This window comes from Novosphingobium sp. ERW19 (assembly GCF_012641315.1).
Classification (GTDB): domain Bacteria; phylum Pseudomonadota; class Alphaproteobacteria; order Sphingomonadales; family Sphingomonadaceae; genus Novosphingobium.
This window is the reverse complement of record NZ_JABAIC010000012.1, coordinates 1-55,855: the sequence shown is the minus strand read 5'-3', so window position 1 is coordinate 55,855 and position 55,855 is coordinate 1. Positions and strand designations below refer to the sequence as shown.

Annotated in this window: 53 protein-coding genes and 1 tRNA gene (1 of these 54 cut by a window edge); 22 read left to right on the top strand and 32 right to left on the bottom strand. The window is 63.6% G+C overall.

The window, feature by feature from the left end; all coding sequences use genetic code 11:
- Positions 1-962, top strand: partial view of an acyl-CoA dehydrogenase family protein gene (locus tag HGI46_RS18805; RefSeq protein WP_168905403.1) — the 3' portion only. The gene continues 265 nt to the left of window position 1, outside the view; the window shows 962 of its 1,227 coding nt (coding positions 266-1,227); its start codon lies beyond the left edge, outside the window; the stop codon is at positions 960-962.
- 13 nt (positions 963-975) lie between these two features.
- Entirely contained in the window at positions 976-2,016 is a 1,041-nt protein-coding gene (locus tag HGI46_RS18800; protein WP_168905402.1) for an alcohol dehydrogenase family protein, read from the top strand.
- Here the strand turns inward: HGI46_RS18800 and HGI46_RS18795 are convergent.
- Positions 2,013-3,149: an aminotransferase class I/II-fold pyridoxal phosphate-dependent enzyme gene (locus HGI46_RS18795; RefSeq protein ID WP_168905401.1), complete on the bottom strand. Its 1,137-nt coding sequence runs from the start codon at positions 3,147-3,149 to the stop codon at positions 2,013-2,015. The two genes, HGI46_RS18800 and HGI46_RS18795, sit on opposite strands and share 4 nt — an antisense overlap.
- Before the next feature lie 66 nt (positions 3,150-3,215).
- Between HGI46_RS18795 and HGI46_RS18790 the strand changes: the two genes are divergently transcribed.
- Positions 3,216-3,587 (top strand): LysR family transcriptional regulator, encoded by a 372-nt coding sequence (locus tag HGI46_RS18790; RefSeq protein WP_118074813.1) that lies wholly within the window; start codon positions 3,216-3,218, stop codon positions 3,585-3,587.
- On the opposite strand, the gene HGI46_RS18785 is transcribed toward HGI46_RS18790, so the two are convergent.
- The 14 genes from HGI46_RS18785 to rpsM all read right to left on the bottom strand — a co-directional run bounded on the left by HGI46_RS18785 (position 3,584) and on the right by rpsM (position 16,591).
- Positions 3,584-4,882, bottom strand: coding sequence for an amidohydrolase family protein (locus HGI46_RS18785; protein WP_168905400.1), 1,299 nt, complete (start codon positions 4,880-4,882; stop codon positions 3,584-3,586). The genes HGI46_RS18790 and HGI46_RS18785 overlap by 4 nt on opposite strands.
- Before the next feature lie 85 nt (positions 4,883-4,967).
- A complete protein-coding gene (locus tag HGI46_RS18780; RefSeq protein WP_168905399.1) occupies positions 4,968-5,441 on the bottom strand; it encodes a hypothetical protein in 474 nt (157 codons plus the stop codon).
- A gap of 388 nt (positions 5,442-5,829) precedes the next feature.
- Positions 5,830-6,639 (bottom strand): NUDIX domain-containing protein, encoded by an 810-nt coding sequence (locus HGI46_RS18775; protein ID WP_240946889.1) that lies wholly within the window; start codon positions 6,637-6,639, stop codon positions 5,830-5,832.
- A 296-nt stretch (positions 6,640-6,935) separates the two neighbouring features.
- Entirely contained in the window at positions 6,936-7,259 is a 324-nt protein-coding gene (gene grxD / locus HGI46_RS18770; RefSeq protein WP_118074223.1) for a Grx4 family monothiol glutaredoxin, read from the bottom strand.
- A 24-nt stretch (positions 7,260-7,283) separates the two neighbouring features.
- Positions 7,284-7,517: a BolA family transcriptional regulator gene (locus HGI46_RS18765; RefSeq protein ID WP_039335197.1), complete on the bottom strand. Its 234-nt coding sequence runs from the start codon at positions 7,515-7,517 to the stop codon at positions 7,284-7,286.
- The gene (locus tag HGI46_RS18760; RefSeq protein ID WP_039335200.1) at positions 7,517-7,840 is read right to left on the bottom strand and encodes a DUF1476 domain-containing protein; all 324 of its coding nucleotides are present in this window, start codon (positions 7,838-7,840) and stop codon (positions 7,517-7,519) included. The genes HGI46_RS18765 and HGI46_RS18760 overlap by 1 nt, the downstream gene beginning before the upstream one ends.
- Before the next feature lie 114 nt (positions 7,841-7,954).
- Positions 7,955-8,503, bottom strand: a complete 549-nt coding sequence (locus tag HGI46_RS18755; RefSeq protein WP_168905370.1) for a hypothetical protein — start codon at positions 8,501-8,503, stop codon at positions 7,955-7,957.
- Between the two features lie 121 nt (positions 8,504-8,624).
- Positions 8,625-9,233 (bottom strand): hypothetical protein, encoded by a 609-nt coding sequence (locus HGI46_RS18750; protein ID WP_168905398.1) that lies wholly within the window; start codon positions 9,231-9,233, stop codon positions 8,625-8,627.
- A 127-nt stretch (positions 9,234-9,360) separates the two neighbouring features.
- Positions 9,361-11,595, bottom strand: a complete 2,235-nt coding sequence (locus HGI46_RS18745; protein ID WP_168905397.1) for a prolyl oligopeptidase family serine peptidase — start codon at positions 11,593-11,595, stop codon at positions 9,361-9,363.
- Between the two features lie 65 nt (positions 11,596-11,660).
- Positions 11,661-13,808 (bottom strand): prolyl oligopeptidase family serine peptidase, encoded by a 2,148-nt coding sequence (locus tag HGI46_RS18740; RefSeq protein ID WP_168905396.1) that lies wholly within the window; start codon positions 13,806-13,808, stop codon positions 11,661-11,663.
- Positions 13,809-13,944: 136 nt separating this feature from the next.
- Positions 13,945-14,370 (bottom strand): 50S ribosomal protein L17, encoded by a 426-nt coding sequence (gene rplQ / locus HGI46_RS18735; protein WP_118074227.1) that lies wholly within the window; start codon positions 14,368-14,370, stop codon positions 13,945-13,947.
- Positions 14,371-14,597: 227 nt separating this feature from the next.
- Entirely contained in the window at positions 14,598-15,662 is a 1,065-nt protein-coding gene (locus HGI46_RS18730) for a DNA-directed RNA polymerase subunit alpha (protein ID WP_039335210.1), read from the bottom strand.
- Between the two features lie 121 nt (positions 15,663-15,783).
- On the bottom strand, positions 15,784-16,173 hold the full coding sequence (gene rpsK, locus HGI46_RS18725; RefSeq protein WP_008065643.1) for a 30S ribosomal protein S11: 390 nt from the start codon (positions 16,171-16,173) through the stop codon (positions 15,784-15,786).
- Positions 16,174-16,222: 49 nt separating this feature from the next.
- Positions 16,223-16,591 (bottom strand): 30S ribosomal protein S13, encoded by a 369-nt coding sequence (gene rpsM / locus HGI46_RS18720; protein ID WP_039335281.1) that lies wholly within the window; start codon positions 16,589-16,591, stop codon positions 16,223-16,225.
- A 309-nt stretch (positions 16,592-16,900) separates the two neighbouring features.
- Between rpsM and HGI46_RS18715 the strand changes: the two genes are divergently transcribed.
- From HGI46_RS18715 to HGI46_RS18705, 3 genes are all read left to right on the top strand, one after another.
- Positions 16,901-17,143: a hypothetical protein gene (locus tag HGI46_RS18715; RefSeq protein WP_168905395.1), complete on the top strand. Its 243-nt coding sequence runs from the start codon at positions 16,901-16,903 to the stop codon at positions 17,141-17,143.
- Positions 17,144-17,221: 78 nt separating this feature from the next.
- Positions 17,222-17,629 (top strand): DoxX family protein, encoded by a 408-nt coding sequence (locus HGI46_RS18710; protein WP_168905394.1) that lies wholly within the window; start codon positions 17,222-17,224, stop codon positions 17,627-17,629.
- Positions 17,630-17,724: 95 nt separating this feature from the next.
- Positions 17,725-18,498: a transglutaminase family protein gene (locus HGI46_RS18705; protein WP_168905393.1), complete on the top strand. Its 774-nt coding sequence runs from the start codon at positions 17,725-17,727 to the stop codon at positions 18,496-18,498.
- On the opposite strand, the gene HGI46_RS18700 is transcribed toward HGI46_RS18705, so the two are convergent.
- The 4 genes from HGI46_RS18700 to hemF form a co-directional block, all read right to left on the bottom strand.
- Positions 18,481-19,704 carry a PQQ-dependent sugar dehydrogenase gene (locus HGI46_RS18700; protein ID WP_168905392.1) on the bottom strand — a complete coding sequence of 408 codons (1,224 nt, stop codon included), beginning with the start codon at positions 19,702-19,704 and terminating at the stop codon, positions 18,481-18,483. The two genes, HGI46_RS18705 and HGI46_RS18700, sit on opposite strands and share 18 nt — an antisense overlap.
- A 118-nt stretch (positions 19,705-19,822) precedes the next feature.
- Positions 19,823-21,910: a bifunctional (p)ppGpp synthetase/guanosine-3',5'-bis(diphosphate) 3'-pyrophosphohydrolase gene (locus HGI46_RS18695; protein WP_168905391.1), complete on the bottom strand. Its 2,088-nt coding sequence runs from the start codon at positions 21,908-21,910 to the stop codon at positions 19,823-19,825.
- Positions 21,911-21,984: 74 nt separating this feature from the next.
- Positions 21,985-22,608: a GNAT family N-acetyltransferase gene (locus HGI46_RS18690; RefSeq protein ID WP_346766776.1), complete on the bottom strand. Its 624-nt coding sequence runs from the start codon at positions 22,606-22,608 to the stop codon at positions 21,985-21,987.
- Position 22,609: 1 nt separating this feature from the next.
- Complete coding sequence (gene hemF / locus HGI46_RS18685; RefSeq protein WP_168905390.1) at positions 22,610-23,473, bottom strand: oxygen-dependent coproporphyrinogen oxidase; 864 nt, start codon at positions 23,471-23,473, stop codon at positions 22,610-22,612.
- Between the two features lie 62 nt (positions 23,474-23,535).
- On the opposite strand from hemF, the gene pdeM reads away from it, so the two are divergent.
- The 4 genes from pdeM (at position 23,536) to HGI46_RS18665 (ending at position 26,336) form a co-directional block, all read left to right on the top strand.
- Complete coding sequence (gene pdeM / locus HGI46_RS18680) at positions 23,536-24,210, top strand: ligase-associated DNA damage response endonuclease PdeM (RefSeq protein WP_168905389.1); 675 nt, start codon at positions 23,536-23,538, stop codon at positions 24,208-24,210.
- A 146-nt stretch (positions 24,211-24,356) separates the two neighbouring features.
- Positions 24,357-24,878, top strand: a complete 522-nt coding sequence (gene infC / locus HGI46_RS18675) for a translation initiation factor IF-3 (protein ID WP_039335224.1) — start codon at positions 24,357-24,359, stop codon at positions 24,876-24,878.
- Positions 24,879-25,195: 317 nt separating this feature from the next.
- Positions 25,196-25,495: a hypothetical protein gene (locus HGI46_RS18670; protein ID WP_039335290.1), complete on the top strand. Its 300-nt coding sequence runs from the start codon at positions 25,196-25,198 to the stop codon at positions 25,493-25,495.
- A gap of 100 nt (positions 25,496-25,595) precedes the next feature.
- On the top strand, positions 25,596-26,336 hold the full coding sequence (locus HGI46_RS18665; RefSeq protein WP_168905388.1) for a murein L,D-transpeptidase: 741 nt from the start codon (positions 25,596-25,598) through the stop codon (positions 26,334-26,336).
- Positions 26,337-26,602: 266 nt separating this feature from the next.
- Here HGI46_RS18665 and HGI46_RS18660 read toward each other — a convergent pair whose 3' ends face one another.
- Entirely contained in the window at positions 26,603-29,293 is a 2,691-nt protein-coding gene (locus HGI46_RS18660) for a TonB-dependent receptor (protein ID WP_168905387.1), read from the bottom strand.
- A 345-nt stretch (positions 29,294-29,638) separates the two neighbouring features.
- Here HGI46_RS18660 and typA point away from each other — a divergent pair, with 345 nt between their 5' ends.
- The gene (gene typA, locus HGI46_RS18655) at positions 29,639-31,465 is read left to right on the top strand and encodes a translational GTPase TypA (protein ID WP_168905386.1); all 1,827 of its coding nucleotides are present in this window, start codon (positions 29,639-29,641) and stop codon (positions 31,463-31,465) included.
- Positions 31,466-31,532: 67 nt separating this feature from the next.
- Here typA and HGI46_RS18650 read toward each other — a convergent pair whose 3' ends face one another.
- Positions 31,533-32,876: a DUF4118 domain-containing protein gene (locus HGI46_RS18650; protein ID WP_168905385.1), complete on the bottom strand. Its 1,344-nt coding sequence runs from the start codon at positions 32,874-32,876 to the stop codon at positions 31,533-31,535.
- A 184-nt stretch (positions 32,877-33,060) separates the two neighbouring features.
- Here HGI46_RS18650 and HGI46_RS18645 point away from each other — a divergent pair, with 184 nt between their 5' ends.
- A complete protein-coding gene (locus tag HGI46_RS18645; protein WP_240946888.1) occupies positions 33,061-34,893 on the top strand; it encodes a potassium transporter Kup in 1,833 nt (610 codons plus the stop codon).
- A gap of 647 nt (positions 34,894-35,540) precedes the next feature.
- Here HGI46_RS18645 and HGI46_RS18640 read toward each other — a convergent pair.
- Positions 35,541-36,434 carry an outer membrane beta-barrel protein gene (locus HGI46_RS18640; protein WP_162896090.1) on the bottom strand — a complete coding sequence of 298 codons (894 nt, stop codon included), beginning with the start codon at positions 36,432-36,434 and terminating at the stop codon, positions 35,541-35,543.
- A 231-nt stretch (positions 36,435-36,665) separates the two neighbouring features.
- Here HGI46_RS18640 and HGI46_RS18635 point away from each other — a divergent pair, with 231 nt between their 5' ends.
- Positions 36,666-37,853: a glycosyltransferase family 1 protein gene (locus HGI46_RS18635; RefSeq protein ID WP_168905383.1), complete on the top strand. Its 1,188-nt coding sequence runs from the start codon at positions 36,666-36,668 to the stop codon at positions 37,851-37,853.
- A gap of 1 nt (position 37,854) precedes the next feature.
- On the opposite strand, the gene HGI46_RS18630 is transcribed toward HGI46_RS18635, so the two are convergent.
- Positions 37,855-38,307, bottom strand: a complete 453-nt coding sequence (locus HGI46_RS18630) for a hypothetical protein (RefSeq protein ID WP_168905382.1) — start codon at positions 38,305-38,307, stop codon at positions 37,855-37,857.
- 86 nt (positions 38,308-38,393) lie between these two features.
- Entirely contained in the window at positions 38,394-39,050 is a 657-nt protein-coding gene (locus HGI46_RS18625; protein WP_118074817.1) for a PadR family transcriptional regulator, read from the bottom strand.
- A 100-nt stretch (positions 39,051-39,150) separates the two neighbouring features.
- Here HGI46_RS18625 and HGI46_RS18620 point away from each other — a divergent pair, with 100 nt between their 5' ends.
- From HGI46_RS18620 to HGI46_RS18610, 3 genes are all read left to right on the top strand, one after another.
- The gene (locus HGI46_RS18620) at positions 39,151-40,473 is read left to right on the top strand and encodes a replication-associated recombination protein A (RefSeq protein ID WP_168905381.1); all 1,323 of its coding nucleotides are present in this window, start codon (positions 39,151-39,153) and stop codon (positions 40,471-40,473) included.
- Positions 40,470-41,378, top strand: coding sequence for a hypothetical protein (locus HGI46_RS18615; RefSeq protein WP_168905380.1), 909 nt, complete (start codon positions 40,470-40,472; stop codon positions 41,376-41,378). The genes HGI46_RS18620 and HGI46_RS18615 overlap by 4 nt, the downstream gene beginning before the upstream one ends.
- A gap of 30 nt (positions 41,379-41,408) precedes the next feature.
- Positions 41,409-41,484: transfer RNA gene (locus HGI46_RS18610), tRNA-Thr, on the top strand.
- Positions 41,485-41,488: 4 nt separating this feature from the next.
- Here HGI46_RS18610 and HGI46_RS18605 read toward each other — a convergent pair.
- Entirely contained in the window at positions 41,489-41,722 is a 234-nt protein-coding gene (locus HGI46_RS18605; RefSeq protein WP_168905379.1) for a hypothetical protein, read from the bottom strand.
- Between the two features lie 211 nt (positions 41,723-41,933).
- Between HGI46_RS18605 and hppD the strand changes: the two genes are divergently transcribed.
- The 4 genes from hppD (at position 41,934) to HGI46_RS18585 (ending at position 46,523) form a co-directional block, all read left to right on the top strand.
- Positions 41,934-43,067 (top strand): 4-hydroxyphenylpyruvate dioxygenase, encoded by a 1,134-nt coding sequence (hppD, locus tag HGI46_RS18600; RefSeq protein WP_168905378.1) that lies wholly within the window; start codon positions 41,934-41,936, stop codon positions 43,065-43,067.
- The gene (locus HGI46_RS18595) at positions 43,064-43,606 is read left to right on the top strand and encodes a VOC family protein (RefSeq protein ID WP_168905377.1); all 543 of its coding nucleotides are present in this window, start codon (positions 43,064-43,066) and stop codon (positions 43,604-43,606) included. Before hppD ends, HGI46_RS18595 begins: the two co-directional genes overlap by 4 nt.
- Positions 43,607-43,692: 86 nt before the next feature.
- The gene (locus HGI46_RS22485) at positions 43,693-44,214 is read left to right on the top strand and encodes a (2Fe-2S)-binding protein (RefSeq protein ID WP_118074248.1); all 522 of its coding nucleotides are present in this window, start codon (positions 43,693-43,695) and stop codon (positions 44,212-44,214) included.
- Entirely contained in the window at positions 44,211-46,523 is a 2,313-nt protein-coding gene (locus HGI46_RS18585) for a molybdopterin cofactor-binding domain-containing protein (protein ID WP_168905376.1), read from the top strand. The genes HGI46_RS22485 and HGI46_RS18585 overlap by 4 nt, the downstream gene beginning before the upstream one ends.
- Here HGI46_RS18585 and HGI46_RS18580 read toward each other — a convergent pair.
- The 5 genes from HGI46_RS18580 to HGI46_RS18560 all read right to left on the bottom strand — a co-directional run bounded on the left by HGI46_RS18580 (position 46,520) and on the right by HGI46_RS18560 (position 52,644).
- Entirely contained in the window at positions 46,520-47,851 is a 1,332-nt protein-coding gene (locus HGI46_RS18580) for a family 1 glycosylhydrolase (protein ID WP_168905375.1), read from the bottom strand. The two genes, HGI46_RS18585 and HGI46_RS18580, sit on opposite strands and share 4 nt — an antisense overlap.
- Position 47,852: 1 nt before the next feature.
- A complete protein-coding gene (locus HGI46_RS18575; RefSeq protein WP_168905374.1) occupies positions 47,853-48,770 on the bottom strand; it encodes an alpha/beta hydrolase in 918 nt (305 codons plus the stop codon).
- A 90-nt stretch (positions 48,771-48,860) separates the two neighbouring features.
- Entirely contained in the window at positions 48,861-51,239 is a 2,379-nt protein-coding gene (locus HGI46_RS18570) for a TonB-dependent receptor (protein ID WP_168905373.1), read from the bottom strand.
- A gap of 90 nt (positions 51,240-51,329) precedes the next feature.
- Positions 51,330-51,734: a DUF6379 domain-containing protein gene (locus tag HGI46_RS18565; RefSeq protein WP_118074251.1), complete on the bottom strand. Its 405-nt coding sequence runs from the start codon at positions 51,732-51,734 to the stop codon at positions 51,330-51,332.
- The gene (locus tag HGI46_RS18560) at positions 51,727-52,644 is read right to left on the bottom strand and encodes a TIM barrel protein (protein ID WP_118074819.1); all 918 of its coding nucleotides are present in this window, start codon (positions 52,642-52,644) and stop codon (positions 51,727-51,729) included. The genes HGI46_RS18565 and HGI46_RS18560 overlap by 8 nt, the downstream gene beginning before the upstream one ends.
- Before the next feature lie 109 nt (positions 52,645-52,753).
- Between HGI46_RS18560 and HGI46_RS18555 the strand changes: the two genes are divergently transcribed.
- Positions 52,754-53,404 (top strand): TetR/AcrR family transcriptional regulator, encoded by a 651-nt coding sequence (locus HGI46_RS18555; RefSeq protein WP_240344712.1) that lies wholly within the window; start codon positions 52,754-52,756, stop codon positions 53,402-53,404.
- 17 nt (positions 53,405-53,421) lie between these two features.
- On the opposite strand, the gene HGI46_RS18550 is transcribed toward HGI46_RS18555, so the two are convergent.
- Together HGI46_RS18550 and HGI46_RS18545 are read right to left on the bottom strand one after the other, a co-directional pair.
- Positions 53,422-53,934, bottom strand: coding sequence for a PA2169 family four-helix-bundle protein (locus HGI46_RS18550; RefSeq protein WP_168905372.1), 513 nt, complete (start codon positions 53,932-53,934; stop codon positions 53,422-53,424).
- Positions 53,935-54,091: 157 nt separating this feature from the next.
- A complete protein-coding gene (locus HGI46_RS18545) occupies positions 54,092-54,904 on the bottom strand; it encodes a ferredoxin--NADP reductase (protein WP_168905371.1) in 813 nt (270 codons plus the stop codon).
- Positions 54,905-55,330: 426 nt separating this feature from the next.
- Here HGI46_RS18545 and HGI46_RS18540 point away from each other — a divergent pair.
- On the top strand, positions 55,331-55,855 hold a 525-nt coding region (locus HGI46_RS18540), incomplete at its 3' end, for an ATP-grasp domain-containing protein (protein ID WP_346766775.1).

The window sequence follows — 55,855 nt, the reverse complement described above, 5'->3', positions numbered from 1 at the left end:
GCCGCGTGCCGTGGTCGAGTCAGGTATTCAATTGCTCCGCTCCCGATACCGGCAACATGGAAGTTCTTGCCAAGTTCGGCAGCCCCGAACAGCAGGAGCGCTGGCTGCGCCCGCTCCTCGAAGGCACGATCCGCTCGGCCTACGTGATGACCGAACCGCAGGTCGCCTCGTCCGACGCCACCAACCTCGAACTCTCGATCATCCCCGATGGCGAAGACTACGTGATCAGCGGGCGCAAGTGGTGGATTTCCAACGCCATGCACCCCCGCTGCGAACTGATGATCGTCATGGGCAAGACCTTCTTCGACGGACCGCGCCACAGCCAGCACTCGCAGATCCTCGTCCCGCGCGACACGCCCGGTGTTACCGTGGTTCGCCACCTCAAGGTCTTCGGCTCGCACAATTCTCCGGGCGGCGAAGTCGAACTGCGCTTCGACAACGTCCGCGTGCCACGCGCCAACATGGTTCTTGGCGAAGGACGCGGCTTCGAGATCGCGCAAGGGCGCCTTGGGCCCGGCCGCATCCACCACTGCATGCGCTCGATCGGCCAGGCGCAGCGCGCGCTCGAATGGATGGCCCGCCGCGCCGACAGCCGCGTCGCTTTCGGCAAGAAGCTGGCTGACCAGTCGAGCGTGCGACAGGACGTTGCCCGCTCCTTCTGCGAGGTAGAGATGGCCCGGCTGCTCACGCTCAAGGCGGCCGATGCGATGGATCGCAAGGGCAACAAGGAAGCGCGAGACCTGATCGCCGCGATCAAGGTGGTCGCGCCCTCGATGGCACAGCAGGTCGCTGACCGCGCGATCCAGGTCCACGGCGGGATGGGCGTCAGCGAGGACGGCCCGATGGCCTACTTCTTCACCCTCAACCGCTACGTCCGCCTCACCGACGGCCCGGAGGAAGTGCACATGAGCCAGCTCGGCAAGCTCAAGATCGCCGAATACGTCGCCTCGCACGCCCGCTGAAGGACCCGCTGCCATGAAAGCTCTGCGTTATTACGGCGCTCGCGACATCCGCCACGAAAGCATGGACGATCCCGCGCTCCACTCGGATCGCGATGCCATCGTCAAGGTCGATGCCTGCTCGATCTGTGGCTCCGACTTGCACATCTATCATGGCCACGGCTTCTCCGAAGACGTCGGCTTTTGCGTCGGCCACGAAGCTGTGGGTGAAGTGGTCGAGGTCGGCCGCGGCGTCCATCGCCTGAAGGTGGGCCAGAAGGTGATGATCCCGGCGGCGGTCGGCTGCGGCGCCTGCCGATCCTGCCTCGCAGGCGTGGTCAACACTTGCGAGAACAACGGATCGGGCTGCTACGGCCTTTCGGCAAGGCTGCAGGGCTCGCAGGCCGAAGCGGTGCGCGTGCCCGCCGCGGATGCCAACGCCGTTGCGATCCCGGATGGCGTCAGCACCGACCAGGCCCTGATGATGACCGATGCCCTCGCAACCGCATGGTTCGGCGCGCGGCAGGCGGACATCCGCCCCGGCGCGTCGGTTGGCGTGATCGGCCTAGGTCCGATTGGCCTGATGGTGGTGGAAAGCGCCTTCGTCATGGGGGCGCATGTCGTCTACGCTATCGACCCGGTGCCTGAGCGCCGCGCGATTGCCGAAAGTCTCGGTGCAATTGCTCTTCACCCGGACGAAGCTGGAGCGCGGATAAAGGAAGACACCCACGGCAAGCGGCTGGACTGCGTCGTCGAAGTCGTCGGCGCCGATGCCACGGTGGACATGGCCCTGCGCCTGGTGCGCGTGCGCGGCACCGTCTCGGTCATTGGCGTCCAGCAGTCGCGACGCTTCCCCTTCCCGCTGGAACGCGCCTTTGCCGGCGGCCTGACCTTCCGCGTCGGCACCTGCTCCGTGCCCGAGGAACTGCCGGCGCTGTTCCCGCTGGTCGCCTCGGGCCGCCTCAAGCCCGAACGCTACATCAGCCACCGCCTGCCCCTGTCACAGGGCGCAGAAGCCTACCGCCTTTTCGAGGCGCGCGAGGCAGGTGCGCTCAAAATGGTGCTGGCCCCCGACTAACCCTTCCTCCGTGCCGCAAACCACGGCCCGATCCGGCGCATCGCCTCTTCCACCAAAAGCGTGGAAACCGCGAAGCTGAAGCGGATGAAGCGTTTGCCGTTGACTGGGTCGAAGTCGATCCCCGGCGCAGTCGCCACGCCGGTATCGCGCAGCAGCTCCTCGCACAGCGCCAGGCTGTTGTCGGTGAACTCGCTCGCATCGGCATAGATGTAGAACGCGCCATCGGGCGGCGCGATGCGTCCGAGGCCCATGAGGGGCAGCGCCTCCAGCAGGATCGACCGGTTCCGGGCATATGTCTCGACATGCCCGTCCAGCTCGTCACGACACTCGAACGCCATGAGACCAGCCTTCTGCGCCAGCACCGGCGGCGTCAGGAACAGGCTACCCATGCGCGCCCGCGCTGCATCGATCAGCGAGGGCGGCACCACGAGCCAGCCGAGGCGCCAACCCGCCATGCTGAAGTATTTCGAGAACGAATTGACGATCACCGCATCGGGCAGATGCTCGAGCATCGACGCCGCCTTCGCCCCATAGCTCAGGCCATGGTAGATTTCGTCGGAGATCACCCTGATCCCCTTCCGGCGACAAACCTCGGCAATTGCGGCAAGCTCTGCAGGCTCGATGATCGTGCCTGTCGGATTGGCCGGGCTCGCCACGATCAGTCCATCGGGCGCCGGGTCAAGCGCATCGACCGCCGCCGCTGTGACCTGAAACCGCTCGGCCGGGCCGCAATCCATCTCGACCGGCTCGAGGTACATGGCCTTCAGCGAGTTGCGGTAGGCAACATAGCCCGGCCGCGCCAGAGCGATGCGCGCACCCGGCCGGAACAGGCACGACAACGCCATCACGAAAGCGGGCGAAGCGCCGCACGTCAGGATCACCTGCTCGCGCTCCACCGTGACGCCATAGTTCTCGGCGTAGCTGCGGGCGATGCGGTCCTTCAGGGCCACGCTTTCCCAGTAGCCCATCGCCTCGCTGTCGAGCACCTCGTGCGCCAGGGCAATCGCCTTGGCCGGAGCGCCGGTCGAAGGCTGGCCGAACTCCATATGGATGATACTGGCCCCCGCCGCCTCCATATCGTGCGCGATGCGGGAAACGGCGATAGCGTGAAACGGTTCGACTTCGGCGATCATCGCAGCGTGCTAGTTGCCACCGAAACAAGTTGCAACCCTGCCGACCGCGCCGATAACCTGCCGCCGATGCAGCGCCTCAAACTGAAGATCCAGCTCTACTGTGGCGACGAGATTGCCATGGGCCCCGGCAAGGCCGACCTGCTCGATGCGATCGACCGCGCAGGCTCCATTTCCGGCGCAGCGCGCGCGATGGACATGAGCTACCGCCGCGCGTGGCTGCTGGTCGATGCCATGAACCGCTGCTGGCGAGAACCCTTGGTCGAAACCTCTCCCGGCAGCGCCAAAGGCGGCGGGGCGAGATTGACCGCACTGGGAACTGCCGTTCTGCAACACTATCGCGCGCTGCAAGAACGCCTTGCGGGTACGTCGGATTGCCCGGACTATGCCGCGTTGGCAGGCGCCATGCTCAAGGAGCCGAAAGCAAGCCAGAAGGCCTAGCGCCCGACCGGCCCCTTCCACAGCACACCGTCCTTCATCACCAGCGAGACCTTGCGGATCACGCTGATGTCGGTGAGCGGATTGCCCTCCACCGCCACCAGATCGGCCAGCATTCCCGTCTTCACGCTGCCGAGCCGGTCAGCGATGCCAAACATCTTCGCATTGCCCGACGTTGCCGCGATTGCCACCTCGGCAGGCGTCATCCCGCCTTTGACCATCAATTCGGCCTCCCGCGCGTTGTCGCCATGGGCATAGACGCCGACGTCTCCGCCCACGCAGATGGCGACCCCGGCCTTGCGCGCCTTGACGAGCGCGTCGAAACCCTCCCGCACGCCCTTGGGCACCGGCGCCTCGCCATTCCATCCGCGATAGCGCGCAATCGCATCACCTGCGGCAAGCGTCGGACAGAAGCCAACGCCCTTGGCCTTCATCGCCGCGAACACCTCCTGCGTCCCTTCGTCGCCGTGCTCGATCGTATCGACACCGGCTGACACGGCGCGGCGCATGCCCTCTGCCGTGCTGGCGTGGGCAACAACCTGCCGTCCGGCCCCGTGCGCGGCCTCAACCACGGCCTTCAGTTCCGCTTCGGTAAATGTAGGTCGGCTCGGCTCGCCTGGTCCCCAGCGATAGTCGGCATAGACCTTCACAAGGTCCGCCCCGGCGCCGATCTGCCGCCGCACGGCATTGATCAGGTCCGGCCCGCCCGCTTCCTCTGCTCCCAGAGGCACAACGACGCCCGGCTCAAAGCCGCGCGGCCCATAAGCTCCCGGCGCGACGATGGCGCGTGTCGCCACCAGCATGCGTGGCCCCGGCACGATCCCCTGCTCGATTGCCCGCTTCAGCCCGACATCGGCATAGCCCGCCCCTTCGGTGCCAAGATCGCGCACGGTAGTGAACCCCGCCATCAGCGTCACCCGCGCATGGACAGTGGCGCGAGCGGTGCGCAGCGCAATCGGCTCGTGCAGGATCTGATCGTCCCAGGCCGTCTCGTTGTAGGGGTGAAGGAAAAGGTGCGAATGCCCCTCGATCATGCCCGGCATGAGGGTCGTGCCGGGCAGAGCTATGACCGAAGCCTCGGCTGGCGCGACGATGTCAGGGCCGACCGCTTCTATGCGGTTGCCTTTGACCAGAACCGCCCAGCCCTTGCGCAGAACTGCGGTCTCGCCATCGAACACAGCGTCCGGCCGCAACAGGGTCAGCGCCTCGGTTCGATCGCCGGCAGACGACGGGGCCGCAAGTGTGAGCGTCGACGCCAGGGTCAGGGCAGCAGCAAGAACCTGTGTGACAATCCGCATCCGCCATCCTTTCGAATGGCGCCATCATACCTGCGCAACAAGGAGCGGCAACCAGCGGTGCCGTCCTTTTTCCCTTGAAGCGGATTCAGGCCGCTTCCTCTTGCCGCAGTTCCGCAAGCTGTGCGTCGGTCCGGGGCAGGATGCCCATGCCGTTCACAGTGCGCCGATCAAGATGCTGAAGCTGCATGTCAGGGCTTTGGCGGGTGAGTTCGCGCAGATGTTGCACGCGGATCACCGCCATCACGCAGCCGAGCGTTGCAATGGATACGCCCAGCCGCCAGATCGCGAATTGCCCGCTTTGCACGGTCGAAAGGAACTCAGCGAAGCACTGCCATACCGTCACAGCGCCAAGCAGCTCGGTCGCTCGCTGACGGGGAGCGGCCAGTAGCAGCGAGCACGCCAGAAAGAACGACCCGACCCCGGCTGTCGTCACGGACAGCTCGTTTGTCACATAACCGAAGCTGAGCGCAACCGCGCTGGCAACTGCAACAACGCGGGCGGTGCGGGAAATCTGACCAGGTGTCAGCAGATCGAGTGGGCTACGCATGCGCAGGATCATTGCCCAAGCCTCTCAACAATTCGTTACGGCACGAAAGGTCCAGAAACGATCCGAATAAATCCAAAAATTACAGTCCAAAGCAGAACCGACAGCCCAAGTGGCAACGCAAGGCGGACCCAGCCCGAGGCACTTTCCGGTGGCGAATCACCCTCCGCCTGCCCGAATCGCCCGGCCAACAGCTCATCCTGCAACTGATGGACTGGCGAACGAACAGGCGCGTCTTCCCGCCTGGCGGGTCGCGGCGCCGCGGTGGTCAGCGCGATGCTCTCGGCAACTTCTGATGGCCGTTCGGCAGACAGTACCGGCAATCCCGACATGATGGCTCCTCGACATCACAGTGCCACAAAGGTCACCAACAGCATCTGACCGCCAGCCTAAGGATTTACGCTTAGCCTCGTTGCGCCATGTCGAGCGGTTCGCCACGGACCGGGTATCCCAACCCGTCCGGGATCATCAGCCAGCGCCGCCCTTCCCGCTCTTCCACAAACGGGCTGATCGTGCCGATCGGTGTCGTCTCGGCATGATTGCGCGCTTCGTCGTAGTTGCCGAACAATGCCAGGCGCTCAAGATTGCGTCGCGTCGGAAAGATGACCTTGATCTTGCCCGCCTCGGCAAGATCGAGCGCTTCCTGCGCGCTCGCCCAGAAGAGATGCCGGTTCTCGGTGGCATCAACCTCGATATCAACCGCACCTGTGCCAAGGTTGGCGAGATAGAAGCGAGTGTCGAAAATTCTTTCAGTCCGGTGCTTAGGCCACCAGCGGGCGAACGGCACCAGGCGATCTGCCTCAAGCTGCCAGCCAAACTCGGCCAGTACCGGGGCAAGATCACCGCCCGAAATCAGCATGCGGCGCGCTTCGGCCGCAAGCCTGCCATCAACCTCGCCCGATATGCCAACCACCAGGCCGGTCTCTTCCAGGGTCTCGCGGACAGCAGCCACTCGCGCCGCCAGGTCATCCAGGTCATCCCCACCGCCCCGTGCCAGGCTTTCCGCCAGCGCAAAGTCCGATGCATCGATCTTGCCACCCGGAAAGACGGTCGCGCCACCGGCAAACTTCAGACTGGCATTGCGCTCCACCATGAGAATTTGGGGCGCGCCACCGGAAGGGGCATGCCGGAAGATGATCACGGTTGCCGCCGGAGTGGTCTTGCTCAGCCAGTTTTCGGGCTCGATATCGTGCGTTTCCATCTTGGCAATCATGTCCCGCCAACGCGCGCTTGCCAAGCCTGGAGAAACTGTCGGATCGCTTTACATCGTCACAATCGACCTCATGACCTCGCGATAGGAAAAACCAGAAGAACAGGGCCATTACGCAAACTGGCACGCAACATGCTTATGTCTTGATGTCCCGAAGAGTAGCTTCTTCTCGAGGCGGAGCCAGTCCCCCCGGTCTCTATGGCTCCGCCTCTCCCGGGACCTCCCACAACAAGCAAGACACAAAAAAGACGCGACCGGCATTGCCGACCGCGCCTCTCAAAACGCTCTCGTTATGGAGCTCAGGCTGCCTTGACGCCGGAATCTTCCATCAGCTGCTGCAGTTCGCCGGCCTGGAACATCTCCATCATGATGTCCGAACCGCCCACGAACTCGCCCTTGACGTAAAGCTGCGGGATCGTCGGCCAGTCGGAATACGCTTTGATGCCGCTGCGGATTTCCATGTCCTGCAGCACGTCAACCGAGGCGTATTCGACGCCCAGATGCTCGAGGATGGCAATGGCCTTGCTGGAAAAGCCGCACTGCGGAAACAGCGGCGTGCCCTTCATGAACAGGACGACGTCGTTGCCGTTGACGATTTCGGAGATGCGCTGCTCGGTCGACATGGTGGATGAGTTTCCTTTCCGCCCTCAGTTGGGAACGGCAGTGGTCAGTTGCAAGGCATGAAGCTCGCCGCCCATGCGCCCGCCCAGCGCATCATAGACCAGCTTGTGCTGCTTGACGCGGCTCAGACCAGCAAATGCGGCAGAGGTGACACGGGCGGCATAGTGATCGCCGTCGCCCGCAAGGTCCGTGATCTCGACCTCTGCGTCCGGCAAGGCCGCACGGATCATCGCCTCGATCTCGGCCGCAGGCATTGCCATCAGGCTTCGCCCATCAGCTGGCGGCGGGCGTCGACCTGCTTGGCTTCCATCGCCGCGCGGATTTCCGCTTCGTCGGTTTCGATCCCGGCCGAAACCAGGTCGCCCAGCAGCTTGCGGATGACGTCCTCGTCGCCGGCTTCCTCGAAATCGGCCTGCACGACCGACTTGGCATAAGCCTCGGTCTCGGCTGCATCGAGGCCCATGCGCTCGGCGGCCCAGGTGCCCAGCAGACGGTTACGGCGGGCGTGGACGCGGAACATCATTTCCTCGTCACGGGCGAACTTGGCTTCAAAAGCCTTCTCGCGATCGTCGAACGTGGTCATCGGCCGGATATCCTTCGTAAAAGGGTTTCTCCAGCCGATAATCAGCGAGCGCGTTCCCTGCAAGGCGTCACGAAAAGAAACACTGCCCGGAGTGTGAAAGGCTGGCAGGCCGGCTCAGATCCGCCCGCGGCGAATGTCGAGCAGGACCCCGCCTTCGCGGCTCACATCACAGGAGAAGCGGTCGCCATTGCGCAGCGTGCCGGACACCCGGTAGCCATCGCCATTGCGAGTAGCGTCGTAGACCTCGTCCACCTCACCCGTCCGCTCGGCTTCGGTGACGCAGGAATCCACCGCGTCGTTCAATCCGCGCGAGCCGATGCCTGCCCGGCTGTCATCGCGCCAGTCGTCGGGCTGCCGGTCGCGCTGAACGTCCCGCTGATCGTTGCGCTGATCGACCTCGGGGCGATAGCGATAGCCATCGTCCTCGGGCGCATTGCGCTTCTTCTCGGCCTTGCTGGCAGCCGTGGCGATCGCCGCGATGCCGCCGATGATCAGCAGCCCGGCCAGCACATCCCCGCCGTCAATGCCGCCGCGATCGCGGTGCCATCCGCGTCCGCCCCAGCCGCCGCGATCCCAGCGTCCATGGGCTTCGGCAGCAACCGGCAGTGCCGTTGTCGCCAGCGCGGCCAGCGCCATTGCAATCCTGGAAAAACGTCCCGCCATCATCATCCCTCCACAACCGACCGCCTGCCCCGATCCATGGGCTGGCCGTCGGCGCCCGTCATTCCTGCAGGGCTAGGCGGCCCAGGCTTTCCGATGCCTGAACCGCCTGCCTTTTCATGCGTCAGAGGCCGCGAATGCCGCTGTAGTCGAGGTCGACCACCCGGCCCCGCTCCACCTTGCACTTGAACGAGCCGCTGTCGTAACCGCGCAGGGAGTTGTTCCAGCCGCGATAGTCGCCGCCCCAACCGTTACCGTAGTAGCGGTCGCCACTGCGCCAATCGCGCCCGCGCGTGTTCACCGCGATACGACCGCGCACTTCATAACCCCAGCGGGTGTTCCTCACGTCGCGGATGTCGGTAACGTCGGCCCGGCCATAGCTGTACCGGGCAGCGTTGCGCTCTGCCGTGCGCACGCATTGTTCGATTGCCTGGCGCGGATTGCCGCGCCCATAGTAGCCATCGCGATAGCGCCCGTCGTTCCAACCGTCCCGGCCCCTCCAGTCCCTATTGGGCCAGTCATCGCCATAGCCATAGCGGTCATAGTCGCGGTCGTTGTTGTTGCTTGCCGCAGCAGCGATGGCGGCAATGCCGCCGATCACCAGCGCTCCAGCGATGATGTCACCTCCGTCGATGCCGCCGCGATGATCGCGGGCAACTGCGGGAGAGGCCGAAGACACCGCGACCGCGGCGGCGGCAGCAGTTCCGACCAGGGCCTTGGAAAAAGTCTTCATGGCTCAGATCCTTCAAAGCGGCGGGCCTTTCCCGCCATGCATGAAGGTTTGCCTGATTCGCCGTGATAAGACGCTGAACCGGGCCGACAGGATTTGTTCAGATAAATACCCACCAACCTGAACGACATCACTTGCCCTGTGCGCCAGCCGGCAACCCCGTCCAGTAGGCCAGAAACGAAAGCACATCCGCGCCTGCGCCGATCACCTTGTCCACCGGCTTGCCCGCCCCGTGCCCCGCGCGGGCCTCCACCCGCAACAGGCGCGGCCGCTCACCGATGTCAGCCGACTGCAGCGCCGCCACATACTTGAAGCTGTGCGCCGGGACCACGCGGTCATCATTATCCGCAGTGGTCACGAGGATGGCCGGATAGGTCCTGCCCCCGATGATGTTGTGATAGGGCGAATAGCTGCGCAACGTGTGCCAGTCCCCCTCGCGATTAGGACGGCCATAATCGTCAACCCAGAACCGGCCCGAGGTAAAACGGTCAAACCGCAGCATGTCCATCACGCCGACATCGGGATTGGCCGCGGCGAACAGGTCGGGCCGCTGGTTCACGACTGCTCCCACCAACAGGCCGCCATTCGATGCGCCCTGGATCGCTAGGCCGCCCTTGGCCGCGATGCCTTCCTTCACAAGGTATTCGCCCGCCGCGATAAAGTCGTCGAAGCTGTTCTGCTTCTTCTCGCGCCGCCCTGCTTCGTACCAGGTGCGCCCCAGCTCGCCGCCGCCGCGGATGCTTGCCAAGGCGAACGCTCCGCCCGCCTCGAGCCAGGCCATGCGCACCGGCGAATAGCCCGGCGTCAGGGCAATGTCGAAACCGCCATAGCCATAGAGCAGGGTCGGCAGCGGCTTGCCTGCCGCCGCGAGCGCCTTCTTGCGCACGACGTAAAGCGGCACCATCGTCCCGTCCTTCGAAGGGTACTGGCGCTGCTCGACCAGATAGTCTGCCGGATCGAATGCCATCTTGGGCACAGCAAACGGTGTCACCGCGCCGCTCTGCAGGTCCATGCGGTAGATCGCGGGCGGCAGGTTGAAGCTGGTGAACTGGTAGAACGTCTCCGCATCGCCCGGCCGTCCGCCGAAACCGCTTGCCGTGCCGATGCCGTTAAGCGTGATCGCCTTGCCCGGTCTGCCGCTGCGATCGGTCATCACCGCAATTGTCTGGCCATCCTTCAGGTAGGACAGCAGGAAGCGGTCGCCGATCATCCGCGCGCCTTCCAGCGTATTGCCGCGCTCGGGCACGACCACGGCCCAGCCCTTCCGGGGTTGGGCAAGGTCGATATTGACCAGGTGATAGTTCGCCGCGCCACGATCCGTCAGGAACCAAAGCCGGTTGCCAATTCCTGCCACCAGGCGCCAGTGGTCGGCGATCTCCGGAACCAGCGGCTGGACGATCCACTGCCCTGCCCGCCTGCCACCAAGCTGGATCAGATGCACCGCGTTGCGCTTGTCGGTGCTGACCTCGCTGACCACCACGGCCCAGCGCCCGTCACTCGTCACCAGCGCCTTGTGGCTCAACTCCGGCTGCTCCGGCGTTGCGTGAACCAGTTCGTCCCGATCCTGCGCAGTGCCTACCCGATGGAACCACACCGCCTTGTTGAAGCGCGGCGCCCGCGGATCATCGCCCGGCCGTGGCGCGGGAAAGCGGGAATAGAGGAAACCCTCGTCCCCCACCCAGGCGATCTCAGTGTCGTTGGCCCAGGCGATGCGCTCGTCAAGGATGCGTCCGGTCGCGACATCGACCACGCGCAAGGTGCGCCAGTCACTGCCCGCCTCCTGCTCCGCAAAGGCAACGTACCTTCCCGAGGGCGATGGCTCCCATTGCGCCAGTGCCAGTGAACCATCGGCACTCCAGCCATTCGGATCGATCAACAGGCGCTGCCTGCCCTCCACGCCCTTGCGGACCCACAACGCCGACTGGTTCTGCAACCCGGAATTGCGTGTGTAGAAATAGCTGCGCCCCGCCTTACGCGGCAGGCCATAGCGCTCAAAATCAAACAGGGCGCGAATGCGACTGGCAAACCGCTCACGGCCGGGGAGCCTTGCCAGATATTCCCCGCTCAAGGCGTTCTGCTCTGCCACCCACGAAGCAACCGCGCCATCGGTGCGCGGATCGGCTTCAAGCCAGCGGAAGGGATCGGCAACCCGCTGCCCGAAAACCTGCTCGACCAGCGCATCGGCCCGGGTCGCTGGATAAGCTGTCTTCGGCAGGACAAGCATGGCCTTGCCGCTGCCGGGGCTGGAGCCGCCAGTGGCCTCAGGAAAGGCCGCTTCGGAACTGTCCGCAACTGCCCGGCCTGCTGACAGCAGCGCCGCCAACAGAAGTGCGCCGCCCAACAGGCCGCGCGCAGACCTTGCCATCTCCCGCATCATCGTTGGCACAAGCCTAGCACAACGCAACGTACTGCGGGAGATGCCCTTATCCCTCAGTCCGTGGTTTTCAGCCCCGTCCAATGCGCCAGAAAGGCATAGACGTCAGCCGTTTCCTCGATCAGCTTCGAGATCGGCTTGCCGGATCCGTGCCCCGCGCGGGTTTCGATGCGGATCAGTTGCGGCTTCGGCCCAAGTCCGGCGGCCTGAAGCGCGGCGGCATACTTGAAGCTGTGCCCCGGCACCACGCGGTCGTCGGTATCCGCCGTCGTCACCAGCACCGCCGGATATGGCGTGCCAGCCTTCACGTTATGATAGGGCGAATAGCTGCGCAGCAAGCGCCAGTCAGCCTCCTTCTCCGGAAAGCCATAGTCGAACACCCATTCGCGCCCCGCCGTGAACTTGTCGAAGCGCAGCATGTCCATCACGCCGACCGCCGGATGCGCCGCCGCAAACAGGTCGGGCCGCTGGTTGACGACTGCTCCGACCAGCAGGCCGCCGTTCGAACCACCCTCGACCGCAAGGCCCTCCTTGCTGGTCACGCCACTGGCCTTCAGCCATTCGCCGGCCGCAATGAAGTCGTCGAAAACGTTCTGCTTGGTCGGGCCCTTGCCGGCGAGGTGCCATGCCTCGCCGTACTCTCCGCCACCGCGCAGATTTGCCACGGCATAGGCCCCGCCTGTCTGCAGCCAGGCCATTCGCGCGGGCGAATATCCCGGCAGGATCGAAACGTTGAACCCGCCATAGCCATAGAGGATGGTCGGCACCGGCCCCTTCAGATCCTTGCGCCGCACCACGAACATCGGGATTTTCGTGCCGTCTTTGGAAGGATAGAATACCTGCTGCGTTTCGAACTGCGCCGGATCGAACGCCAGCTTGGGTGCTTCCCACACGCTGGCCGATGTCGGCTTGGTCGCGTCGAAGGCATAGATTGTCGCGGGCTGGGTAAAGCCGCTGAACGCGAAGTAACCCTGTCGCTCACCCGGCTCCCCCACAACGCCGGCAATACTGCCGATCCCCGGCAAGGCCACCTTTGTCACGCCTTGGCCATCCAGCCCCGCCAGGCGCATCTCGGCCTTGACGTCGCGCAAGTAGTTCAGCACCAGCCGATCACCGACGATGCGGGCTCCGTCCAGTACGGCCTCGTCCTCACTCACGACCGGCGTGAACGTCGGCTCTGCGCCGGAAAGGTCGACCATCACCACCGCCTTGCGCGGTGCATCCTTGCTGGTCATGAACCATAGCCGGTCGCCGATACCCTCGACCAAGGTCCATTCGTCGGCCAGCGAAGTGATCAGCGGGCGAACCTTCCAGTCGCCCTTGCCGATCGCGGCAACGCCAACGGCATTGCCCTTCTCGCTACCGGTGCTGGTCGAAACAACCAGCCAGCGCTGATCGTGCGTCACTTCGGCCGAGTGATAGAGCCGGGGATTGTCCGGCGTCGCATGGACCTGCCGGTCCTCGCTCTGTGCCGTTCCCAGTTTATGGTACCAGACCGACTGGTTCGAACTGACCGCCTGAAACGCCTCGCCCGCCTTCGGTTCGGGAAAGCGCGAATAGATGATCCCATCATTGCCCGCCCAAGCCAGCCGCGAGAACTTCACGTGCTCGATCGTGTCCGAAAGCACCTCGCCGGTCTCGACGTCGATGACCTTGATCGAGCGCCAGTCCGTCCCGCCATCCTGCACCGAATAGGCCACCTTGCTGCCATCGTGCGAGGGCACCCATTCGTCCAGCGCGGTGGCACCATCCTTGGCCCATCCGTTCGGATCGATCAGCACCCGCCGCCCCCCACGGCTGTCGCCATTGCCATCAGCGTTGCGCACGTAGAGCACGGACTGATTCTGCAGGCCGGAGTTGTGCCGGAAGAACACGTGCTTGCCCGCCTTGACCGGCAGGCCATAGCGTTCGAAATCGAAAAGCTTCATCAGCTTTTGCTCGAACGCAGCACGCTCGGGCAGCGCCTTCAGGTATGCGTCGGTGAACTTGCTCTGCTCATCGACCCAGGCCGCGACCTTGGGGTCGACACGTACGTCCGCTTCCAGCCAGCGATAGGGGTCCGCCACCTTTTCGCCGAAGAATGTCTCGGCCACCGGGCCTCGCTCGGTCTTGGGGTAGTTCAATGCGGCATCTCCAGCGTGGGCAGGCGAGGTCAGGCAAACAGCTGCCACCGCGGTGGCAAGCAGGATATGGCGCAAAGGCATGGGAAGGCTTTCCGGTGAATCATTCGGTTGCAGCCGAAACTAGCCGCCTCCCTGTCACGCACAAGTCCCACGCAAGAAAAACGGGCGGAGCCAATGGCCCCGCCCGTCAATCTCGTCGCTCGAACCGAAGCGCGAATTACGCGGCTTCGTATTCGTCTTCATCGGCGGTCATCACCGGGCCCGAATCCTGGCCCTTGGCCGAGGTATCACGGTCGACCAGTTCGATCACGGCGATCGGCGCCGCGTCCGAAGCGCGGATGCCAGCCTTGATGATGCGGGTGTAGCCGCCGTTACGGTCGGCATAACGCTCGGCCAGAACGGTGAACAGCTTCTGCAACTGGGCGTCGTCAAGCAGACGGGCATGGGCGAGACGACGGTTCGAAAGGCCGCCCTTCTTGCCAAGCGTGATCAGCTTTTCGATGTAGGGGCGCAGTTCGCGCGCCTTCGGCGTCGTCGTGGTGATCTGCTCATGCTTGATCAGCGCAGCAGCCATGTTGCGCAGCATCGCGATGCGGTGGGCAGAAGTACGACCCAGCTTACGCTGGCCAAGTTTATGACGCATGGTATTTCCCTTCCGTTCGTAGGGGGGCCGTACGAGGTACCCCGATCCAGGTCAGTTAGCGGGCTGACCAAATCCCGTAATTCGCCAAGCCAGGCTCGGCTAAAACCATTTGGGCCAGGTGGGAGCGAGAAGCGTGGTTTCCGAGTGCCGGAGCGCAGCGTACTTTCAGTACATGAGCACCTGAACGCAAGAAACCGCGCTTCGCAGCCCCGCATGGGCCGAATGGATCAGCCCAGCAGCTCCTGCTCGAGCTTCTTGGCCATCTCTTCGATGTTCTCCGGCGGCCAGCCGGGGATGTCCATGCCGAGGCGCAGGCCCATCGACGAGAGGACTTCCTTGATCTCGTTGAGCGACTTGCGGCCGAAGTTCGGCGTGCGCAGCATCTCGGCTTCGGTCTTCTGGACCAGGTCGCCGATGTAGATGATGTTGTCGTTCTTGAGGCAGTTGGCCGAACGCACCGACAGCTCGAGCTCGTCGACCTTCTTGAGAAGGTAACGGTTGAGCTGGTTGGCATCGCTCTCTTCCGGCGCATGGGCAGCAACGCCACCGGCAACCGAGGGAACGTGGCCGACCGGCACCTGGTCGTCGAAGTGGACGAACAGCGCGAGCTGGTCCTGGAGGATGCGCGCGGCATAGGCCACGGCGTCTTCCGGGGTGATCGTGCCGTCGGTTTCGACCGTCAGGTTGAGCTTGTCGTAGTCAAGCTCCTGACCGATACGGGCGTTGTCGACCTTGTACGAAACCTGGCGCACCGGCGAGTAGAGCGAGTCGACCGGGATAAGCCCGATCGGCGCGTCAACCGGACGGTTCGACACGGCGGGGACATAGCCCTTGCCGGTGTCGACGGTCAGTTCCATGTTGAAGGTCGCGCCTTCGTCGAGATTGCAGATCACGAGGTCCTTGTTCATGACCTCGATGTCGCCGGTAACGGCGATGTCGCCTGCCTTCACTTCGCCCGGGCCAGTGGCCGAGAGCTGCAGACGCTTGGGGCCTTCGCCCTGCATCTTGAGGGCAATCTGCTTCACGTTGAGCACGATGTCGGTCACGTCTTCGCGGACGCCAGCGAGCGACGAGAATTCGTGAAGGACGTTCTCGATCTTGATCGAGGTAACCGCCGCGCCCTGAAGCGAGGAGAGCAGCACGCGACGCAGCGCGTTGCCGAGGGTGAGACCAAAGCCACGCTCAAGCGGTTCGGCGACGAAAGTCGCGCGGCGCTTGGCGTCGTTGCCCGGCTTGATCTCGAGATTGTTGGGCTTCTTCAGTTCCTGCCAGTTCTTGATGTTGACAGTCATGGAATTCCCCTGGGGTTTGTGCGGGCTTTTGCCGGTTGCCGGGATGCTTAATTCCCGGCTCCGGTCGAGATATTGGGTGAAAGGGGCGCCGGTACCTGCGCCCCATCCACCATAGGCAGGATCAGACGCGACGACGCTTCGACGGACGAACGCCGTTGTGCGGGATCGGAGTCACGTCACGGATCGCCGTGATGGTGAAGCCGACCGCCTGGAGTGCGCGCAGGGCACTCTCGCGGCCCGAACCCGGACCCTTGACTTCGACTTCAAGGGTGCGGACGCCATGTTCCGCAGCCTTCTTGCCGGCATCGTCAGCTGCGACCTGCGCAGCGTACGGCGTCGACTTGCGGCTGCCCTTGAAGCCCATCATGCCGGCCGACGACCACGAAATGGCGTTGCCCTGGGCATCGGTGATGGTGATCATGGTGTTGTTGAAGCTGGCGTTTACGTGCGCAACACCGCTGGTGATGTTCTTGCGCTCGCGGCGCTTAATGCGCTGAGGTTCGCGTGCCATTGTTTACTATCCTCGAGAAACTGGGACGGAAGAAGGACCTGAAAAGGTCTTACTTCTTCTTGCCGGCGATCGGCTTGGCCTTGCCCTTGCGGGTGCGGGCGTTCGTGTGCGTGCGCTGACCGCGGACCGGCAGGCCCTTGCGGTGACGCAGACCACGATAGCACGCGAGGTCCATGAGGCGCTTGATGTTCATCGCCACTTCGCGACGAAGATCGCCTTCCACGGTGTGCTCGGCATCGATCGTTTCGCGGATCTGAAGGATCTCGGCGTCCGAAAGATCAGCCACGCGACGGGTGTGTTCGATACCCAGCTTGTCGGCGATCTGCTTGGCCTTGTGAGCGCCAATGCCATGGATATAGGTGAGCGCGATGATCACGCGCTTGTTGGTGGGGATGTTGACCCCGGCAATACGAGCCACTTGCTTCTCCGTTTGCTCCACAGGCCGCGCGAATCACTCACGCCGCCTATCTCATCGCGAAAACTCACTCGGGAAATCCCGGATTTCTGCAATATTTCAGAGCCTTGACCCTGCACCTGCAGATTGCGTCCGGAAATGAGTGAAAGGCGCGATTAGGCGGTTTCGACTGCAACGTCAACCGCTACGCAAGCACAAAAGGCGGACTGCGCGCCGTTCGTGGCACGGTCCTGCTCGGATATGGAGCAACCTTTACCCCAATCGCAGCGCGAGGTCAAAACCCCCGGCGCGCAGTTTCACTCGGCCGAAGCAATGACCCTTGCCCACCATATCGTCGCGGTGGGCTACGTCGTGACGCGCGACGTTCCGGGTGACTGCATCGGCTCGGGCAACCCCGCCCGCATCGTGCGGCAGGGCATAGACGCGGGATGGCTCGGCCGCCTGCCCGAAGCTCACATCAACCAGCGCCTGATGCATGCGCGCGCGGCGATCAAGCTCAGGCTGGCAAAGCGCGGTCCGGTTGCCCTCGATGCCACGTCCGACACCGACGACTGACCTCCAACCTTACCGATTGTCACCACCCCCGATCCATATTAGACCACAGGTTCTAATAATATAGGGGGAGAGAATTCGATGGCCGCACTGCGTCTTCCGCCGCTCGTAAGACTGGCCCTGCTCGTGCCGCTGACCTTGCTGCTTGCGGCATTTCACGGGTTCGTGGGCTGGCACAAGGTCTTCTCCTCGCGCGAGGAACTGATGCGCCACACCGCATGGACCGTGCATCTGCCGGAATGGCTCGGACGCATTATCGGCATCACCGAGCTTGCGCTCACGCTCCTGCTGCTGCTGGCACTGGTCCGGCCACGCTACAGCCGCCTCGGCATGTTGGCGGCGTGCGGCTTCATCGCGCTGGAACTGGTCTCCACCGTAACCCATCAAATCGCGCAGGACGGCGCATCGCTTTCCCAGAACCTGCTGTCGATCTTTATAACGGCCGTCGTCGCATGGCTGTTTGCGCAAAGGGCTGCGGCCGCTAGATAGCGAAGCGTTACGGCGCCGACTGGGCGGCCGTCCCTCCAGCGTCGGATATCGCCATCACCACTCGCCTGCGCATCGCCGCATCGCTCGACTATGCCATGGCTGGCCCCGCTCCGGTGCTGATGCAGATCGGCGTTGCGGACTTGGCGGGACAGCGCCTGCTCGAAACCCGTTGCATCACCACGCCCGGCATCGCCCGCACCGTCCCCGGGCACGACGGCCTGGGCGAGCGACTCTGGCTCGAGCCGCAAGCGCGGTTCGAGGTATCCTACAACGTCACCGTCGAGATCGACCGCCACCCCCTGCCCCTCGCCGATCTGGCCGCTGACAACCTCACCGCCCTGCCCGGCGAAGTCCTCGAATACCTCTTCCCCTCGCGCTACTGCCCGGTCGACACGATGCACGCCGCCGCCGTCGACATGTTCGGCCACCTCACCGGCGGCGCGGCTGTAGAGGCCGTGCGCGACTGGATCGCCACCCACCTCGCCTATGTCCCCGGCGCCAGCCAGGGCGGCACCACCGCGCTCGACACCTTCCACGCCCGCGAAGGCGTCTGCCGCGACTACGCCCACCTCCTGATCGCGCTCGTCCGCAGCCTTGGCATCCCGGCAAGAATGGTCAGCGCCTACAGCCCCGACGTGAACCCGCAAGACTTCCACGCCGTAGCGCAAGTCTGGCTGGCCGGAGACTGGCACCTCGTCGACGCCACCGGCATGGCCGACCCTGCGACAACCGCGATCATCGGCGTAGGCCGCGACGCAGCCGACATAGCCTTCCTGACGATCTTCGGCGCGGCAACGCTGAACGAGCAGGTGGTAAGCGTTTCGATAGATGGCAGCGCCCCGACCGCACGATCAGCCGAAGACAGGTGACAGACGGCGCAACTCGCCGGCTGCCCCATCGGTCAGGATCCAGAGCGAGCCATCAGGCGCTTCAGCAATGTCGCGAACCCGCGTCCCCAGATCGATCCGCTGTACCTCGCTCGCCGATGCTCCTTGAGGCCTTACCCTGACAATCCCGTGAGATTGCAGGCCAGTCAGAAGAATGTCCCCGCTCCAGTCACCGAAAAGCTTGCCCCCGCATACGATCATGCCGGCTGGCGCGATCACCGGTGTCCAGGAAATAGCCGGCGCCTCGTACCCATCACCCGGCGCGTGATCGGGGATTGCAGGTCCAACATAATTGTCCCCGTTGGATACAGCCGGCCAGCCGTAATTGAGCCCGGGTTTGATGACGTTTAGCTCGTCACCGCCCTTCGGCCCCATTTCGGATGACCACAGCCGTCCATCGCGCGTAAACGCCAGACCGTAGTGGTTGCGGTGGCCGATCGTCCAGATTTCCTTCTTCGCCGTTGCGCTGGCCGCGAACGGATTATCTGCAGGTATCGAGCCATCACGGTTGAAGCGGAGGATCTTGCCCAGCGTATTCGACAGGTCGAACAGGAAACTCGCGACCAGCTCCTGCCGATCGCCCGAAGTCAGGAACAGATACCGGCCATCGGGCGAGAACGCCATGCGCCCGCCCGGTTCGCCCGAACCATCAAAGGCAACAATTGTGGGGTCCTGGCGAAAGAACGTGACGACATTCGACAGTTCCGGACCGGTCGTTCCGTTGCCGAGTACGGCATGGGCCGCTTCCATCCGTTGCGGGAACAACGTCGGTTCATCCTTCGCCCGCCCCACCCGCAAGGCGGCGCGATCTTCCACCATGTAGGTGATGAAGATCTGCCGGGTTGAGGCGTAGTCTGGTGCAAGCTTTACATCCAGCACGCCGATCGATGCCGGAAGTCCGCCCACCGCCTTCTTCGTACCGTCAGCGGCAACAAGCCATAGCGCACCCGATGCGCTGCGCTGGCTCACCAGCATCCGGCCATCGGGGAGCATGGCCATGGCCCACGGCTTGTCGAAGGTGGCGACTGCCACCGATTGCGTGACACCGCTGATCGTCGCGGGCGTGGCCGATGCCGTGGGCGTCGGTCCGCTTGTGCCTGGAGGCACTGCGACCGTCGATGATCCACCATCCCCGGAGCCGCACGATCCAAGCAGGACAGCGGCGAACGCCAGAACCCATTTCTTCATCGCGCCTCGGTATCGGTGGCACGGCTGCTCAACAAGCGCAGCGCGCCAACCATGCCCTTGAGACTGATCCAAAATGGTAATTACGGCGCCACTTTACTAAATACACTTATCTACCCCCTCAAATCCGCTCCGCCTGCGCCACCGCCTCGCTCGCCCGCAGCGCCGAGATAATCCGCGTCAGATGCGCCAGGTCCCGCACCTCAAGGTCAACCTCATAGGTATGGAACGGGTTCTCCCGCTGCGTCATCTCGAGGTTGACCACGTTGGCGTGGTTCTTGGCGAAAATCCCCGCCATTTCCGCCAATGTGCCGGGGCGGTTGTACAGTTCTGCCCGCAGCCGCCCGATTGCGCCGTCGGTGCGGGCGTCCCATGACAGGTCGATCCAGTCGGCATCGACGCCGTCGGCCAGCTTCATGCAGTCGATCGCGTGGACTTCCACGCCCTTGCCGGGGCGACGCAGGCCGACGATGCGGTCTCCGGGCACCGGGTGGCAGCAGTCGGCCAGCTTGAAGGCCATGCCCGGCGTCAGGCCGCGCACCGCGATCGCGCGCTTCTGGCTCGGCCAGTTCTCTTCCGGAATGTTCGCCGCGCTACCCGGCACCAGCGCTTCCATCACCTGCCGGTCATCCAGCTTGGCCGAGCCGATGGCGAACATGAAGTCTTCTTCGCTCGCCAGCTTCAACCGCTTCAGCGCATCGGTCAGCGCCTTCTTGCCGATCTTGGTCGGCAGCCGCTCGACGATTTCCTCGTAAAGCTTGCGCCCGATCGCGGCGACTTCGGCGCGCTCCTTCTGGCGCACGAAACGACGGATCGCGGCGCGCGCCTTGCCGGTGACGACAAAACCCAGCCACGATAGCTGCGGCTCGGACGTGCGGCTCTTGATGATCTCCACCACGTCGCCATTGCCGAGCGGCGTGCGCAGCGGCACATGCCGACCATTGATCTTCGCACCCACCGCCTGCGCGCCAAGCTTGGTATGGACGGCGAAGGCAAAGTCGATCGGCGTCGCCCCCTTGGGCAGCTGGAACAGCGCCCCCTTCGGCGTGAAGGCGAAGATGCGATCCTGATAGATCGCCATCTTGGTGTTTTCGAGCAGTTCCTCGGCGTCGTGGCTGGATTCGAGGATTTCGATCAGGTCGCGCAGCCAGCCCACCTGCCCATCGGGCGTGCCACCCTGCTTGTAGGCCCAGTGCGCCGCAAGGCCGAACTCGTTGCGCTCGTGCATCTCGTGCGTCTTGATCTGCACTTCCACGCGCATCGCGTTGGAATAGATCAGCGCGGTGTGCAGCGAACGGTAGCCGTTCATCTTCGGGGTCGAGATGTAGTCCTTGAACCGGCCCGGAATCATCTGCCACTCGCGATGGAGGATGCCCAAGGCCTTGTAGCAATCGTCCTCGCTGTCGGTCAGGACGCGGAAGGCCATGATGTCGGTTATCTGCTCGAACGAGACGTGGCGTTCGGCCATCTTGCGCCAGATCGAATAGGGGTGCTTTTCCCGCCCTGAAACCTCAACGCGCATGCCCGCCTCGGCCAGCGCCTTCTTGATTTCCAGCGCGATGGCATCGACCTGCGCACCCTCTTCGCTGCGGATCGCGGCCAGCCTGCCGGTGATCGTGGCATAGGCTTCCGGCTCGATCTGCTCGAAGGCCAGCAGCTGCATCTCGCGCATGTATTCGTACATGCCCACGCGCTCGGCCAGCGGGGCATAGATATCCATCGTCTCGCGCGCGATGCGCCGGCGCTTTTCCTCGCTCTTGATATAGTGGAGCGTGCGCATGTTGTGCATGCGGTCGGCCAGCTTCACCAGCAGGACGCGCAGGTCCTCGCTCATCGCCAGCAGGAACTTCCTGAGGTTCTCCGCGGCGCGCTCGCTCTCGCTCATCGTCTCGATCTTCGAGAGCTTGGTCACGCCATCGACCAGCCGCGCCACGTCTGGCCCGAACAGCCGCTCGATCTCGTCGACAGTCGCGAGCGTGTCCTCCACCGTATCGTGGAGCAGCGCGGTGATGATCGTGTCCTGATCGAGCTTGAGCTCGGTCATCAGGCCCGCCACTTCCACCGGGTGCGAGAAGTACGGGTCCCCGCTCGCCCGCTTCTGGGTGCCGTGCTTCTGCACGGTATAGACGTAGGCACGGTTGAGCATCGCCTCGTCCGCATCGGGATCATAGGCAAGCACACGTTCGACAAGTTCGTACTGGCGGAGCATCTGTGCCCTAAATGGCGGCAAGCGGGCGTTCCCTGCAAGGGGGAATACCGCTTAAATGCAATCGACTTGCTCTATCAGAGGATAATCGGAGCGCTGCCCATGTCCTGCGGCAGAAGGCCGGCGACGCGCGGGTCTGGCAGTATCTCCACGAAGCGCGCAAAAGGCGCAAAGCCTTGGCTTTGGTAAAACGGCAAGGCACGCGGGTCATCCGTGGTGCAGGTGTGCAGCCATACGCGCTTCACCCCCGGCCCCCACGCCAGTTGCAAGGCCCGCCGCATCAGCCATTTGCCCAGCCCCTTGGCCGTCGCACCCTTGATGAAGCCGAAGAACACGATCTCGCACGCCGCTTCTTCCCGGAAGTCGAGTTCCAGCATGCCGACTTCGACGCCCGCCCGGTCGGCCACGGCAAAAAGCTGCACGCGCGGGTCATGGATGATCTGCGCAATCTCCGCATCGCTCCTGCCCAGCCGCGTCCACCACAGCCACGGCCCACCAATACGCTTGTAGAGCAGGCGGTACTTCTCGGGTGCGGCATGCTTCCAGCGTACCAGTTGCACCGGCACGTCGCCCTCCGGCACCAGCCGGCGCAAGCCTTCGGGCGGCGCCAGCATCTCGAGCGCCGTGACCACGCAAGCCAGATCACCCGGCGCCACATTGTGAAAGCCATGGCCCAGCGCCGGGCCTTCCGCCTCGATCACGTCAGCTCCAGACGGCTTCCGGCGGCAGGCTCATCAGGATGGCGTCGATGTTTCCGCCAGTCTTGAGCCCGAACAGCGTGCCGCGGTCCCACACCAGGTTGAACTCGGCATAGCGGCCACGATACTCGAGCTGCGTCAGCTTCTCCTCCGGCGAGTAATCCATCCCCATCCGCTTGCGCACCAGACGCGGGAACACGTTGATGAACGCATCGCCCACGTCGCGCGTAAAGGCAAAGTTCGCCTCGAACGCCGCATCGTCCGCGCATTCCAGGTGGTCGTAGAAGATGCCGCCGACACCGCGATGGACCTTGCGATGCGGGATCCAGAAGTAGTCGTCGGCCCACTTCTTGAACTTAGGGTAGTACTCGGGATCGTGCCTGTCGCAGGCGGCCTTGTACTCGGCGTGGAACTCGGCCGTGTCCTCTTCATAGGGGATCGGCGGATTGAGATCGCCGCCACCGCCGAACCACGACTTGCTCGTCGTCAGGAAGCGCGTGTTCATGTGGACCGCCGGCACATGCGGATTGCGCATGTGCGCGACCAGGCTGATCCCCGTCGCAGTAAAGCCCGGCGCCTCCGCGCTCGCCCCGTTGACCGACCCGGCGAAGTCCTTCGAGAACTCCCCCTGCACGGTCGAGACGTTGACACCAACCTTCTCGAACACCTTGCCCTTCATCAGGCCCTGCACGCCGCCGCCGCCGTTCTCGACGGCCTCGCCCTCATGCTCGCGGTTCCACGGCGTATAGGTGAACGACGCATCCGAACCCGCCTCGCGTTCGATCGCCTCGAACTCCGCGCAGATCCGGTCACGCAAGCTCTCGAACCAGGCACGGGCGCGGGTGGTGTGGGTCGTCCAGTCGGTCATGCATTCCCCCAAATCAGTCTGACCGACTTGCCAAGGGAATCGCGATCCGGCAAGGGAAAGCCATGGTTCCCTTTTCGTTCGCTTCACAGGAATTCCGCCTCGGTGCATCCCGTGCGCTTTATTGGGCCGAGGAGAACGCACTGATGGTGGCAGACCTGCACCTCGAAAAGGCCAGCTTCTTTGCCCGCCACGGCCAGATGCTCCCGCCGTATGACAGCCGCGCCACGCTCGAACGCATCGCACAGGCCCTGCGCGAGACCGGCGCCCGCCGCGTTTTCTGCCTTGGCGACTCGTTCCACGATGCCGCCGCCGTTGCCCGCATGGAGCCCCACGCCGGCGGCATGCTCGATGCCCTCACCCGTGCCACGGACTGGGTCTGGATCACCGGCAACCATGATGAAGACGCCTCGGCACCGGGCGGAACCCTGGTCGATGAACTCACCGTGCGCGGCCTCACCTTGCGCCATATTGCCCGCAAAGGCACCGCCGGTGCGGAAGTTTCCGGCCACTTCCACCCCAAGCTGCGCGTCTCGATCCGCGGCCGCACGATCGCCCGCCCTTGCGCCGTGGCCAGCGAGAACCGCTTGATTCTCCCGGCTTTTGGATCGCTGACCGGCGGAATGAACGCTGGCGACCCGGCGATCCTCAGGGCGCTTCAGCCGGCCCGCTCGATCGACGCGATCGTTCCCGCCGGAGAGAAGCTCGCCCGCTTCAACCTCTGGCGCGCTGCAGCCTGAAAGCAACAGGCCCAAACCAATCCGGCACGATCAGGAACCAAGGGCAAAACCGCCCTTTATCTGAACGCACATTGTGATATGAGCGCCCGGAACCATATTCGGCAAAAACTGCAGGAGAAAGCACTATAGCTCCCCCACCGCGGCGCATGATGGCGCCCCCCGTCAAGAGCGGGCCTCGCTACAACCAGATGATCAACGTGCCCAAGGTGCGCGTGATTGACGAGAACGGCGAGAACCTGGGTGTGATGTACACCCGCGAAGCGATCGAACAGGCTGCCGAAGTCGGCCTTGATCTCGTTGAAGTTTCCCCGAACGCTGACCCGCCGGTCTGCAAGTTCCTCGACGTGGGCAAGTTCCGCTACGAGGCGCAGAAGAAGGCGAACCTCGCCCGCAAGAGCCAGAAGACGCAGGAGATCAAGGAGATCAAGATGCGTCCGAACATCGATGACCACGATTACGACACCAAGATGCGGAACGTCGTGAAGTTCATCGGTGAAGGCGACAAGGTCAAGATCACGCTGCGCTTCCGCGGTCGTGAGCTTTCGCACCAGCAGCTCGGCATGAACCTGCTGCGCAAGGTGCAGGACGACGTTGCCGAGATCGCCAAGATCGAAGCCTTCCCCCGCATGGAAGGTCGCCAGATGCTGATGGTCCTCGCGCCGAAGTAAGCGCCGGATCTCACACTGCAAACCGCAAGGGGCGTGCCGCAAGGCGCGCCCTTTTCGTTTGCGAAACTGCCAGAACGCCTAATCTCCCCTCCCGCAGGCGGGAGGGGTCGGGGGTGGGCAGGCGACACCCGCAAACTGCCTGCTCAAACGCCTTTCGCGACCACCGGCCGTCGACATCCCGAAACGTCCTGTCGCGCGTTCGGCAACTCGCCCCCGCCAGCAAACGCTCCGCCGATTCACCCATATCTGTTTGGCCCATCTGCGCGTTGCCGCTGCGGTTCGCCAAAAAACCAACAGGTTTCATCAAGGAGCATTACATGACGCCGTCCCTCAAGATCATTCCCGCCGTCGCAATTCTCGCCGGATCGCTGGGCCTCGGTGGTTGCGCCACCAAGGGCTACGTCAACGAGCAGATCGCAACGGTAAACCAGCGCATCGACGGCGTGGAAAGCCGCCTCCAGGCAACTGACGGCGTTGCCCAGGCCGCCCGCAGCGAGGCCCAGGCCGCCAACGCGCAGGCTCAGACCAACACCCAGCGCCTCGACCAGCTTACTGGCCGCGTCGACAGCATGGACCAGCGCATGATGCAGGCCCAGCAGAAGCGTCCGCGCAACTAATCAGCGCTTGTTGCGTTAAAATGCCGGACAGGCCTCCTGTGGTCGGACGACCAAGGGAAACCTGTCCGGTTTTTCGTTTCTGGTGCGAGTGACGTTTGAAATGATGAAGGCTCTTGCGGCGATTGCCGGTGTGGCGCTGGCGCTCCCCTCCCCGATGACCGCGCCTGCCCAAGCGGCAACGGCTACCGCTTCGAAGTCCATGGCGCAGAAGCGCAAGAGTGCCAAATCCGTCCAGAAGCCGGTCGAACTGCCCGACCTGACAATCCCCACGCAGCGCGTGACGTCGTGGGTGAACGAAACCGGCGACAACAACGGCCTGCCCTATCTCGTGATCGACAAGCCCAGCGCCACGATTTTCGCGTTCGATGCCAGTGGCAAGCCGGTCGGCTTTGGCCCCGTGCTCATCGGCCGTGCCTTGGGGGACGACGCCACGCCCGGCATCGGCAACAAGAGCCTCGCCGAAATCGGCCCGGCGGAAAAGACGACGCCGGCTGGTCGCTTCCTCGCACGCTTCGGCAAGGCTGCAGGAAACACCCGCGTGCTGTGGGTCGATTACGCAACCTCCGTCGCCATCCACACGATCCCCAGCGGCAATCCCAAGGAAAACCGCACCAGGCGCATGCTTTCGCCCGACATTGACGACAACCGCATCACGTTCGGCTGCATCAATGTCCCCAAGGCGCTCTACAACGGCAAGATCGCCCCGATGTTCGGCAAGAAGGGCGGCTACGTCTACATCCTGCCCGATACCAAGCCGCTGGAAGACGCCTTCCCCCCGCTCCACGCCCGGCCATTCAATGCCGCAGCCGCCCCCTCCTCGGAAGCGATGCCGAGCCGCTGAACGGCGACAAGCGAGTTCCCGTCTCGAAACTCGCGCCAGCCACAAGCCGAATAGATCCCGGCCTTCGCCGGGATGAGGAGACATGAGTGATCGAGTCTCCCCCGATCAGCCTCCAAACCCCTGTCACCCCGGCGAAGGCCGGGGTCCATGACCTTTCCCCCACCCGCGCCCTCAACGCGCACAACCCGACGCTGCCGACGCTTCACACTCCGCCCGAACGAAAAAGGGGAGCCGAAGCTCCCCTTCCCCCTTCAAAGGCCTTGGCCTCAGAACCGGTAGCGTGCCGCCACGCCATAGGTGCGCGGCTGGCTGGTATAGCCGGAGATCGATCCCGGCTGGGCCGGCGTATCGAAGATCTGCAGCAGATAGCGGTTGTCGGTCAGGTTACGTCCCCACGCCGTCAGCTCGAAGCCGCTGGGCATGGCCCAGGTGATCGAGGCATTGGCTTCGTTCACCTCGCGGCGGAACGGACGTGCTGCGGCAATCGCAATGCTCGTGCCGCCATCAAGGAAGCCGGGCAGCCCCTCGGCAATCTGCACCGGCGATTCATAATGGAAATCGCCGCGCAGGATCAGGTGATGGCCGCTGTCGAATTCATGGTCATAGCTTGCCGCGAATGTCGATGAGATCGCAGGGATGCCTGCCGGTCGCGTCTTCGAAAGGTCGCCCACCGCCGAAAGCACGAAGCTGTCGTACTTCGGATCGAGGTAGGTCATCGCCACGTTGAACTGCCAGCCCTTGGCCGGCTTGACCGTGCCTTCGAACTCGATACCGCGAACAGACTGCTTGCCGGCATTGGCCAGGACGAAGCCCGAACCCGTGAACGTGTTCGACTGGAAGCCATTGATCCGCTGGTCGAAGGCAGCAAGGTTTGCCGTGACCAGCCCCCAGTCCGCCTTAAGCCCGATTTCATAGACGGTGGAGCTTTCCGGCCCGGCGAACCGGCTGCCATAGGTCTGGTTGGCCACCGTCAACCCCCGCGCGATCAGGGCATCGCGATCGCTCAGCAGCGGACGGCTGTCGCGCGAGAGGTTGATCGAACTTGCCTTGAAGCCGGTCGCGTAGCTTGCATAGACATTGATGTCGTCGGTCAGGTCAAAGGCAACGCGCACGATATACGTGAACTTGTCGTCGCGGGTCCGGCCCGGTTCCACAGCGTTCGGCACGGCCAGGAAGGGCGGCAGATACTGCAGATCCTGCAGCGCCAGCAGCGGATTACCCACGGTCAGCGGATTGGCGTCGGCCGCCGCAGCTTCGGTCGAAAGGCTCCGGTTCAGCGCCGCAAAGCCCGAGGCCTGCGCCTGCAGGTTGGCAAACACCGCCGGATTGGCCTGCGCAAAAGCCGCGATGGCCAGCGGGTCCGTCGTGCCCAGCGCGGTCGAAATGAAGCCGCGGCTCAAGGCCGTGCCGCCAATCTGCACCAGATCAAGGTTGGCGAACACGTCGGACGATGTTGCCGAGGCGGCAAAGTCCTTCTTGTCCTTGGTGTAGTTGATGCCGCCCGTCACGGTCACCCGGTCACCGATCTTGAAGTCGGCCTGGCCGAAGACCGAAAAAGCCTCGTTCCGCAGGCGATAGCGTTCGTCGAGCTTTTGCCCTGCTACGAAGAACCGGCCGGTGTAGTTGGTGCCGGTCAGCCCGCTGATCGTCGCCTCGATGCTCGACAGCGACTGGGTGTTCTGCGTCAGCCCCCGGATAAGCACGTCGGCATAGCCGCGCGCGTCCTCACCCCAGCCAAGCTGGTTCGATTGGCGGATATTCTCGTTGAAATAGTATCCGCCAACAAGGAAATTGAGCGGGCCATCCATGTTGGTGGCCGCGCGCAGTTCCTGCGTAAAGGTCTTGATGCCCTGATCCTGCGCGTTGAACCCGATCAGGTCCGCGCTGGTAAAGTCGGAATCCTGGTTGGTGAATGCGTCCAGCCGCCGGTAGGCCGTGATCGAGGTGAAGGTCAGCGGACCGAAGTCGTAATCGACCTGGCCCGATGCGCCCCAGTTCTCGATATCGTTGACCGAATCGATATTCGAATAGACCCGGTTGGCATAGATCTCGTTCGGACCGTTCACGCGCCCGCCCAGTGCACGGATCGCCTGCGTCGAAGCGCTGGGCTGCAGGTTCACGACCCCGCAGCAGTTCTCGTCGATCTTCGAATAGTCGCCGATCAGGCGCACCCGCGCCTGGGCATTGGGCTCCCACAGCGCCTGTCCGCGCACGAACCAGCGGTTGCGCTCGTTGGTGTCGTTGCCGGTGCCGAGGTCCTTGTTGTACCCGTCGCGCTTGTTGATGCCGCCGGCAAGGCTCACCGCCAGCCCGTCCGTCACCGGGCCGGTGACCACGCCCTTGAGCACCACCGCATCGTAATTGCCGTAGCTCGCCTCGACATTGCCGCCGAACTCGAACTTCGGCGCTGCCGTCACGATCGAGATCACGCCGACGCTGGCGTTCTTGCCGAACAGCGTCGACTGCGGCCCGCGCAGCACTTCGATGCGCTGCACGTCCGGGAAGTCGCCGATCTGCGCAGCCGAACGCGAACGATAGACGCCGTCGATGAACACGCCCACCGAAGGCTCGATGCCGGCGTTGTTGGCGCCGTTGCCAAAGCCGCGGATGATGAAGTTGGTGTTCGCGCTCGATTGCAGCTGGGTGACGCGCAGCGACGGCACCACGCTCGTCAGGTCCTTTAGATCACGGATCTGCGCCTGTTCCAGCGTCTTCGCGCTCGTCACCGAAACGGCGATGGGCACGTCCTGCAGGGTCTGTTCGCGCTTCGTGGCGGTGACGATGATCTCGTTGCCCTCTGCCACCTGATCGGGCGCGGGCGGTGCCGGCTGCGCCTCTTCCTCGGCCATCGCGGCAGCATCCTGCGCGTGGGCGGCGGTGGAGAAGGCAAGAGCAAGACCGCAGGCTCCGGCAAGGAGCGCGGCCTGGCCGGCACGACCGGCAATTACGGATTTCATCTGCAAAACTGTTCCTCTGTTCACCCGCCTGGCTTCGCCGGGCAGTGGCCATTTGTCAGGCCGGAAGGTCATCCTGGTTCCCAACCGACCTTCTAGGGCGCGGAAAACATGCGAACAATTCCAGTTCGATGAAATCCTTCGCATAGTTCATGCATTTTGATGCGCTGTTGCATGATAGTCACACCTGCAACCGCTTCCCCGCTTCTCCACACCAAGCTTGCCGCAACGCACTGCTTTATAGAAGCGTGCTTGCCGCAACGCACAATTCCGAGTAAGCGCGCGCCGAAACCGGAGCGAGCGCTGCTTGTGCCGACTCCAGCCGATTCCAACCGAAAGCCAGTTTTCATGTCCGCCCAGCAGCGCAATATCGCGATCATCGCCCACGTCGACCACGGCAAGACCACGCTCGTCGACCAGCTCTTCCGCCAGTCCGGCACCTTCCGTGACAATCAGCGCGTCGAAGAGCGCGCGATGGATTCCAACGATCTCGAAAAGGAACGCGGGATCACCATCCTTGCCAAGCCGACCTCGATCGAATGGAACGGCGTGCGCATCAACATCGTCGACACCCCGGGCCACGCCGACTTCGGGGGCGAGGTCGAGCGCATCCTCTCGATGGTCGACGGCGTGATCCTGCTGGTTGACAGCTCGGAAGGCGCGATGCCGCAGACCAAGTTCGTCACCGGCAAGGCGCTGGCCCTGGGCCTTCGCCCGATCGTCGTCGTCAACAAGGTCGATCGTCCGGACGAGCGCATCCAGGAAGTGCTCGACGAAGTGTTCGACCTCTTTGTCACGCTCGACGCGAACGACGAACAGCTCGAATTCCCGGTGCTCTACGCCTCGGGCCGCAACGGCTATGCCAGCACCGATCCCGATCGCCGCGAAGGCACGCTGGAGCCGATGTTCCAGCTCATCGTCGATCACGTGCCGCCGCCGAACCTCGATGAAGACGCTCCGTTCACCTTCCTCGCCACGCTGCTCGATCGTGACAACTTCCTTGGCCGCGTCCTCACCGGCCGCGTCCAGTCGGGCGTGATCCGCGTCAACGATCCGATCCGTGCGCTCGACATGGACGGCAAGGTCATCGAAACCGGCCGTGCATCCAAGATCATGACCTTCCGCGGCCTCGATCGCGTTCCGGTTGACGAAGCAAAGGCGGGCGACATCATCTCGCTCGCCGGCCTCACCGTCGCCACCGTGTCGAACACCATCGCCGCGCCGGAAGTGACCGTGCCGATCAAGGCCCAGCCGATCGATCCGCCGACCCTGTCGATGCGCTTCGCCGTGAACGATTCGCCCATGGCCGGTCGCGAAGGCAGCAAGGTCACCAGCCGCATGATCCGCGACCGCCTGGAGCGCGAGGCGGAATCCAACGTCGCCATCCGCATCACGGAGAGCGCCGACAAGGACAGCTTCGAAGTCGCCGGGCGCGGTGAACTCCAGCTCGGCGTGCTGATCGAGACGATGCGCCGCGAAGGCTTCGAACTCGGCATCAGCCGCCCGCGCGTGCTGTTCCAGAAGGACGAGGAGGGCAACCTGCTCGAACCGTACGAAACCGTCATGATCGACGTGGACGACGAGCACTCGGGCACTGTGGTCGACAAGATGGCCATCCGCAAGGCCGAGCTGACCGACATGCGCCCCTCGGGCGGCGGCAAGACCCGCATCACCTTCTCGGCCCCCTCGCGCGGGCTGATCGGCTACCACGGCGAATTCCTTTCGGACACCCGCGGCACCGGCATCATGAACCGCCTGTTTGAAAAGTACGGTCCGCACAAGGGCAAGATCGAAGGCCGCAAGAACGGCGTGCTGATCTCCAACGGCACCGGCGAAGCCGTGGCCTATGCCCTCGGGCCCCTTGAAGAGCGCGGCATCCTCTTCGTCGGCGTCGGCACCCCGCTCTACGAAGGCATGATCATCGGCGAGAACGCCAAGCCGGAAGACCTCGAGGTCAACCCGATGAAGTCGAAGCAGCTGACGAACTTCCGTTCGAGCGGCAAGGACGACGCCATCCGCCTGACCCCGCCCAAGATCATGACCCTGGAACAAGCCATCGCCTACATCGACGACGACGAAATGGTCGAAGTCACCCCCAAGTCGATCCGCATCCGCAAGGCCATCCTCGACCCGAACGAGCGCAAGAAGGCCAGCCGCAAGAAGGAAGCGGCGTAAGCAAAACGAAAGGGCGGCTCGAGTGAGCCGCCCTTTTTGCTGGAAGGCCCGCGATCAGCGAACCAGCTCAACTAATGGCCAGGCGATACCCCACGCCAGGGACGTTAAGAACGAGCTGCGGACTTGCCGGATCAGTTTCAATCTTCCGGCGCAGCCCCATGATTGCGACCCGCAGATAATCGACGTGTTCTTGCTGCGCAGGTCCCCATACCGCGTTCAGAAGCTGGCCGTGGGTCAACGTTCTTCCACCACTCTTGGTCAATTCTGCCAGAACCGCAAACTCCTTGGGCGTAAGACGCACATTCTCGCCCTGCCGCAGAACCGACCTGTGATGCAGATCGATCACGATTTCTCCGACCGTAATGTTCAGGTCTCCGTCGGTGCCCTGCAGGTCGACGAGATTGTCGATATGACGCTCGATCCCCGCAACTTCCCCTTCCAATAGCGAGGCCGGCTCCCTCGATAGATTGCCCTCGCGACGCAAGGCACGCAATGTGGTCTGAACTGCCCTGATGCGTGGCTTGATGTCGTCGCCGATTGACCCCAGCAACGCTGACCGCAACTTGTCGCGAGCGCGCATTTCTGCCGCTTCCCTCGCTTCGCCTTCCAGTCTCGCGCGCTCAAGCGCCAATGCCATCTGGTTCAGCAGGCTCTCGAACAAGACTTGCCGCTCTTGTGGTATTGGCGGCACGCCATCTTCTCTGGCCAGGCCAACCGCCGCCAGCACTGCACTGTCCGATGCGATGGGATGAAACTGCCAATCCGCCTGCGCGGCGCGCTTCTCACCCCGCCCCGAACTCTCGCCGAACTGGAGGGCATAGGCGGCAGCGGCAAGATCATCAGGATTTGGCGATGCATCAGCCGGTATGCTCGCCAGAATCCGCACTGGCTCAGCATCGACAGCAACCGCCACCTGGCAACCGAACAGCGCTGCCAGTTGCGCCGCACTGACCTCGGCAACTTCGCCGACATCGCGCGTGGACAGCAGGCGTCGGGCAAAGCCGGCAATGGCGGCATTGCGACCGGCATGTTCCGCGGCCAGCCGGGACTGCCTGCGGACCGACGCGGCCAGCTGGCTGCACACGGCCGCCACGATGAACAGCACGACCATGGTCACCGCATCTGCGGGACTGTGGATGACCAGCGTATGATAGGGCGAGGTGAAGAAATAGTTGAACGCAAGCGCCGAGGCGAACGAGATCAGCAAGCCGCTACGAAGCCCTGCGTAAATCGCGGCATAAAGCACGGGCGGCAGGTACAGCATGACCACCGGGGCATTGCCCCAGCGGCTGGCCGTCAATACTCCGATGGCCGTGGAAATGCCCGCAAGCAGCAAAGCCGCTGATGTGTGGGTGATCGATGCCTTTGCCGATCGTACCCGGTCAAGCGGCAGAAGAGTGTCGGTGAACATGGCGGATTGACTGCCGGAACGTGCGATCCACGTCGACAGGATATGGCATCCACAAGCGAATTCCACATGGAATCTTTATGCTGCAAATCACCACAATAAAGCCATGCTACATTCCGAATCCGCTCCGCCATCAGGCGGCGCTTCGCCCGGCCCAGCCCCGCAGAAAGAAAGTCTGGCCGTCCTCATGGTCGGGGCCGTCGGTGTCGTCTTTGGCGATATCGGCACCTCGCCACTCTATGCCATGAAGGAATCCTTCATCGGGCCTCATCCCCTCAAGGTTGATGCCCTGCATATCTTCGGCGTCCTCAGCCTGATTTTCTGGACGCTGATGATAGTCGTCACTATCAAGTACGTTCTGGTTGCCATGCGTGCCGACAATCGCGGCGAAGGTGGCTCCTTCGCATTGCTGGCATTGATCTCCGGTCACCTCGACAGCCGGCAGAAGCGCTGGCTTGTCGTACTGGGCGTTCTGGCCACAGCGCTCTTTTATGGCGACGCCATGCTCACACCGGCAATGTCCGTGCTCTCGGCTGTTGAAGGTCTGACCATCATCGAAGCACGTGCCGAACCTCTGGTCCTCCCTCTATCGGTCTTGATCCTGGTCGGTCTGTTCCTGATCCAATCGCGCGGCACGGCCCGTGTCGGCGCCTTCTTCGGTCCGGTGGTCATTGCCTACTTTGTCGTTCTTGCCGTGCTTGGCATCGCCAATATCGCCAACAATCCGTCCATTCTCGGTATCGTCGACCCGCGCTGGGCGGCGGCATTCTTCACTCACGATTCCCGTCTCGCCTTTCTTGCCATGGGCTCGGTTTTCCTGGCGGTCACCGGGGCCGAAACGCTCTATGCAGACATGGGACATTTCGGCCGCAAGGCCATCGGGCTCAGCTGGATCGCGCTCGTTTTCCCGGCTCTACTCCTGAACTACATGGGCCAGGGCGCCTTGCTGTTGTCGAATCCAGCCGCCGTGGAAAATCCCTTTTTCCTGATGGCGCCCGAATGGGCCAGGCTCCCCCTGATCATTCTGGCCACCTTCGCAACCATCATCGCCAGCCAGGCCGTGATCTCGGGCGCCTTCTCCGTCACACATCAAGCCATTCAGCTCGGCTTCCTGCCGCGTCTCAAGATCCTGCACACCAGCGAGAAAGCCGCCGGGCAGATCTACATGCCTGCCGTCAACTGGGGCCTGCTGGCCATGGTCCTCGTTCTCGTCATCGGCTTTGGGCAGTCCACCCGCTTGGCCTCGGCATACGGCATATCGGTGGTCGGGACGATGCTGATCACCACCGCCATGCTGGGTTTCCTGCTGTTCAAGGTCTGGCACTGGAACAAGCTGGCGGCGGCCGCGACCATTGCGTTCTTTGCCACCATCGACACCGCATTCTTCATGTCGAACATTGCCAAGATCGCCGATGGCGGCTGGGTGCCGCTGGTCATAGCATCCACAATCTTCATCGTGCTCACCACCTGGGCGAAGGGCCGGGCGATCCTGCGCCGTCATCTCGAAGACGAGGCCATGGGCCTCGACGACTTCATCCGCTCGACCGCGTCCAGCGTGCACCGGGTAAAAGGAACATCCGTGTTCTTGTCCGCCTCGAAAGATGGCGTTCCCGCTGCTCTGCTGCACAATCTCAAGCACAACCAGATCCTGCACGAGAATGTGGTGCTGCTTACCGTGGAGGTTGCCGACGTTCCTCGCCTCGAACCGCACGAACGACTGGAGCGCCACGATTGGGGTGACGGCTTTTACAGGGTCGTGGCACGATACGGCTTTACCGAGGAAATCGATCTTCCCAATGATCTTTCCCCACTCGCCCGGCAAGGAATTACCCTTGATCCCATGCGCACCAGCTGGTTCCTCGGCCGACAGAAACTCATAGCGGCCCGGGAAGTCGCCGGCATGGCACTTTGGCGGGAACAGCTGTTTGCCTGGATGCTCAAAGCCTCGGAATCGGCGATGGACTACTACCGGCTTCCTGCAAACCGCGTGGTCGAACTGGGCAGCCAGATCAGGATCTGATCGGAGGCAGGGTCCGCCAAGGCTGAGGGCGGACCCTGCCAGGCTTCTGGAGTTACCGGTTTGATCGGAGTGGCGGTGTCAGTTTGACAAACCGCCAAAACTTCACGCCCCCGCGTGAACAGCCGGAAAGCGTTATTGACGCATGTGTCAGATTTAGCCACTCCATCGCCCATTTTTAACGAACATATCAGGTACAAAACTGCTTTCCTACAGCCTCTCACCTGACATAGCCTCCGGGCCATGTCGCACATCACTCCCAGCTGGTTTACCGCCCCAACCGCAAGCATGCCTGTCAGCGCGCCCGCTCAGGAAAAGCGCCGATTTCCGCCTCTCGCGGAGGCAGGAGATGTCGGGGGTGGGCGACCGTCAAGCGCCCGGAATCGCTCCCCAGAGAGCCGTTCCGAATCCGCTCACCGCAAATCGCAAAACCCGATCAATTGCGCCGATCCGATCGAACACGATAGCTCTCCTGAACTGTGTAAACCGCGTAAACCCCTCGGCGAATTTGGGGCCCGCGCAGCACACAAAAAAGCTGCGGCGATGGATGTCGCCGCAGCTTCTCCGGGTTCACCTTCCGCGCTTCACTTGACCGGCCTTGCGGGTCTGCAAGCTCCGGATCGTTGACGCGGCAGGGTTAGGCCATATGGTCAGAAACGCAGGCCGACAGTGGCGCGCAGGGCATGCGTGTCGAACACCTTGTCGGTCACGCGCAGGTTCGTGCCGCCGCCGTTCAGCAGGAACGGATTGGTGGCAGGCGCGGTGCCCTGGCCCACTTCGACTTCGTACTTGTCGTCCTGGTAGCGGCTGTAAAGGTACTCGAGGCCCAGCGAGAGGTTGTTCGACAGCATGATTTCGGTGCCGCCACCTGCCTGCCAGCCCCAGACCATCTTGCCGTCGTCACGCTCGGTAAACGAATTGGCGGTGTTGGTGGTGGAGAAGTCATGATTGATCTTGGCGTAGCTGCCACCACCGGTGACGTAGAACAGCGCGCCGCCGCCCGGAGTGTAGCCAAGACGCGCGCGGGCCGAGATGGCGTAGTCGAGCTGGCGGTCGATGCGATAGGACGCCGGCGTGGTGCTGAACGCGGTCGAACGATAGATCGATTCGTTGCGCGAACCTTCGAGGAGGCCACCGAACACCATGTTGCCCGACCGCGCATCGAAGCCAACGCGAACGCCGTATTCCGCACCCTGCTTGTCAGCAACGCAACCCGCCCCGCGCGTCGATCCGGTGGCACCGCAGTTGGCAAAGCCCGGCGAGAAGGCATTGGCACCGGCCGTCGTCTGGACAGTGTCACCATAGTTGCCATCGCGGTTGGTATCGAACTCGAACTGGCCGCGATTGTTGCCGAGCAGGCTGATGCCGCCAAAGCCCTGGATGTAGACGCCGTCAAAGTGGCTGTCGCGATCGAAGCCATCTGCCGTGGTAGCGGTGGACGTGGTCGTGGCGCTGTCGTCCATGCTGTCCTGCGCCATGGCCGGAGCGGCGACGAGCGCCAGCGTCGCGGCCAGCGGCCACGTGAGAATGTTCTTCGAAGTCATTGATCTTCCCTCTGGATTGCCTGAGACCTGTCGTGCAGCCCAAACCCCGGTGCCAATGAAAGGTTTCCGCAAAACCGCTCCGGATCGGACCGGAGCGACATCCGGGGTCCATCAGCGGCGGAGTAACCTGCCGCGCGGCCCACGGCCGTGCTCTGTTCAGATCGCGCAAAAGTCGCGCAAATCCGTCGCCGTCACTCGCCATTCAGCTTCGGCCGGGCTATGGCGCAGCCGATGAGCGAGGCAAACTCCCCCTTCCCGACCGATCTTTCAAACCTGCGCGTCGCGTTGTTCAGCGGGAACTACAACTACGTCCGCGATGGCGCGAACCAGGCGCTGAACCGCCTCGTCGGCTATCTCCTGCGCCAAGGCGCGGATGTGCGCATCTATGCGCCCAAGGTCGAAGAGCCTGCCTTCGAGGCGACCGGCACGCTGATCGGCGTGCCCTCGTTCGCCATTCCCGGCCGTCCCGAATATCGCTTCCCGCTGGCCCTGTCTCCGCGCATCCGCCGCGATCTGGCCGAGTTTGCGCCCCATGTCGTGCACGTGTCCTCGCCCGATGTCGTCGCGCACCGCGCGGTCTCTTGGGCGCGACACCGCAGGCTGCCCATCCTCGCCTCGGTCCACACCCGGTTCGAGACCTATTTCCGCTACTACAACATGGCCTGGGCCGAACCCGTGGTCGAAGCCCTGATGCGCCGCTTCTACCGCCGCTGCGATGCCCTGGTCGCGCCATCGGAATCGATGGCGCAAGTGCTGCGCGACCAGCGCATGAACTACGACATCGACATCTGGTCACGCGGGGTCGATCGCGAGATCTTCCACCCCGGCGCTCGCAGTCTCGAATGGCGGCGCAAGTTCGGCATTGGCGATGACGAAGTGGTGATCGGCTTCCTTGGCCGCCTGGTCATGGAGAAAGGTCTCGACGTCTTTTCAGACTCGGTCGACCAACTGGTGCGCAAGGGCGTCAAGCATCGCGTGCTCGTGGTCGGCGAAGGCCCGGCGCACGAATGGTTTGCCGCCCGGCTGCCGGATGCTGTCTTCGCAGGGTTTCAGGGCGGGCACGATCTTGGCCGCGCCGTGGCGAGCATGGACGTGCTGTTCAATCCTTCGGTCACCGAAACGTTCGGCAATGTCACGCTTGAAGCGATGGCCTGCCGCGTGCCGGTGGTTGCCGCAGCGGCGACCGGAAGCCAGAGTCTCGTCGACGACAACGTATCGGGCCGACTGATCACGCCCGGAGCGGTGCGCCAGTTTGCCGAGGCGCTACGCTGCTATGTGGAAGATGCCGGGCTTCGCGCGCGCCATGGCATGGCAGGCGAGGAACGCAGCCTCGATTTCTCCTGGGACCGGATCAACCAGGCGGTCGCCGATACCTACCTCAGGTTGGTGCGCCAGAAGGCCAAGGCAAGCCGGCGCTGATTTAGCGCAGGACCCCCGCTGCCTTCATCCGGCTCGCATACCACAGGAAGAAAACGAGCGAGCCCCAGATCAGGAAGTTCATCGCCATCATGGCGCCCGAGTTCATGGATGCGGGCATCGTGCTGTCGAGAAAGTGCGAAAGCTGGCTTACGGCAAGGCCAACCAGCGAAACCGCAAACGCCGTCACCGCGTGGCGCGAACGCAACAGCAGCAGGAGCGAACCCGCCAGCGAGCCCCAGACGCCAAGCGCCCAGAACGCGCTGAGCCAGGCGGGCATGGCCAGCATGTAGGCGACCTCGGCTTGAGTCATGCCGACAGAGTTCATGTAGCCGAGCGGGTCGAGCTTGCTCATCGCGTAATCGACGCAACCAAAGCTGTTCCACAACAGACTGATCACACCGACAGCCCAGAGATGGCCCGGAGTCTTCACGGGATCGTCTTGCAGGTTATCCATGGGTCCTCTCCCCCTGTTACCCGGGGAGAGGATATCATGGCCCAATGCATCCTCAAAGCGGCGCGAAAGCGCGGATTCATGGAGCATCAGAGGCGTTCGATCCTGCGTGCGGCCTCGTCGAGGATATCGGCGATGGCATGGGCGGTCTCGGTATCGAAGCCCTGCGCCATGACGCGATTGCGCACGGCTGCGTGAAGATTGCCCATGGCACGGCGCACCGGCGGACTGTCCGCACGGTCGCGCTGTTCGCCCAGCGCCTTGAGGCGACCCAGGATCGCGTCGAGTTCGGCGTCCTTGCCATGGAGCTCGGCACGGCCTGCGTCGGTCACGGCGAAGGCCTTGCGTGGCCCCTCTCCGGCTTCCTCGGCGATCAGGCCCTCGTCGACCAGAAGGTTTAGCGTGGGGTAGACCACGCCCGGACTGGGCGCATATTCGCCGCCTGCAAGCTCACCGATCGCGCGGATCAGATCATAGCCATGGCGCGGCTGCTCGGCGACGAGGTGAAGCAGCAGCAGGCGCAGTTCGCCACCGGCAAACATCCGTCCGCCCCGGCGACCACCACCACCGCGACCACCCCGGCCGCCCCCGAACGGACTGCCCCCGAACGGGCCATCTTCGCCAAAGGCACCGCCCTTCCCGAACGGACCGCCAAAGCGTCCGCCCATCATGGCCATCATCTTGATGGCGTGCCGGCCATGGCCATGGCCGCGACCATTGCCGTGCCGACCTCTTTCGATTCTCATGTGTTCATATCCTTTCATGATGCGTCTAAGATATATCTTAATGCGACATTGGCAAGTGGGCAGGTGCAATTTTTCTCAGCCCGTCCTATCTCGGTGACCGATGGCTGATCTCTTCGCCCCGCCTCCGCAGGACCGCCCCCCGCCCGAAGCCAGCGCCGAAGCGCCGCTGGCGGATCGGCTGCGCCCGCGCGACCTGACCGAGGTGATCGGGCAGGATCATCTGACCGGCGAGGCAGGCGCGATCGGGCGGATGGTTGCGGCGGGCAAACTGACATCGATGATCCTGTGGGGTCCGCCCGGCACCGGCAAGACCAGCATTGCGCGCCTGCTCGCCGAGGCCGTGGGCATGCGCTATGTCGCTATCAGCGCGGTGTTTTCCGGCGTGGCCGATCTCAAGAAAGCCTTTGCCGAAGCGGAAGCCATGGCACTGGCCGGACGGCGCACGCTGCTGTTCGTTGACGAGATCCACCGCTTCAACCGCGCGCAGCAGGACGGTTTCCTGCCGTTCGTGGAGAACGGCACGGTAACGCTGGTCGGCGCGACGACCGAGAACCCCAGCTTCGCGCTCAACGCCGCACTGCTCAGCCGTGCGCAGGTGTTGATCCTGCATCGCCTCGATGCCGCCGCGCTGGGCACACTGCTCGACCGCGCTGAAGACATCACAGGCCTGCGCCTTCCCCTTACCCCGCCTGCCCGCGAAGCACTGGTGGCTTCTGCCGATGGCGACGGGCGCTTCCTGCTCAACCAGGCGGAAATGCTGTTTGACGTGTCGCTGCCCGCACCACTTGATCCCGAGGGGCTGGGCAAGTTCCTGATGCGGCGCGTGGCGGTCTACGACAAGGACCGCGAGGGGCACTACAACCTCATTTCCGCCCTGCACAAGGCGGTGCGCGGCTCAGACCCGCAGGCAGCGCTCTATTACATGGCACGCATGCTGGTGGCAGGCGAAGAGCCGCTTTACGTGCTGCGACGGCTGGTGCGCATGGCGGTCGAAGACATCGGCATGGCCGATCCGCAGGCACTGGTGCAGTGCCTTGCCGCCAAGGATGCCTACGAGTTCCTCGGCAGCCCCGAGGGCGAACTGGCCATAGTGCAGGCCCTGCTCTACATCGCCACCGCGCCCAAATCGAACGCCGCCTACATGGCGCACAAGGCTGCGTGGAAATCCGCGCGCGATACCGGATCGCTGATGCCACCAGCGAACATTCTCAACGCGCCGACCAAGCTGATGAAGGACATCGGCTATGGCAAGGGCTACCAATACGACCACGATGCCGAGGACGGCTTTTCCGGCGACAATTACTGGCCTGAAGGCATGGCACCGCAGACCTACTATGCCCCGGTCGAACGCGGGTTCGAACGTGAAGTGGCCAAGCGCCTCGATTGGTGGGAACGCAAGCGCCGCGAGCGCCAGGGCGAATGACGCTTGACCGCTTTGGCGACCGTTTCGGTGACCGTTTCGGGAGGCGATTCGGCCATTTCGTCGCCATCGACTGGTCAGGGGCGGCAGGCGAGCGGCACAAGGGCATTGCCGTGGCGCTGGCCACGCGCGGGACGGCGACGCCGCGCATCGTCCGGCCGGGCCATCGCTGGTCACGCTGCGAAGTCCTTGCCTACCTGCGCGATGAGCTGCCGGACGATACGCTGGTCGGCATGGACCTCGGCATCGCCCTGCCCTTTGCAGACCGGGGCGCATTCTTTCCCGGCTGGCCGGACAGTCCCGGCAGCGCGCGCGAGCTTTGGGCGCTGATCGACGCGATATGCGCCGATGAACCGCATCTTGGCGTCTCGGCGCTGGTCGACCATCCTGATCTTTCCACCTACTTCCGTCGCCATGGCGGCCGCGAAGGCGGGCAATTCGGCGGGGGTCAGGGCCGCTTCCGGGTGACCGAGGCAGCGCAACGGCGCATGGGTTGCAAACCCTATTCGAACTTCAATCTGGTCGGCGCAGCGCAGGTCGGCAAGTCAAGCCTGTCGGGGATGCGCCTCCTGCACCGGCTGGCAGACCGGGCCAGCGTCTGGCCGGTGGACGGCCTGCCCGCCAAGGGACCGGTGATCTGCGAGATCTACACCACCATTGCCGCCATGGCCGCGGGGAGAACTGCGTCGCGTTCGAAGATGCGATCGGCGGGCGAACTGGACGATGCCCTGGCGGTCATCGGCTGCGCGCCATCCGGGCTTGCCGGCCCGCTTGATGATCACACCTGCGACGCCATCCTGACCGCTGCGTGGCTGCGCGAGGCGGCCCACGATCCCGGGCTGTGGCGCCCGCGCGAACTTTCCGACGAAATTGCCCTCGCCGAGGGCTGGACGTTCGGTGCGGTCTGAGGCAAGGGAGCGCAATGCGCATCGCGCAGGGCCGGCTTAGCTCAGTTGGTAGAGCACCTGATTTGTAATCAGGGGGCCACGGGTTCGAATCCTGTAGCCGGCACCATTTTTCAGCGGTCGTTGTGTGCGAACCGGCCGAGCAGGCGCTCGAGCCGTTGCAGCTCCTCGTTGCGCAGGGTCGCGATTTCCTGGAAAATCTCCGCGAGTTCCGGCGAGTCCAGCGCCGTTGCAAGATCCGAAAGCATCACGTTGTCGTCACTGTTGACGGCAAAAGCCTGCCGCAGATGTGCGGCAATTTCATCGAGCCGTTGATCGCTCAAATTGGGCGAGGCGCTACCAGGCATGGTTCCTGATACCATAAACGCCCGAAATTGCGAATAATTCCACGCACGCAGCAGACCTCAGCAATGCCACGTCCTGACGTGAGGACGGCGCGTGGTCGAAGAAGCTGATCGGAAGCAACAAGATTTATGGCGACAACGCTCCGCAAATCTGGTATAAATTGAAACTACTTTTACAGCCCTTCGCTGCCTGCAGTTTCGATCGGAGAGTTCCTTGAGCCAGCACCAACCCACGAAAGACCTGTTCGAAAACCCGCTTGGCCTCGACGGCTTCGAATTCATCGAGTTTTCCGCACCCGAGGCCGGCACGCTCGAACCGGTATTCCAGCGGATGGGCTTTACCCGCATCGCCAACCATCGCTCAAAGGCGGTGCAACTGTGGCGGCAGGGTGGCATCAACCTGATTGCGAACTACGAGCCGCGCAGTCCCGCGGCCTACTTTGCGGCCGAACACGGACCTTCGGCCTGTGGCATGGGCTGGCGCGTGCGCAACGCGGCCAAGGCCTATGCCACGGCGATCGAACGTGGCGCGGAACCCGTCGAAGTGCGCACCGGACCGATGGAACTGCGCCTGCCGGCCATCCGTGGCATCGGCGGTTCGATCATCTACCTGATTGACCGCTACGAGGGCGGCGCGTTCGGCGACCTTTCGATCTACGACATTGACTTCGAATACCTGCCGGGGGTGGACCGTCATCCCGTTGGCGCCGGTTTCCACACGATCGATCACCTCACCCACAACGTCTATGGCGGGCGCATGGCGCACTGGGCGGCGTTCTACGAGCGCGTGTTCGGCTTCCGCGAGATCCGCTATTTCGACATCAAGGGCGAATATACCGGCCTCACCAGTCGCGCCATGACGGCGCCCGACGGGAAGATCCGCATTCCGCTCAACGAAGAAGGCGCCAAAGGAACCAATGGGGCCGGCGGCGGGCAGATCGAGGAATTCCTGCGCGCCTACAACGGCGAGGGCATCCAGCACATCGCCTTTGCCAGTGATGACCTTCTCGGCGGTTGGGACAAGCTGAAGGCCATCGGCACGCCGTTCATGTCGCCTCCGCCGGACACGTATTACGAGATGCTGGATGAGCGCCTGCCTGGCCACGGCGAGCCGGTCGACGAGTTGCAGCGCCGTGGCATCCTGCTCGATGGCTCGACCGAACAGGGCGATCCGCGTCTGCTGCTGCAGATCTTTTCGGAAACCCAGATCGGCCCGGTTTTCTTCGAGTTCATCCAGCGCAAGAAGGACGAGGGCTTTGGCGAAGGCAACTTCACCGCGCTCTTCAAGTCGATGGAGCGCGATCAGATGCGCCGGGGCGTCCTGCAGGTCGAGGAGACGGCGGAATGATCCCGCAGATCAAGCGCATCCACCATGTCGCCTATCGCTGCCGCGACGCCAAGGAAACGGTCGACTGGTACGAGCGCGTGATGGGCATGCGCTACACCACCGCCTTTGCCGAGGACAAGGTGCCCTCCACCGGCGAAGACGATCCCTACATGCACGTCTTCCTCGACTGCGGGGGCGGCAACGTGCTGGCCTTTTTCGAGCTGCCGAACCAGCCCGAGATGGGCAAGGACCCAAATACCCCTGCATGGATCCAGCATATCGCCTTCGAGGTGGAGGACGAGGACGCCCTGCAGGCCGCCAAGGCTCATCTCGAAGCCGAAGGCGTGGACGTGCTCGGGCCGACCTACCACGGCATCTTCCGCTCGATCTACTTCTTCGATCCCAACGGCCACCGGCTCGAACTGGCCTGCAACATCGGCACGGCAGAGCAATATGCCAAACTGGCCGACCTCGCGCCGGTCATGCTGGAGGAATGGAGCAGGACCCGACGCGCACCCCGCCACGCCGACTGGCTGCACAAGGACCCGGCGACGGCCTGAATAAAGGAACAGGGCCGCGCCCTCCCTTGCTGTTCAAAGGCGGAATTTGCCGATAGAACAGTCCATTCACGGTGGGGGAGTTTGGTGTGACCAGGATCGTCGTCAACGGGCAGCAGCGCGAGGTGAAGGCCTCGCCGGACACGCCGCTGCTCTATGTGCTGCGCAACGAGCTTGGCGTGATGGGCGTCAAGTTCGGCTGCGGCCTCGCGCAATGCGGGGCTTGCTCAGTCCTGCTCGGCGACGAGGAAGTGCGCGCCTGCGTAACGCCTGTGGCGGCGGTAGAGGGCAAGCCGGTCACCACGGTTGACGGGCTGCCCGCGCGCTGGGCCGAGAAGAAGGGCCTCGCGCCCGACCCGCAGAGACTGCACCCGGTCCAACAGGCCTGGGTGGACGAACAGGTGCCGCAATGCGGGATCTGCCAGTTCGGCATGATGATCAAGGTCACGGAACTGCTCGAGGCGAACCCCAAGCCGACCGACGCGGATATCCGCGAAGCGCTGACCAACTCCGGCCCCTCGCCACACTTGTGCCGCTGCGGCAGTTATGCGGCGATCCTCGAAGGCGCGCACCGCGCGGCCAAGCTGATGGCCGAAGGAGGCGCGGCATGAGCGCAGCCCTCGACATCAACGGCGCAAGGCTGTCCCGCCGCGCGTTCATCGGCACCGGCGGGGCGCTTGCCGTCGCGGTAAGCCTGCCGGTCAAGGCATCGGCCACCGCCGCGCCCGCATCGCTCGATGCCAGTGCACCCGCCAACTGGATCGAACTGTTGGCCGACGGCACGGTCACGATCCGCACCGGCAAATGCGATTTCGGCCAGAGCAGCGTTAACACGGCCTATCGTCAGATCGTCGCCGAGGAACTCTGCGTCCCGCTCTCGGCGATGACGACCGTGATCACCGGAGACACCGACCGCACGCCAGACGGCGGCGGCACGTTCTGGCTGCTCGGCTATGTCCAGAACCTGCGCAAGGTTGCCGCCTACATGCGCGAGGCCGCGCTGGAACTCGCAGCGGGCAAGCTTGGGGTCGATCGCAAGGCCTTGAGTGTCAAGGACGGCGTCATCTCTGGCGGCGGCAAGGCGATCAGCTATGCCGATCTGGTCAAGGGCCAGGACCTCAAGCTGACGATCCCGGTCGAGGGCGAATTGACCAGCCCGATGGGCCTCACGGTCAAGGGCGAGCCGCCGCTGAAGCCCGTGTCCGAATACACCATCATCGGCAAGCCTTCGGCCAATCCGATGACCCGGCCCAAGGTTTCGGGCGAAGCGGTCTGGGTCGGCGACGTCAAGCTGCCAGGCATGCTCCACGCCCGCACCATCCACCCCGCGACGCTCGGCTCGAAGCTGGTCAAGGCCGGGAAGCTCGATGGCGCGCAGTACCCGGGCGCGCGACTGGTGACGATCGGCAACCTGCTCGCCGTCGTCTCGCCCGACGAGTGGGAGGCGGTGCAAGCCGCACAAGCCGTTGCCGCCGAGACGCAGTGGAGCGACTGGCAGGGCCTGCCCGGCCATGAAGGGCTGGCCGACCACCTGCGCTCGAAGGCTGACTGGACAACATTCCCGTCACGCGATGGCGCGGCCAACAAGGGCGAGCCGGAAAAGGTGTCTGCCGTGCGCCAGCACAAGGCATCGTATTTCCTGCCCTATCACAAGCACGCCCCGATCAGCCCGATGGTGACGCTGGCCGATTACCGCCCGGACGGATCGGTCACGCTGCACACCCTCAGCCAGAACCCTCAGCACTTGCGCCACATGATCGCCAAGATGCTGGGCGTGGGCGAGGACAAGGTGGTGGTGCGCACCTATCCCGGATCGGGCCACTATGGCCGCTCCAATGGCGGCAGCGCAGGGAGCGAGGACGAAGCCGTGCTTCTTTCGCGCGAACTGGGCCGGCCGGTGCGGGTGCAGTGGATGCGCGCGGACGAGATGCAGTGGACCACGCAATCCTCCTGCGCACTGGCCGATATCGCGATCAAGCTCGACAAGGATGGGCGGATCGCGGGGTACGCAGCCGAACACCGCGTGCCGCCGATGCAGGATGACCGCCTTGTCGGTGCTATCCTTGCAGGACTGCCGGTGATCGATTCCCCTGCCCCCGTCACCAAGGACCTTTTCCAGAACGGCGTCAACGAGATGCAGGATATCTGGGTCTACGGCAACGTCCCCGCCGTGCGCGAGAAGGCGATGAGCACCTGGCAGATCGGCGAGAAGGAATCGCCGATCGCCGTGGGCTTGCGTGACCATTCGATGCGCACGCCGATCCAGTTCCAGCAAAACTTCCCGCGCGAACTGGCGATGAGCGAGGCAGCCATGCTTGCCGGCAAGGATGCGCTGCAATTCCGGCTCGACCACGTTACCGACCCGCGCTTCAAGGCGATCATCGAGAAGCTTCGGACCGAAGCCGATTGGGACAGCCGTCCCTCACCCGCGCCCGGCGCGCGCGCCAGCGGCAAGGGCGTGGTAAAGGGCCGTGGCATGTCGATCATGCTGCGCGACAACGGCTACTGGGCCTGCGCCGCGCACGTTGCGGTCACACCGGAGACCGGTGAGGTCAAGGTCGAGCGGATGACCATGGTTGCCGACGTCGGCATCGTCATCAATCCGCTGCAGTTACGCCGCCAGATTCAGGCGGGCTGCCTGATGGGCGTCAGCCAGGCGCTGCATGAGGAAGTCAGCTTCGATCGCGGCGCGATCACCGCCGCAGACTGGGCAAGCTACCCGATCCTGACCATGGCCGAAGCGCCTGAAATCAAGGTGGTGTTCGAAACCAACCTTGCTGCGGGCAACTACGGTCAGGGTTCGGAAAGCGCCAATGCGCTGGCAGGCCCGGCGATAGCAGCAGCCGTGCTCGACGCCACCGGCAAGCCGGTTCGCCGCCTGCCGCTTCGACCGGAATACGTCAAAGCGGCGCTGGCCTAGAGCGAGTTCTTTCGCGCGATCGAGCCCAGCACTTCGGCGCTGGGCTTGGCCGTGCGCTTGAAGGTTTCGCGGTCGAACGAATGCAGCCCGAAGCGGTGGTGATAGCCGAAGCCCCACTCGAAGTTGTCGATAAGCGACCAGTGGAAGTAACCGCGCACCGGCACGCCATCGTCCATCGCCCGCTTCAATTCGGCAAGCGCGGCGGGGATAAGCCATTGCCGCAGGGCATCGTCCTCGGAATTGACGCCGTGTTCGGTCACATAGACCGGAAGCTTCGTCACCTCGTGGGCATAGCGCACGGCGCCCGCCAGTGAGCCCGGCCAGACCTCGATCCCGCCCGCATTGCGACGTGCATCGGCAGGCGCAGGCAGCGGCCCCTTGTCGTTCCACACCTTGCGCTCGTAATTCTGCACGCCAATGAAATCGCAGGTCTCGCGCGCCAGACGCAGCCACTCGTTGTAGTAGCGCTCGCGGATCTGGTCGCGCATCGAGTTCTTGCCGACGGCCTGATCGTCAAGCATCGCAAGGCTCACGCCAACCGGAAGGTCAGGCCGAACCGCCTTGATCGCAGCGAGGCCCCGGCGATGGCCTTCCATCATGTTGGCGCGGTAGGTCTTCGGGTCCTTGATGTAGAGCGAGACGCCCGGCGTATAGAGCGGGACGCCAAGCTGCTTCGCGGCGGCTTCCTGCGTCGCCTTGTCACCCGCCAGCAACTGCGGCGGCAGGATCTCTCCGATCACGCCAGCAAGGTTGGGTTCGTTGAGCGTGGTCGCAAGCTCGATGCCGGCAGCCAGGTGCCGCGCGGCGCGATCGCAGAAGCGGGCGAACAAAGCTGGCGATTCCGGACTGTGCCATCCGCCCTTGGCCGCGAACCAGCGCGGCGTGGTGAAGTGGTTGAAGGTAACGACCGGCTTGAGGCCACGCGCCCGACATCCTTCGATCATCGCCTTGTAGTGATCGAGCATGGCGTTGGAGAAATGACCCTCGTCCGGCTCGATCCGCGCCCATTCAAGGCTGAAGCGATAGGAATTCAGGCCCATCCCCTTTACCAGATCGAGATCGACCGGCCACAGCTCAAAGCTATTGGCCGCATCGCCCGAGCGATCGGCGAAGATCGTGCCGGGAACGTTCTCGATAACCCACAGGTCGGCGTTGAGGTTGTTGCCCTCGATCTGGTGCGCAGCGGTCGCCGCGCCCCACAGGAAGCCGTCGGGGAACTTCGGATCCATTGGCCTGATCTTCGCAGCCCGTGCCAGCGCGGTGCCGCCGGCCAGAGCGGAAACTCCCAGAGCCACGGCCGAAGCCATCACACTGCGACGATCGATCATCCTACTTCTTCTCCGTTGCCAGCAGGCCTTGCGTGCGCATCCACCGGTACATCAGGTCAAGCCAGCCTTCCTCGGGCGAGCCGACAGGTCCAGCCCCGAAGCCATGGCCGCCTGAGGAAAACAGGTGGAACTCGATGGACTTGCCCGCCGCACGATAGCTGTCCAGCAGCAGCAGTCCCTTCTCGCGCGCCAGCAGGAAGTCGTCGGCGGCAATCGCCACGAACATCGGCGGCGCATCGGCAGGCACGGTCATGGCAGCCATGTTGGGATAGATCGGCGCGGCGAAGTCCGGGCGGTCGGCGCCGCCCTTCTCCACCACGCTGCGGGTGAGGAAACCACCAGCGGAAAAGCCCATGAACCCGACCCTCTTCGGATCGATCCCGAACTGCGCGGCGTTCGCGCGCACATGTCGCAGCGCAGCTATGCCGTCGGCCAGAGCCTCCGCAGGCGTTTCGGCAGGCGGCGCGAAAGCGGCCTTCTGCCCGGAAATCATCTTGTCGAGTTCCGCCACAAAGACCTTCTGGTCGGGCGGCGTCGACAAGGTGCGGTATTTGAGAACGAAGGCCGTCACGCCATGGTTGGCGAACCAGCGCGCGACTTCCCAGCCTTCCTTGTCCATCTCGAGGCCGAGGAACGCACCACCGGGAGCGATGATGACGGATGCCGGGGATGGCTTGCCCACGGGCTGGAACACGGTCAGCGTCGGCCGGGTGACGTTGCGCACGGCATAGCGGCCGTTGTCGCTGGGATGCCAGACCTCGCGATCCGCCTTTTCGGCAGTCTGCAGTGTGATGGTGTTGGGTTGCGTGGGCGCAGCAACCGTTTCGGTTGAGATGCCTGTCTGCGCGTAGACCGACGAAGCCCCTGTGAGCACGAGACTGAGGCAAAGCATCGAGCGCCGAACTGTGCGAACGGTCATCAGGTCCATCCTTATCCGGAACTGCTCCGGTCTCGGCCGGATGCAGCAGAAAGTGGGGCCGCCACCCTGCAGTAGCGACCCCTTATCACATCAGAAGCTGATGCCGGCACGAACGCCGATAGTGCGGACCGATTCAAAGCTGAAGCGCTGGTTGAGCGTCAGCACCGGCGGAGCAACGCCGACCGGGTTGGCATCGCCACCGTCCGAACCGACAGAGATCGGACGGATCTCGTTCGTGCAGTTCTTGCAGAACAGGCTGATGGTCCAGTTGTCCGCCTTCACGCCGGCGCGCAGGTCGATCGTGTCCCAGGTGGGGATGATGAACGGTGCGCCGATGCCGGCCGACTGCGGTGAGCGGTGATAGTATCCGATCCCGAACTGCGCTTCGAGGCCATCGGAGATCGGCGCAGCATATTCCGCGCCGAGCGTCGCGGTGAACTTCGAGGACAGCGGCAGCTGGTACCCCTTGGCGTTGAACGTGCCGACGAAGCCGGGGAGCGACGAGTTGATGTCGGCCTTGCAACCGCCGGTCGTCTGCGTCGGGTAGCACTGCGCGCCCGGATAATCGTCGAACGTCGCATCGGCATAGGACGCCGAACCCGACAGGGTCAGGCCTTCGAACGGCCGTGCCTGGAACGAGAAGTCGATGCCCTTGGTCGTTGCCGTAGCCGCGTTGCCGAGCACGAAGGTGCGCAGCGCCTGCACGAACGCCTGAACCTGCAGGTCATAGAACTTCGTGTAGAAGCCCGAGAGGCTGAAGGTCACCGCGCCGTCGAGAGCCTTGCCCTTGATGCCAAGTTCACCACCGCGCGAAATTTCCGGACGAACCGCGAGGTCTGCGTTCGGAGCAGGTGCGGTATTCGAGAAGCCCGGTCCCTTGAAGCCTTCGCCGTAGAAGCCGTAGACCATCAGGTCAGGCGTCGCCTGCCAATCGAAGCCCAGCTTGTAGCTGAGATCGGTGGCGTCGGTGCTCTGGTCGGCCACATTCTTCTTCACGCCGAGCGTGACGAAGTAGTTGCCGAAATTCTCCCGCAGGTTGATCTGCGCCTTTTCGTAGGTCAGGCGCGCGCCTGCAGTCAGCTTGAACGTGTCAGTCAGCTGGTAGCCGAGCTGGCCGAACGCAGCGTAGCTGTCGTTCTGCAGGCGGTACTGGAAGTCCTGACCGAGGAACGAGCGGTTGTTCACGCCACACGCGGGCGGCGGTCCCGCCGTGACGGTTGCGCCGATGCAGAACGGGAAGCCGACGGCCACGAAATCGGGAACGCCGTTGTTGCCGCCGCGGAAGCCCGAGTTGTTGCCCACGGAGCGGTAGTAATAAAGCCCGAACTGGCCGGTCAGGGCATTGCCGCTCGGCAGGGCAAGGCGCAGCTCCTGCGAGTACTGGTCATACTTCTGGTTCGCACCATTGAAGCTGAAGAAGTTGAACGGGGTCTGGTCGGAATCGAACTGGAAGTCGACCTTGGCCTGCTTCCACGCGGTGATGCTGCTCAGCTCCATGCCGTTACCAAGCTGCAGGCTGATGTTGGCCTGGAGACCGCCGGTATCGCTGTCACGGAAGTTTGGCGCTTCTGCAGCGAAGTTCAGGTTCTCCGTACCTGCCACAAGGCCACGTGCCGGGTACTGGCTGCCGGGGCCGAACTGGCGGAAGGTGATGTCATAGCGGCCAGTGATGCCGCGCTGACGGTTGTAGTCGCCAATCACGTAGACCGAGAGGTTGTCGGTCGGCTCGAACAGCAGCTTGGCGCGCAGGCCGAGGTTCTCGAGACCGAGGTCGTTGCGAACGCTCGGGTTGACCTTGCCGACAGTGATCGGATCCTGATCGCTGTAGATGGCGTTGAGACGCAGCGCCGCCTTGTCACCCAGCGGAGCGTTGACGGTCGAGCGGATCTGGTAGCCGGTGCCGTCGTCGCCCGGGCGCGCACGCTGCACGAGTTCGCCGTCGGCGCTGAAGGAAAATTCGCCCAGCTTGGGCTTGTTGGTGGTGATGTTGACCAGACCGGCCGAAGCATTCTTGCCGAACAGCAGGCCCTGCGGCCCGTTCAGCACTTCGACGCGAGCAACGTCGTAGAACGCATTGGCGGCATATTCACGGTTGCCGAGCACCACATCGTCGATCACCTGCGACACGCTGGCTTCGACGGTATTCGAGAACGTGGCCGTGCCGACGCCGCGGACCGAGAAGGTGTTGTCCTGTGCCACCTGAAGGCTCGGCGCAAGCTTGGTCACGGCAGTGAGATCGTTGGCGCCGCGCTGGATCAGCTGCTCTGCTCCGACCACGGTCACGCTGACCGGAACCTTCAGCACATTCTCGCTGCGGCGCTGTGCGGTGACAATGATCTCGCCTGGCGCCGAGGCCTCATCGGCCGCCTGATCGTCTGCAGCCTGCGCGAAAGCCGGGACCGACGAGAACAGCGCAATGGCTGCAAATGATGCCGACTGGATCAGCCGGGTCTTCCTGTGAATGCTCATGAGCTTATCCTCCCACTCATTTGACCAACGCGGATGAGACTGATGCCCCGCCGGCCCGCGCGCCCGGCGTCTTGCCCTGAACGGTGGTGATCAGGGCAGGATGATCGTCGCGTGACGTTCGTTGCGGACGATGGCGGGCTGGAATTCAGGCGGGAAATAGGGGTGGCGGTAGCGGATCGCGCTGCCGACGAGATGAACCCCGCGCGTCAGGCCGCCTTCCTTCGGGACGACCACGGTGAAGTAGTCGCCCACGTAGAGACGCGTCTGCGTCGCTTCGTTCAGCTCCTCGCGGGTGTAGGCCTTTTCGCCAAGGCGGAACAGGTTGCCCTCGGCCGGATAGACCACTCCGTCGACGGTGATGTCCACGCCCTCGATCAGGCTCAACCGCGAGGAGCGGTAGTTGGCCTGACGGATGCGCACCTCGAAGCCGGTGCGGGCGCCCTCGGGCCCCACGTTGCGGAAGCCGGTGCTCTGGATATGGCTGCGCTCAAGCATTGGCCGTCTCCATGTTGGCGGCGTCGTATTCTTCTTCGAGCTTGCGGATCAGCGCGTGCTGGCGGCGCACCTGCTCGATCGCCACCCACGGGTCGCGCTTGCCTTCGTATTCGCTCGAAAGATAACCGGCGTAGCCCAGCTTCTTGAGCATCGGCACGATGCGCTCCCACGGGATCTGGTGGTCGTGCAGGTTCTCGTCGATGTTGTGGAACTTCGCCTGGATGAACGGCACGTACTGGATCACGTCGGCCAGATGCTCGACCGGCGTGTTGATGCCGTTGAGGAAGCTCAGCGCGCCCTTCTTGATCTCGTCGGTGATGCCGCCGCCCCAGTGATCGATCGGACGATCCTGGAAGATGCCGGTGTCGATCATCAGACCGAAGTTCTTCGTGCCAGTACGCTCGATGAACTCCACATAGGCATCGGTGACGGGATGGCGGATCGGCGTCGGCGAATGGATCTCGGGCAGGATCACCAGGTCGAGCTGGTGCGCCAGATCGAGATTGCGCTCGACCGCGCCTTCCCAGATCGGGTCGGGCGTCAGGTCATGATCAATAACGCCGAACTTGGGCCGGATAAACTTGAAGCCAAGCTTGTGCGCCAGACGCAGATCCTGCGCGATCTGCGCCGCGCCCTCTTCGACACTCATGTTACGATCAAGCTGGATGCGGGTGTCGACCCAGCAGGCGAAGTTCGTCGGCTCGAGCTGGTAGCGCTCAAGCTTGGCAAACCAGTCGTCGATCCACGCAACCGGGGGCTCCGGATAGAGTGGCACGCTCGTCTCGCCGAGGATTTCGATGCCGGTCGAACCAGTGTCGGCCACGTGATCGAACGCGTCGTCGAGCGTCATCACCGTGCCGAAGTCGTCGGTATAGCTGTACAGCGATACGCCGTACTTGAAGCTGCTCACGCTAACCTCTCCTGCCGCGGCGGCGTCCGGATTGACGCTATTGATCACCGCTTATTAAGGCACCTATTAATCGATGATCAATAGAAGCGCAAGAGGATGTGCAAGCGCCTTGCGCATTGCCGCCAAACCAAGCAAAGCTGCAGAAATGACGGGGAACACAGCGATACGGGAACGGCGGGGCAAGCCTTCGCACCGCGATGATCTACGCAGCGAGCTTCTCGCCGCCGCGTTTTCGTTCGTGGCGCGGGAGGGCCATGAGGGGTTGTCGATTCGCAAGCTGGCCGAAGAGATCGGCGTTTCCCCGGGCGCGCCGTATCACCATTTCCCGGATCGGCGGGCGCTGCTCGTTGCGGTTGCCCTCGAAGGCTATCGTCGGCTTTTTGCCGAAACCGAGCAAGCCGTCGCAAAGGCGCCAGAGGACGTGCTTTTCGCCAATCTGCTGCATTTCATCCGGTTTGCCGCCGCAAATCCGAACATGTTCGCGCTGATGTATGAAAGCGAACTGGTTCGCCCGCAGCTTGCGCCTGAGCTCGCTCCCCAACAGGAGGTCGGCTTCCAGATGCTTCGCCGCGAGGTCACGCGCGCCACGGGGCACCTGTCCGAGCGTGAACGCAGCCTGCGCATCGCCACGATCTGGAGCGCCATTTTCGGCTTTGCTCTGCAGACCAACCGGGCGATGCTGCGCGGCCACCCGGAGGAGCCAATGCCGGACGAACTAGCTCCCGAGATCGTCCGGCAGGCACTCAGGCTGATGGCCTGAGTTGAAAGGCTTTCGGCTTAGCCACCAAGTCCATGCTTCAGGGCGCTCATCTGGTCGTGCCCCTCGCGGACCGAACCCCAGGCCTCGTTGACGGCCTGGCTTGCGATTGCTGAAAGGTCGGCATTGTTCATCGCGGTTTCGAACTTCTCCTTGAGATAGTCCTCGCCGCGCTCGACCTCGTTGATGATTGCCTTGTCATCGCGGCCCATCACCGCTGCCTTGAGATCCACGAACGCGCGGTGGATGGAACCCATCGTCGAGCTGTCATCCTCGGGCTTGCCACCAAGCTGGCCGACCGCGGCCTGCAGCCTGGCGACAACCGACTGACGCTCGCGCGCACGGTCGAGAAACATGCGCCGGTACTGCTCGTTGTCGAGGTCCTCGGCCGACTTCTGGTAGCCCTCGACACTGTCGAGCAAGGTGGCAATCAACGTGTTGAGAACGGTGACATCGCCGTCGGGATCGCCGCCGGTCGCAGTCGTTCCGTTCATGGCAGATGAGGTGGTGTAGTTGGGGTTGCTCGAATCCATCTGGAGCTCTCCATGCAGGGGGGTCTGTGCTCCAAACGGTCAGCGCGCCCTGCAGGGTCCAGTCATTTCAATTGGTTGAGTACCATCATAACCTACGCGCAAGGCAGACCGTCGATTTTTCATTCTTCTTGCCGCGGCGCAGATACCGCGCGAATACCTAACCGACGAACGCCCTCTCGATCACGAAGTCCGCAGGCCGCGAATTGGACCCTTCAGCGAAGCCGCGCTCTTCCAGCATCGCCGTCAGCCCCTTGATCATTGCCATGCTGCCGCAAAGCATGACGCGATCGGTTGCCGGGTCGAGCGTCGCGGGGCCTTGCAGCCCGTCGAACAGCCGGCCGCTTTCGATCAGGTGCGGAATGCGCCCCTTGGTGTGGAACTCCTCGCGGGTCACCGTCGGCACATAGATCAATTGCAGCAGGGCCTGGTCCTGGACCAGCGGATCGCCTGCCAGATGGCCCTCAAGCTCTTCGCGATAGGCAAGGTCGGAAACGTCGCGCACGCAGTGGACTACGACGATCTGCCCGAAGCGCTCGTAAATCTCGGGATCGCGAACCAGCGACAGGAATGGTGCAAGTCCGGTACCGGTGGCGAACAGGAAAAGTCGCTTTCCCGGAGTAAGCGCATCGGCAACCAGCGTGCCCGTAGGCTTGCGCCCCAGCAGCACCGGATCGCCGATCTCGCAATGCTGCAGGCGTGACGTCAGAGGGCCATCGGGCACCTTGATCGACAGGAACTCGAGCTCCTCGCCCCAGGCCGGGCTGGCGATCGAATAGGCGCGCAGCAGCGGCTTGCCCTCGATCGGCAGGCCGACCATCACGAACTCGCCGGAGCGGAAGCGGAACGATGCAGGCCGCGTGATCGTGAAGCTGAAGAGGTGCGCATTCCAGTGGCGGACCGACTGGATCGTCTCGACGGTAAGCGTATTGGATTGGCCGAGCGCTGCCAGCGCCGCCTTGCGATCGCTCATCATGGAAAGCATCCCCGTATCGGAGGGGCAGGGTCTGCAGTTTGTCCTGCAGGAAAATACGTCCCTGATCTTTCCAGAAACCACGAATCGCTGGCCAGAGGCGATATGGTCTTTCGTGCAGGTAACGTAACGTAAGCGGCCAATGCCGCAGTGCGGGATAGTTGCAAATCGGAGATTCGCAAGTTTGCGGAATTGCATTTGACAGGCCATCCGCCGGAATGCACGGAGGCTGCGCGGAAGGCCGCTCGGCTAACCTGTTCTGTCGGAAATTCCGTACCAACGGAGAGTTCCGACCAGCCAGATGGCTGCAAGTGCAGGATGGTGAGCGCACCTTCACGAACTTTGCACCAGTCTGAAAGGGCAGCGGTCTTCGTGTCCCCTGAACGCTGGTGGTCGATATGGCGCTCGGCGCCAAGGAGATGTTGAATGAACGTCCATGAGTACCAGGCGAAGGAACTGCTTGCGAAGTTTGGTGTCGGCATTCCGGCGGGGATCGCGGCGCTGACGGTTGAGGAAGCGGTTGCTGCGGCCAAGCAGCTTCCCGGGCCGCTTTATGTCGTGAAAGCGCAGATCCATGCGGGCGGTCGCGGCAAGGGCAAGTTCAAGGAACTGCCGGCTGATGCCAAGGGCGGCGTGCGCCTGGCCAAGAGCGTCGAGGAAGTCGAAGCCTTTGCCAAGGAGATGCTCGGCAACACCCTCGTGACGGTGCAGACCGGCGAGGCGGGCAAGCAGGTCAACCGCCTCTACATCACCGATGGCGTTGATATCGCGAAGGAATACTACCTGTCGATGGTGGTGGACCGCGCTTCGAGCCGCGTTGCCATGATCGTCTCGACCGAAGGCGGCATGGACATCGAAGAAGTCGCTCACTCGACGCCGGAAAAGATCGCCACGATCACGATCGATCCGGCCGAAGGCTTCATGCCGCACCACGGCCGCGCTGTCGGCTAT

Bases quoted from the DNA above. Each gene is read 5' to 3' on its own strand.
- HGI46_RS18800 (WP_168905402.1), top strand. From the start codon at position 976: ATGAAAGCTCTGCGTTATTACGGCGCTCGCGACATCCGCCACGAAAGC.
- HGI46_RS18795 (WP_168905401.1), bottom strand. From the start codon at position 3,149: ATGATCGCCGAAGTCGAACCGTTTCACGCTATCGCCGTTTCCCGCATC.
- HGI46_RS18790 (WP_118074813.1), top strand. From the start codon at position 3,216: ATGCAGCGCCTCAAACTGAAGATCCAGCTCTACTGTGGCGACGAGATT.
- HGI46_RS18785 (WP_168905400.1), bottom strand. From the start codon at position 4,882: ATGCGGATTGTCACACAGGTTCTTGCTGCTGCCCTGACCCTGGCGTCG.
- HGI46_RS18780 (WP_168905399.1), bottom strand. From the start codon at position 5,441: ATGATCCTGCGCATGCGTAGCCCACTCGATCTGCTGACACCTGGTCAG.
- HGI46_RS18775 (WP_240946889.1), bottom strand. From the start codon at position 6,639: ATGATTGCCAAGATGGAAACGCACGATATCGAGCCCGAAAACTGGCTG.
- grxD (WP_118074223.1), bottom strand. From the start codon at position 7,259: ATGTCGACCGAGCAGCGCATCTCCGAAATCGTCAACGGCAACGACGTC.
- HGI46_RS18765 (WP_039335197.1), bottom strand. From the start codon at position 7,517: ATGGCAATGCCTGCGGCCGAGATCGAGGCGATGATCCGTGCGGCCTTG.
- HGI46_RS18760 (WP_039335200.1), bottom strand. From the start codon at position 7,840: ATGACCACGTTCGACGATCGCGAGAAGGCTTTTGAAGCCAAGTTCGCC.
- HGI46_RS18755 (WP_168905370.1), bottom strand. From the start codon at position 8,503: ATGGCGGGACGTTTTTCCAGGATTGCAATGGCGCTGGCCGCGCTGGCG.
- HGI46_RS18750 (WP_168905398.1), bottom strand. From the start codon at position 9,233: ATGAAGACTTTTTCCAAGGCCCTGGTCGGAACTGCTGCCGCCGCCGCG.
- HGI46_RS18745 (WP_168905397.1), bottom strand. From the start codon at position 11,595: ATGGCAAGGTCTGCGCGCGGCCTGTTGGGCGGCGCACTTCTGTTGGCG.
- HGI46_RS18740 (WP_168905396.1), bottom strand. From the start codon at position 13,808: ATGCCTTTGCGCCATATCCTGCTTGCCACCGCGGTGGCAGCTGTTTGC.
- rplQ (WP_118074227.1), bottom strand. From the start codon at position 14,370: ATGCGTCATAAACTTGGCCAGCGTAAGCTGGGTCGTACTTCTGCCCAC.
- HGI46_RS18730 (WP_039335210.1), bottom strand. From the start codon at position 15,662: ATGACTGTCAACATCAAGAACTGGCAGGAACTGAAGAAGCCCAACAAT.
- rpsK (WP_008065643.1), bottom strand. From the start codon at position 16,173: ATGGCACGCGAACCTCAGCGCATTAAGCGCCGCGAGCGCAAGAACATC.
- HGI46_RS18715 (WP_168905395.1), top strand. From the start codon at position 16,901: ATGACCCTTGCCCACCATATCGTCGCGGTGGGCTACGTCGTGACGCGC.
- HGI46_RS18710 (WP_168905394.1), top strand. From the start codon at position 17,222: ATGGCCGCACTGCGTCTTCCGCCGCTCGTAAGACTGGCCCTGCTCGTG.
- HGI46_RS18705 (WP_168905393.1), top strand. From the start codon at position 17,725: ATGGCTGGCCCCGCTCCGGTGCTGATGCAGATCGGCGTTGCGGACTTG.
- HGI46_RS18700 (WP_168905392.1), bottom strand. From the start codon at position 19,704: ATGAAGAAATGGGTTCTGGCGTTCGCCGCTGTCCTGCTTGGATCGTGC.
- HGI46_RS18695 (WP_168905391.1), bottom strand. From the start codon at position 21,910: ATGCTCCGCCAGTACGAACTTGTCGAACGTGTGCTTGCCTATGATCCC.
- hemF (WP_168905390.1), bottom strand. From the start codon at position 23,473: ATGACCGACTGGACGACCCACACCACCCGCGCCCGTGCCTGGTTCGAG.
- pdeM (WP_168905389.1), top strand. From the start codon at position 23,536: ATGGTTCCCTTTTCGTTCGCTTCACAGGAATTCCGCCTCGGTGCATCC.
- infC (WP_039335224.1), top strand. From the start codon at position 24,357: ATGATGGCGCCCCCCGTCAAGAGCGGGCCTCGCTACAACCAGATGATC.
- HGI46_RS18670 (WP_039335290.1), top strand. From the start codon at position 25,196: ATGACGCCGTCCCTCAAGATCATTCCCGCCGTCGCAATTCTCGCCGGA.
- HGI46_RS18665 (WP_168905388.1), top strand. From the start codon at position 25,596: ATGATGAAGGCTCTTGCGGCGATTGCCGGTGTGGCGCTGGCGCTCCCC.
- HGI46_RS18660 (WP_168905387.1), bottom strand. From the start codon at position 29,293: ATGAAATCCGTAATTGCCGGTCGTGCCGGCCAGGCCGCGCTCCTTGCC.
- typA (WP_168905386.1), top strand. From the start codon at position 29,639: ATGTCCGCCCAGCAGCGCAATATCGCGATCATCGCCCACGTCGACCAC.
- HGI46_RS18650 (WP_168905385.1), bottom strand. From the start codon at position 32,876: ATGTTCACCGACACTCTTCTGCCGCTTGACCGGGTACGATCGGCAAAG.
- HGI46_RS18645 (WP_240946888.1), top strand. From the start codon at position 33,061: ATGGTCGGGGCCGTCGGTGTCGTCTTTGGCGATATCGGCACCTCGCCA.
- HGI46_RS18640 (WP_162896090.1), bottom strand. From the start codon at position 36,434: ATGACTTCGAAGAACATTCTCACGTGGCCGCTGGCCGCGACGCTGGCG.
- HGI46_RS18635 (WP_168905383.1), top strand. From the start codon at position 36,666: ATGAGCGAGGCAAACTCCCCCTTCCCGACCGATCTTTCAAACCTGCGC.
- HGI46_RS18630 (WP_168905382.1), bottom strand. From the start codon at position 38,307: ATGGATAACCTGCAAGACGATCCCGTGAAGACTCCGGGCCATCTCTGG.
- HGI46_RS18625 (WP_118074817.1), bottom strand. From the start codon at position 39,050: ATGAGAATCGAAAGAGGTCGGCACGGCAATGGTCGCGGCCATGGCCAT.
- HGI46_RS18620 (WP_168905381.1), top strand. From the start codon at position 39,151: ATGGCTGATCTCTTCGCCCCGCCTCCGCAGGACCGCCCCCCGCCCGAA.
- HGI46_RS18615 (WP_168905380.1), top strand. From the start codon at position 40,470: ATGACGCTTGACCGCTTTGGCGACCGTTTCGGTGACCGTTTCGGGAGG.
- HGI46_RS18605 (WP_168905379.1), bottom strand. From the start codon at position 41,722: ATGCCTGGTAGCGCCTCGCCCAATTTGAGCGATCAACGGCTCGATGAA.
- HGI46_RS18595 (WP_168905377.1), top strand. From the start codon at position 43,064: ATGATCCCGCAGATCAAGCGCATCCACCATGTCGCCTATCGCTGCCGC.
- HGI46_RS18585 (WP_168905376.1), top strand. From the start codon at position 44,211: ATGAGCGCAGCCCTCGACATCAACGGCGCAAGGCTGTCCCGCCGCGCG.
- HGI46_RS18580 (WP_168905375.1), bottom strand. From the start codon at position 47,851: ATGATCGATCGTCGCAGTGTGATGGCTTCGGCCGTGGCTCTGGGAGTT.
- HGI46_RS18575 (WP_168905374.1), bottom strand. From the start codon at position 48,770: ATGACCGTTCGCACAGTTCGGCGCTCGATGCTTTGCCTCAGTCTCGTG.
- HGI46_RS18570 (WP_168905373.1), bottom strand. From the start codon at position 51,239: ATGAGCATTCACAGGAAGACCCGGCTGATCCAGTCGGCATCATTTGCA.
- HGI46_RS18565 (WP_118074251.1), bottom strand. From the start codon at position 51,734: ATGCTTGAGCGCAGCCATATCCAGAGCACCGGCTTCCGCAACGTGGGG.
- HGI46_RS18550 (WP_168905372.1), bottom strand. From the start codon at position 53,934: ATGGATTCGAGCAACCCCAACTACACCACCTCATCTGCCATGAACGGA.
- HGI46_RS18545 (WP_168905371.1), bottom strand. From the start codon at position 54,904: ATGAGCGATCGCAAGGCGGCGCTGGCAGCGCTCGGCCAATCCAATACG.